Raw genomic sequence first — 57,671 nt, 5'->3', positions numbered from 1 at the left:
GCCGGATTTTTTGTGGACAGGTTTCAGGGTAACAGAGTCATGCAGGCTGTAGGAATGATCCTGGGAACTGTGGTGGCTTATATATTCGGAACCGCATGGCTTTGCGTACAGGCAAATCTGTCATTTGGCGCTGGCTTGGCTGCCGGAGTGATCCCATATGTGCCCGGAGATCTGATCAAGATTGCAGCAGCCCTGGCTGTAGGCCCGGTGCTTCGGAAAGCTGTGAGGAGAGCAGCATAGAATATCATATATAGCGTAATGAGACAGTGTGATACAGGCACTGTCTTTTTTTTGCAAAAATATTTCGTGTGCGGGTGATTCGTAAAGCGAGAGAAAACTTGTCTATATTATTCTTAAAGGCGGCTGTCAAGTATCTTTGGGGTTATCATCAACAAAAATGCATGAAGATTACTTAAATAACTGTAAAAAACACTTAAAAAATATAAGTGGAATTTTCTGAATATGAGTTATAATAGACAATAATATTATGGGCAGGGGGAGAAAAATGTATAAGGTACTGATAGTTGAAGACATGGACCTGACAAGAGAAGATTTGATCAGTCTGATCGATTGGGAACGATACGGTTTTGAACTGCTTCCCGACGCAAGGAATGGGAAAATAGGATTGGAATATGCAAAGCGGTATCGTCCGGATATTGTGATCACAGATATAAAAATGCCGGTCATGACAGGTCTTGACCTGGTGGAGCAGATGAAAAAGGAAAATATAGAGGCGGAGGTCATACTTCTGACTGCCTATGAGGAATTTGAACTTGCCAAAAGAGCACTTCAGATGGGAGTCAGAACCTTCATACTGAAATACGAGATAGATGAGGAAGTCCTTCTGCGTGAACTGAACGGCTGCATTGAAGCACTCAAAACAAAGGAAAATGTGCAAAAAGTCAGGATGAAACAGTATCTGGAGGCGATTCTTGCGGGTAAAAATGAGATAGGCAAAAGTGATGAAACTATACTGGAGTGGATAGGGAAAAGTGTCCTGATCCTGTTGGAGCAAATCGGAAAACCACTGATGCATCCGGATGAGGAGGGAATACGGGAGCTGATCGAGACGGAACTTCTGGGATCAAAGATCAGGGTGATGAAGAATGCGGGAGGAGGTATTCTGATATTTTACAGAGTACATTCCTGCATTTCCGAGATGCATCTGGACAGTGAGATCAGGGAGTTTATAACTAAGGTACAGAGCTTGTTTTCATCACAGATGGGGCTGCCTATGGCTGCATCCATAGGGGGCATGATAAGGAAAAATAAGGATATACTTCCCGCAAAAGAGACAGCGGAAGAAATCATGAAAGGCCGTGTCTTTCACAGGGGGATCTGCATTCTGGACAAGGTGCCAAGAGATGAAAAAGAGGAATTTCCGGCAGAAATAAAGGAGACTTTGAGTCTTATCGAAGAAAAGATTGAAAAGGATTCCTACGAAGAGATGTCAGGATTTTTGGAGAATGTTCTGTGCCGCAGTTTGATAAGGACAGAAAATGTATACATTTGGCGTAAAGTGTCTGAGAAACTGCTCTATTTTCTCATTCACCGCTGTGCGGCTCTGGAACAGCCGGAAATAGAAGAGCGTCTGGATAAATTTAAAAGAGAGTTTCAGAAGATGGATATCTACAGCTTTATGAAAGAGTATGAGGGTATCATCGCTATGCTGGAGAACAATACCGACAGTAAATATTCCGGAAAAATCCGCTATATCAAAGCTTTTATCGAGCAGAATTACAGCCGGGATATCAGCCTGAATGATGTGGCGGATGATTTGGGCATGAACGCTATATATCTGTCCCAGCTTTTTAAAAAAGAGACAGGTTCCACATTTTCGGCTTATCTTACCAGAGTAAGAATGAACCATGCCATACGGCTGCTGAGAACAGGGGAATACAAAATATATGAAGTCAGCGATATGGTGGGATACCAGACTGTACAGTATTTCAGCAAAGTATTTAAAAAAGAGACCGGGAAAAATCCAAAAGATTATTAGCAGGAATACATTCAGAGTAAAAGGGGCGAGGTTATGCTTTATCAAAAAAAATCCAAAATATATAAAAGACTGCTGCTTATGGTACTGAGCGCGATCATGATATGTGTAGTTCTCTGCAGCGGTGCTGTATATCTGTATCTGAAGCCGCTGATCGAAAGCTCGCTGGTTGAGAAGAACAGGACCATGATAATTAAAATGGCGGAGCAGGTGTCAAATTCACTGGAAGAAATCAGTATGTATGCGAGAAATATCACATTTGATGAGACGGTACAGGAATCTTTTTATGAAAAATCGCAGTGCAGGGAAGGCAGCTATGGGTATTATTCTGTGATACAGACACTGGAAAAGAAACTGAAGGAATACCAGCTTCTAAGGGATAATATTATTTTGGACATATTTGCAGTGGACAGTGACGGCGTTGTGATGGAGACTATTTACCAGTACGAACAGCTCATGTCCAAATCCCCTTATGAGCAGATGCAGTCAGATGATATAAGCGGGGAATTTCTGGTTCCTCATATGGTAAATTACTACAGGTCTTACGGTAAAAAGAATACCATCGCCTATGTGAATGATATTTTTGATAAGACAAAAATAGGGGTAAAAAGAGGAAAACTGTTTATTCTGGCTGATATGGAGAAAATCATTTCTCCCCTTGTGTTTGATGAAAATGAAATAGGCATGGAACTCCATGACCAGAGCGGCAGAGTGATCTACAGCAATGTGGATTTGGGTCTTGAGGAGACCCTTTTGGAAAAAGATTATTATAAAGACAGTATAGGAAGTCATGGGTGGTATATCTGTTATCAGGTGGCAAAAGGGGATATCTCAGGCACTATGCGGCAGATGAATAATATTGTGATCAGTATTATTGTCATCTGCCTTCTTGTGATGCTGAGCCTGGTGGCAGGTCTGGTACAGAGGATCATCACGCCCCTTGACACCCTTGTGCGGGGCATGCAGAGTGTCGCCGGCGGCAGCCGTGAGGAGAGGATTGAGATCCATACAGGGGATGAGTGCGAACAGGCTGCCAATGTTTTCAATTCTATGGTGAAAAGCATCAGTGAACATACAGAAAAACTCCTTCTCAGCGAAAAAAAGCAATATGACTCCCAGCTTAAAATGCTGTCCTATCAACTGAACCCTCATTTTATCTATAACACCTTAAATGCAGTAATCTGCCTTGCCAGAAAACAGGATTATCAGGAAATTATACGTCTGACCCGTTCCTTTATTCTTCTCCTCCGCTCTCTGCTTCGCACGGATCTGCAGGCAATGGCATCAGTGGGGGAAGAGAAGGAGTATATCTGCCGTTACGTTGAAGTTCTGCAGATCTGTTATAAAAATATTCCGGATATCCGGTGGGAGATTGATGAGAATCTGATGCAGGAGCAGATTCCCCGGATGATTCTCTATCCTCTGGTGGAAAACAGTGTATTTCACGGCATCATTCCCAGCAACACAGCGTCCCTGCTCAGGATCGTAATAGCCCGGGAACACAACTGGATAAAAATAACTGTGGAGGATGATGGGATAGGATGCACGGAAGAGGAGAGGGAAAGTATCAGGCAGCGTTTGGAGAGTGAACGTACCGGCGGACATATCGGTATGTTTAATGTAAACGGCAGACTGAAGCTGATCTATGAAGATGTGCAGCCTCTGAATATGGAGACACGGCCTGGCGGCGGTACCATAATATCTTTTGCATTTAAAAAGCCGGAAAATCAGCTCCATTGACAAACTTTAAGGATTAACCAAAACTTAAAATAGATTTTCCATTATCTTTTCATATCTTCTCAAATGTCCGCAAAGCCTTATTTTATCAGCTTTATGGGCATTTCTCTTTTCGGTCGATACTTCCAAACCGTCACGTTTCATCACGTTTTTTCATGGTCAATCGTGGTAAATATCGTGGTAAAACTTTAGGCTATCATGCTCCTTAATTCTGCCTTGACGTTCTCCATTGACGCATGGGCGTACAGGTTCAGCGTGATACTGATGTTCGAGTGTCCCATGATGTACTGTAAGCTCTTAGGGTTCATGTTCCTGTTCGCAAGACTTGTACAGAACGTATGACGCAGGATATGGGGCGTTATCTTTGGTAAGCTGTCCTCATGGCTCTTGTTATACTTTTTCCTTAGATTAGCGAAAGTAGAAGTATAATAGGCGTTTGTCATGGGAAATCCTTTCCCGTTCAGAAAGAGGAAATCCCTGTACCCGTCTATCTCTGTCGGTTCTGCCTTTGTCTTGCTTGTCATGACACGCTCAAACGCCTGTTTCACTTCCTCGCTCATGGGAACATCACGCACACCGCTTTTCGTCTTTGGCGTTTCAATATAGTAGCCTGTTTCCTTGCTGGATAATAGCTGGTGGTTCACATGGATAACCTCGTTCTCAAGGTCTATATCCTGCCTTGTCAGTCCGCACAGCTCCGAGATACGAAGTCCTGTCCTTAACAGTATCACGATTGCGTCATAATACTTTTTATATACCCTGTCCCTGCTGGCAAAGGACAGGAGCTTTTCTTCCTGTTCCTCGGTCAGTGCCTGTCGTGGCGTCCTGTCGTCCTCTATGACCTCATTCAGCTTGAAATCAAAGGGATTTTTCCTCACAAGGTCGTCCGCTATGGCGATACGGAACGAAGCGTTTAACGAGCGTTTATAGTTGCTTATGGTCTGATAGCCGTAGCCTTTCTCTTTCATGCGTAACGCCCATTCTTTAGCGTCTGAAAGACGTATGCTGTCAATGCTCCTAGCTCCTAGTATATCGCCCTCTAATGTCCGCATGAACTTCTTCCTGCCCTGCCTTGTGCTTTCCTTTACGTTGGCTCTCTGGGCGTTCTGTTTGGCGTATAGCTGGCACAGCGTCATTTTTCCGCCTGTCGTGTCGATACCGTCCTCTATATCCCGTCTAATCTGCTGTTCCAGCTCTCTCAGGGACGGTTTATCACGCTTGCCCTTTGGCGTTGTGTCCGTCGGTGTCAGTTTCCATGAATAGACCGACTGCGGTTTTCCAAATGCGTCTGTATATTTGTATAAGTATCTTCCGTCTGCTCTCTGGCTCTCTCCTGTATGCAGGACCCGTCCTTTGCTGTCCCGTCTTTGTTCTTTCATTCTGTTCTGCTCCTTTCGTAAGAAAGAGCCTTGATATGACTTACTGAAATAATATCACATACAAGGCTCTTTTGCATTAGATTGCGTCTGTTTTATCCATAAATTTTTCAAACTGCTTTTTCTTAATCAAGATACGGTTGCCGTTCATCACATACCAGTCCCCATGTCGATTTTCTTCTACCAGTCGGCGTAGCTTGTTCTGTCCGATTGTGAAATACCTTGACGCTTCCTCAATGGTAAGGGTGTATTTTTCCCATACGGGAATATCTGTCTTTTCGTTCATCCTGCCACCCCCTACCTGTTCTTTGTGTCGTACTGGACGTAGGGTATCAGCTCTGCCCTGTCTATCCGCTGTAAATGTGCGGTCAGCTTGCTGGAAAGGGACGTGCTGTATCTTGCCCTGTCTACCATATCCCCGACACGTTCCAGTTCTCCTAAAGCGTCATGTTCTTCAAGGAAATAAAATCCCTTGACCGCTGAAATCACACCGCCCTCTGTCAGCCAATGCTGTGTTTCTTCAAGGGTATTCTGCTGTTTTGGAGTATGGAGTTTCAGAAATTCCACAGCTCCTAAAAAGCGTTGCCAGAAACGGCACGTTTTCCAACGGCTCTTATTGCTTTCCTTTTTGTTTGAAACGACAAAACGCAGATTGTTTGCCAGCAGTCCGAAAGCCAGCACTCCAAGCTCCAGCGGTCTGTCCTTGAAGGTCATGGCAAAGGCATGAGCCTTTTCATCACGCAGTTGCATTTCCGTCCGTTTCCAGCTCCCCACTTCATCAAGCGTCTTGTTATACTTTGAACACACTTCCTTGTCCTTGTCATAAAAGCGGTAGGAAAGCCCCGATTTTCCAGCTCCGATATAGACGGTCTTTGCGGTGTCAAAATCATCAAACCTGCTTTCGTCAAAATGATAGTCCTCACTGTTGGAAACAAACTCCTCTTTTTCGCATTTCTTCTTTATCTGCTCTATGGTAAAGAACGGCGTTTCGTTCCTGTCGTCAATGGCAACGTCCAGCCTTGTGAAATGATAGTTGCCTGTCCCGTATCTGCTTTCACAGCGTTCAAACATATCCCCAAAGGTCAAGCCGTTTTCGTCAAGGATATAGAAAATATCATCACACCCTCTGCCTGTCATCACGAGATAACAGCCTAGCCCCTGTGGGTTGTCCTCTGTCTTTTTTGCGTTTCCCGATACATAAATGTCCCCGATTTCCCAACGTGTCTGATACGTCTTGAATTTGACCGTTGCGGGATATACATTAAAAATATCTGTCGGCAGATGTAAAACGTACTGGATAACCTCTTTTGCCGTTGCTGTATCAAATACGATACTGATGTAATCAATCTTTACGGATAAATTTTCATGTGTTGCGATAGTGCATTACTCCTTTCGTACTTCCCGTTTTTTTGCGGGGTAAAAATTGTGTTTTTCCCTTTATTTATCACAGTTTCTAGGTACTATGACATGTATGCGCAGGGCGGTGTTACCTATACGCCCTGTACGAACGCCTACGGCGTTCCCTTTCTGCCTGTGCCTGCTCCGTTTTTAACGCTCACGAGCCTTGTAAGGCTCGTGGCTAAACGGGAGAGCCCCAGTCAGAAACATAGTTTTCGGTCTGATAGTCCATGCCTATTCATGCTATCAAGGCAAAAACAACTCTTTTCAATGCTTACTCAAGCGTGTGATTGACCCTAGCGTGCTTAATCACTCTATCTGATATGATAATAACGTCATTAGAATTACTTGTCAAGATATTTTTCTTGACTTTTTCAACCAAAATAAGTATGATAGGCTTATAAAGGAACAAAAAAGACGGGAAAGGAGAAGTTATAATAAGTTATGGAGCATTATAGAAAGAAAATAAATTTTTTGGGAGAGAACATACAGACCATAAGAAAACACAGGAAAATGAAACAGCAGGAGCTTGCGGACGCTATCGGTATCAATATGCAGAGCCTTTCCAAGATTGAACGAGGGGTAAATTATCCGACCTTTGACACGCTGGAAAAGATAATGGACGTTCTGGGCGTAACGCCTAATGAATTGTTGTCGGGGGAATTTAAGAATACGTCCCATACGGAACAGTTCATCATGGAAGTGATAGGACGGGAAGAAGATTTCAACGTATCGCTGGAAAACCTGCCAAACAATGACTTCTTTTGCAGTAACGAGGAATGGCAGTATTACATGAAAGTCAAGCTGACAGAATACATCAGCAATTATCTGAACGACATCAAGCCCTCTCTTGATGAACTTTTCGAGATAAAGCAGTTGGTACAGCGTCAGAAGATAGAACGGCTGACGAAACAATACAAGCTGTTGCACAGCATTGACCGATATGGAGAAATGCCGACCAGTTATGCTTTCGTTGCCCCGTATGACGACATAAAACTTGCAGACTTAGCGGACGAGGATAACGGACAGAATATCCCCGATATGCTACCGCAGAATGATTTTGACGAGCTTGATTATAACGAGTACATGGAAGAAATGAGAAAGAAACGATAAGGTTCTTTTTCCTCTTGCAAAGAAGATACAGCAAACAAAAAGCCCAGATCAAGAGTGCAAAGCACCACTTCTTAGGAAGTGGCAGGCTCTTGACAGGGCTTTTTCTTTTCTGTTTATGGTGGACAAGAGGAAATAAGGTGTAGTGTCATGAGTTTTTGCTAAGCCTGTATCATAAATTGTGTTTGATAATCCATTGATACATTTCTTGCACGAGAGGTTCTAAGCCTTTCCCTATCTCTGTTAAAGAATATTCTACTTTAGGCGGTATTTGTTGATATTCTTTGCGATTAACCAACTTGTCTTTTTCCAGTTCTTTGAGTTGAGTTGTTAGCATTTTATGAGTGATTGGCGATAATAGTTTTTTAAGTTCTCCATATCGTAGAACCTCGTGTAAAGCAAGCATATAAATAATGCGTAATTTCCATTTTCCACCAATCATTTCCACCACTCGCTCAAAACGCTCATAACCAAATTCTTGAAGATAGCAATTATCCTTTTTCACAGTTACACTCTCCTTTTGGTGTGTATCACACAAAAAAGTGCGTACTTTTCAATATCACTATACAACATTATAATTGTGCTGTAAATATAAGTTTGGAAGTGATAGCATGATTATTTTATTAAACGGAAGCCCAAGAAAGCATGGTGCGACAGCAACCATTTTACAATATATTTCTGAACAGCTTAAAAGACAGGGCTTAGAAACAAGTATTGTCCATGTTTCAGATTTAAATTTGCAATATTGTATAGGGTGTTGTAAATGTTATGAAATTGGAAAATGTATTTATATAGATGACATAGAAAAATTATCAAGAAAAATAGAAAATGCTGACGGAATTATCATTGGTACACCAACTTATGCAAGTAACATTTCTGGACAGTTAAAAACTATTATTGATAGAGGACATTTTGTAATGGAGCAATTACTCTATCAGAAATATGCAATGAGTGTAGTGACATACGAAAATTACGGGGGTAAAGATACTTCTAAAATATTAAATAAACTACTTTCATACTCTGGAGCTATACTCTGCCGCTCATTGATTATCAAAAATACTTTTTCGGTTAATCCATTAAAAGATAAGAAAATCAAAGATTATGTAACTAGCAGAATGGATAATTTTTATAGAGATTTATCAAAGCATAGAAAGCCAAAGTATCAATCAATAAAGCATTTTATTATTTTTCGATTTGGGATTTTCCCTTTTGTTCTGGGAAAAGCAGAAAAATATCAAGGAGTGATTGATACATGGAAAAAGAATGGCGTTAGATATAAGGAATGGCAAATGCCTTCGGTGTGTTTTGGATGCGGCAGTTTATAGAGAGTTCGGTTCCGGATGAGATCATTGAGAGCGGAAGAGTGGACGGATGTAAAGAGTTTGGTATTTTCTTCCGCCTGATCATGCCTATCATAAAACCTGCCCTGATCACCATATTCCTTCTGTTCTTTTTATGGTCCTGGAATAATTATATGACACCTCTTGTTATGATAAGTGACCAGAAGTATTATACCATTCCTCTGTCCATTGCCCTGATCAGCAGTGAGTACAGGACAGATTATGCGGCTAGAATACTGGCATTATCCATGGGCACCATCCCCATTTTGATCCTGTTTTCCTTTGGATCAAAGCATTTGATCCGGGGACTGGTGGCTGGCAGTGTAAAGGGGTGAGCCGTGATATGAAAAAAGAAAGAATACTCACAGATAACTGGTTTCTCCGGGAATCGGAAAGTACAGAGGTTATGAAAATCCCCCAGATGCCCATGCAGGTTCACGATATTTTATATCATTATGGAAAAATAGGAGATTCCTATCAGTGGGGAAAAACGGAGGACTGCAGATGGGTCAATAATAAGACCTGGATATACGGAACAGATTTTGAAATAGAACCTCAGAGGCCGGATGCGAAAAGCTTAGACTGTGGGAAGTATGTTTTGCTGCTGGAAGGGTTGGATACGTTTGCTGAAATCAAGGTAAATCAGAAAACAGCAGGCAGACATCATGACTGCTATCTGCCCTGCAAAATGGATATTTCCCCACTGGTGAAACCGGGAAAAAATACACTTGAAATTATCTTTACCCCCGTAAAAGAAGAGCTGAAAAAGACAGAAGAAACCTATAGGGATATTGTGGCAGAGGGGCTTGTGGAACCCTGCCGTTTTCTCAGGAAGACGTTTCATGACTTTACTACATATTTGGGAAATGACCCGGATTTTTATAAGGCCGGCGTTTTCGGAAGAACTGTTTTATATGAGATACCGGACGGTCTTCAGATAGAAGAGATGCATCTGTGATTTCACCAGTATCCGGATCAATGATATGAGCCGGAGCTCCCGCCCAGTCAACTTCAATCTGTTGTCCTGGTTTTCTTGGGATATGCATGGTTGCTCTGCGTTTTTCTTCTTCCTTTTGGATGTAATAGCAGAATTGAGAATACATGAGTGGATCTTCGCCGTTTAGACGACATTCCTCGCAGTATTCCACCCAGAGAAGTTTTTTGTTGACTCCATTCCGTAAAAGTTCTTTACGGATGTAATCGAAATCAGGCATCCGCCGGTTGGTGGCAGATTTACTTTTAGGAAACAATAGTTCCGCAAGTGCACTGTCGGTCATGTCAAAATCCAATGGCCAGGAAAGATTCATTTCCATTGCTTTCTGGGTAACTTTTGCAACAGTGTTTCGGGACACGCCACAGCTGTGTGCAATGTTCCGTTCACTAAATCCTAAGCTTTTTAAGCGAAGGATTTCACGATATTTGGTCATAATGGTGACCCTCCTTTATCTGTATTCACACCAAAAGTGTGTATCTACAGTATAAAGGAAATATATGTAATAGAGCCTGGAATGGCTCTGAATTACCGGAATACATGGCTCCCATTCTGCGGAATAGTGGCTCTCAAAGTCCGGACAGATGGCTCAATGAGCCCCGGAATAATCATGCAAGCATCCTCCATTTGAAATCCATGATTGCCGGGGGAACACGCAGGATTCGGGCGGAGTCAAAAAAATTTCCGGTTTCAAAGAGTGTGGACATGGTATCTTCTGTGTCCATCAAGTATTCTGCGATGAACTCGTTTGCCTCGATTTCCTGCATCGATATTTTCCGGGTGGAAAACAGGCTTCTGCAGGTACAGGGTGCCAGTTTTGCGTGTCCTAACACAACATGGCCAATCTCATTGAAAATGGCGGAGTCCTGCTGGACACAGCTTAAGTCCGAGTTTACAACAATACTGTAACAGCGGCTGCTCCTGACAACCAGAGCCTTGATACTGTTCTCTTTAAGCTCTATGGGAAGTGCCTCGACAGAGATTTCCAGATATTCACAGAGGCGGTGAGGATTGCGTTCCCGGTAAGTTCCCCACAGGGAACGGGCGGCCTCTGTAATCAATTCTTTTCTCATATAATCATCATCTCACAATCGCAAATTCTGTATTCATTAATAACGACAGGTGTTGTGGCAGCGGTGGGACAGAATCCCTGTGTATAATGTGCATATGGCAGTCCCTTTCATACCACAGGCTGCATACGAAAATACAGAAAATGCTTATTTGACTGTGCCGATACTGCCGCCATCTTTTCCAACATCCCCTTTAATATAGGTGGCTGCAAAGCAGCCGCCTAAAAATGTCAAGGTACTCACTATTTGGCGTTTACTAACAAGCTGAATGACAGTTTACAGAATCTCAAGACAACACCTTTACGAACCCCCTTCTCACCTGTATAATAAAACTAACAAAACGCCCTGCATACCCAAAAAGCAGCAGGGACAGGAGGTTTCATGGAATACAAAATCGCGCTGCTGCTAAAGGAGCATTACCGAAAATATGTGAAACAATGGGAAAAATTCATGCCTGCAGACACCAGTCTGACTTTTTTACCGTATAAGACACTGGATGAAATGAAAGACATTTTTCTCACAGTAAAAGGAGATTACGACGGCTTTTATGTGAGTGGAATTATCCCGTATCATGCGATTCAGACCCTTGGTGAAAAGGGCAGAGATGCGGTGATCGGTTATTCACCAATAGACATAGAGAATACATACAGGATCCTTATCCAGAAAATGGTGTCAGTAAAAAACCAGCAGTTATCCAGAGTTGGGATGGATTTTTTGAAAAGTGAAGAGAATCTGGAAGAATTGATCATGACCGACCGGTTCGCTGACGCGGTTCATATCTACGAGGCCCGCTGGGAGAGCAGGGAGAGCATTTCTCAGATTAATAAAGAAGAGGCAGATATCAACAAATTCTATCTGGAACAGTGTAAGAAGAATAAGTTTGATATTATTATCACATATTTTTACAGCGTGGTAGAGTCTCTGAAAAATTTTGATGTGGAATGCTTTTATGTATATCCAAACGCCCAGGCTTTTTGTCAGATTATAGACGGAATCAAGAATAACATTTCACTGAACCATATGAAAAATAATCTGGCAGCAGTGATACATATCGATATGGAAGAGATGAGAAAACAAAAGGGTGAGGAATTTGGAGAGTTTCAGAAGAAAGTCATGGAGGCAGCACAGCAGTTCAACAGACAATACTACAACAAGATGATCCTGAAAGAAAATTATATGGATGTAGAGTTTTTTACAGACTATGAATTTTTAAAGACCTTGACAAAGGGTTTTACCTGCTGTCCGTTACAGAGCAGGCTTAAAAAAGAGATGGGTTTTTCCGGTTATATCGGATATGGTATTGGAAGCAGTATTTATCAGGCCAGATTAAATGCCATCGATGCCAGCCATTATGGGAGAAATGTAAAAGAGATGGGCGACGGTAGTTTTCTTGTGGATGAAAAGGATACACTGACTATTTTAAATACACAGGGAGCGGGAAAAGTGATCAGTGTTCAGGAGGGATATGTCAATCAAATTGCCAATCAGGTGAAACTGTCTTCAGAGACTATCTTAAAAATTATCGGTGTGATGCAGTCTTTAGGAACCAATGAGATTACTTCTCAGGATTTGATGGATTCCCTGCAGATTTCCCTCAGAACTGCCAACAAATTTCTTTCTAATCTGGAAAAATACGGATTTGCCGCTATCATTCAGCAGAAACGTAATGGGAATAAAGGAAGGCCGGTAAATGTTTATCATCTGAAGTTGGATTATTGAAATACATATAGTCCAGTAGTGATATGCGGAAATGCAAATACAGAAATGTAGCAATGCAAATACAGAAATGTAGCAATGCAAATACAGAAATGTAGCAATGCAAATACAGAAATGTAGCAATGCAAATACAGAAATGTAGCAATGCAAATACAGAAATGTAGCAATGCAAATACAGAAATGTAGCAATGCAAATACAGTAATGTAGCAATGCAAAATACGGAAATGTAGCAATGTAAAATACGGAAATGTAGCAATGCAAAATACGGAAATGTACCAATACAAAATATGGAAATGTAGTAATACAAAATACAGAAAGTCGGCGATACAAAATACAAAAATGCAGTAACCATAAAATATGGGTATGCAGCAATGTAATATATGGAAATACAGAATCACAGTAATGCATATATACATGCAGAAATCTTTCAGAATCATGAGCAGATCAATCAAACTTGCCTTATAAAAACATCTGGGTATTCTTTTTTATATAAAGATTACCCAGATATTTTATAAATAACTATGATGTGTTGTTATCCAAATGCAAGATAGAACCGCAGAACAGACAGCACCACACCTGCATTTCTTATGTATTTTTAAAACGAATGATTCACAAATAATCCATTATTCCCGCACACAAAAAGCCGATTGCCTTTTAAAATGTTTCTTTTTATCCTGCTACATGATAAAAGTAGCAGCGGCAATGAGAACTGCCTGTGTAAGAAGCAGAACCAAGAAGACTGGAACCAGGAACTTCCACCATTTTTCCATTTTGACTCCCGCAATCCCGCACATGATAGGGGCCATGGCAGTTGGCCACAGAATATTTGACAAGCCGTCGCCGAACTGGAAGGCAAGAACAGCCACCTGACGGGAGATGCCGCACAGATCTGCAAGGGGAGCCATGATGGGAATACTGGTCACTGCCTGCCCGGAACCTGATGGAATCAGGAAGTTCAGGAGACTTTGTACTAATAGCATAGCTTCACCTGACAGCCATCCCGGGAGCTTGGACAGAGGGATGGAGAGCCCGTAAACTACAGTATCTATGATATGACCGTCCTGCATTACCACCAGAATACCTCTTGCAATTCCGATCATCATACAGGCCACAGCAATATCAGAGAAGCTTTGGGCAATTTTCTTTGCAATGGTGTTAGGCCCCCAGCCCATGATGATGGAGCTAATAATACCCATGATCAGAAATACACCGCTTAAATCTTCAAAATACCAGCCTTTGTATTTTGTGCCCCACACAATAACAACAATTCCTACGCCAAGAACACCCAGGACCAGTTTTTCGCGGATACCAAAAGGATGTTTTTCAATGTCCTCCGGATTCATGGTCATATGGCTGAAGTCGTCGCCGCGGACAAGGCTTTTGGATGGGTCTGCCTGAATCTTCAAGGCATATCGAATGGTGAAAATAGAAGCTACGATTATCATGAGAACGTGACTGACAATACGGAATCCCGCACCGGACATCTGCGGAAGTCCAGCGATGCTCTGGGCTGTGCCGACCGTAAACGGATTCATAACAGCGCCGCTGTATCCAAGACCTGTCCCCAGAGCCACAATAGCCAGCCCCACAATGGCATCATATCCCATGGCAATGGAGATGCCTACAAAGATGGGAATAAAGGGGAAAGCTTCCTCGAATACTCCTATGGTAGATGAGGCGATACCCAGTACAGTGATGAAGATAGGGATGATAATGGCACGCGTTTTTCCTTTGAGAATCTTCAGAAGGCCGGCAACAAGACCGTTGAAAGCTCCTGTTGAGATCATAAGTCCGATGGAGGCATAAGCGATAAATACAAAGAAAATAACACCGCCGCCGTTGAGCATGCCAAAATAGATGGATTTAACCGTTTCAAAAGGACCTACAGGAGAGGCTTCTACGGTGTGGTAAGTGCCGGGCACAACCACTTCAGTTCCGGCTTCGTTTACTGTACGGTCAAATTCTCCGGCAGGGAGGATCCAAGTTGCGACAGCACAGACAACGATTATAAGACACAAAAGTACAAATATATGAGGCAGTTCAAATTTTTTCTTTTCTGTGGATGTTTTTTTATTCATAACAAATCCCCCCTGATTTACATATTTTCTTTCTTTTTCAAAGAAGTTTCCCAGGAATGATGAACATTACTGCGGTAATCGGCATCATTTAATATTTTAAGCGCAAGGGCAGTCATAGAGGCGGCTCCGCAGGCGATTGATTCATGTGCCTGCGGCTTTAAAGTAGCGTCTCGGAATGCAGTGGTATGCAGGGCAAGGTTGTCGTCCGTGATGGATAAAAGTGGCTGTATGGCAGGGCAGCGGTAGCTGACATTTCCCATGTCAGAAGAACCGGTTGCCGGGGAAACATCACCCACCTTATGACCGAAATCTGACAGATATTCTGAGATACTTTTTTCCAAAGGCTCCACACGGACCATATCCGCAAAATCTGACAGGCCAAACTCCAAAGAAACAGTACAATCTAATGCCATAGCTGCCGCGTTGGCACATTTTTTGATCATTTCATCTACCTGAAGCAGCTTTGCCATTGAGTCTGTACGGAATTCCATCCGAATCTTTGCATAGTCAGGGATGATATTAGGGGCTTTTCCGCCGTCCTGGATCACAGCATTTACGTGGATATCAGGGGTGAAACATTCTCGTCTGGCATCGATCAGATCCAGGAATTTTCTTGCTGCGGCAAGAGCACTTCTGCCCTGCCAGGGAGCAGCTACAGCATGTGCAGCCTGTCCGTGGAATTCTACAACATAGCAGCGCAGGCTCAGAACATCCATATCAGGCAGAGAATACCCGCCGGCCCAGCTATGCATCATGATTGCCAGGGACATATGGTCAAAAATTCCCTGATCGGCCATACCCACCTTGGCTCCGTTTTCTTCTTCTGCAGGTGTGCCGATCACATAAACTTTTCCCTGAAACAGATGTTTTAGGTCACGGAGCACAAGTCCGGTGAGTACAGAGAGAGCGCCGTGCAGATTATGTCCACAGCCATGTCCGATTTCCGGAAGTGCATCATATTCTGCCAAAATCGCAACAGATACCCCAGGCCCATTGTCAAAACAGGCACAGAATGCTGTGTCATATCCTGCATAGGGATAGGTAACCTCAAAGCCTTCCTCGGATAAAAGCTCGGCCATCTTTTGGCTGGATTCAAATTCTTCATAGGGAAGTTCCGGGTGCGCTGCCAGCTCCTCACTGAGCTTGACCGCTTGTTTTAAGTGTTTTTGGACAGATTCCGCAATCTGCGTCTTTACTTCTTTTTCCATAAGTCTCTACTCCTTTCTGGATCAAACACGGTTGGAGGTTATACCGTGATGAAGCAGGAAATATTTAAAGCATACTTAAAGCATACCTAAGTTGCAGTTATAGTAGCATAGTTATACAAAAAAATCAAGAAAAAAATAAAATAATTATACGAAATTTACTAAGTGGATAATAGACATATGTGATATTTGACGGAATATGATAAAAAAGCCAAGGGAAAATACTTGCATTAAACAAAGAAAGAACGCTATACTTCAAAGTCGAATTCGTATATAATGTTGAGTGTAGAGATAAAAGCGGTACGTCATAAGGAGTGGGGTGGGAGAAGATGAAAATATACGCAGCCAGACACGGACAGACAGAGTGGAACGCTCTGGACAAGGTATGCGGCAGAACGGATATAAATCTGACACAGGAAGGGTACAGACAGGCTGAGATGCTGGCAGACAGCATCTTAGAGTGCGGGATTCAGAGAATCTATTCATCGCCGCTTCGCCGGGCAATGGAAACCAGCAGAGTCATTTCTGAGCGGACAGGGGTTCCTTATTACGCAGAGGACCGGCTGATAGAACAGGACTATGGAATTTTTGAAGGGATTAACAGAAAGAATGAGGATTTTTTGAATGTCAAGAAGAATTTTGCATTCCGGTATCCAGGCGGGGAATCCATGATGCAGACCGCCTGTCGTGTATATAACCTGCTAGATGAGATAAGAAAAAGGGACAAAGATAAGACAGTTCTGCTTGCCAGCCACGGTGGAATTTGCCGGGTGATCCGGTCGTATTTTACAGATATGACAAATGATGAATATTATCATTATACGCAAAAAAATGGTACTTTAGAACTATATAGATGTGATTAAAAAGACTTGTTATATAGACCTGATTAAAGAGACTTGTTATATAGACATGACTAAAGAGACTTGCTATTATAGATGTGATTAAAGAGACTTGTTATTATAGATGTGATTAAAGAGACTTGTTATTATAGATGTGATTAAAGAGACCTGTTATATAGACGCGATCAAAGGGACTTATTATATAGACGTAATTAAAGAGATACATTACACAGATATTAATAAAGATATATAAAAGATATACTAAACAGATGCAATTAAAGAATTATATTCAGATGCAGTTAAAGAGATATTATTAGGATACAATTAAAGAGATATAAAAAACATGGACATAATAAAACATGAGAAAAGAGTATAATAATATCCCGGAACCATAAGAATATCATAGCGGTAAAGAGGTGGTATTTAAATATGGAAAATAATAAAAAAGATATTCTGCATAAGCCTGTCGAAGTGGTCATAGACAGACCGATGGGCAGTTTTCATCCCGAACATAAAGATTTATATTATCCGGTTAATTACGGCTATGTGGAAGGGATTCTAGGCGGTGATCAGGAGGAACAGGATGTGTATTTTCTGGGAATAGACAAGCCGGTTAAGCGCGCAGAAGGCATTATAATTGCTGTTATTCATCGGAAAAATGATGTGGAAGATAAATGGGTGGCAGCTCCCAAAGGCATGAAATTCAGCCGCCGGGAAATAGAAAAATCCGTGCATTTTCAGGAGAAATATTTTGAATATGAGATACTTATGTAGAGCAAAAATATTATTTTTTATCACTTAAATGTGAATGTAATATATTTTATATTTATGTATAAATGAAAAGAAAGAAGGAAGAGACATGGGGGAATTATCTAAGCTTCCAAACATAGGAGCAGTAGTGGAAGAGCAACTCAATCAAGTAGGTATCAATACCTATGACCAACTGAAAGAAATGGGAAGCAGGCAGGCGTGGCTGAAGATCAAGGCCATTGATGACTCGGCCTGCATAAACCGTTTATACGGATTGGAAGGTGCGGTACAGGGAATTAAAAAAAGCCAGCTTTCATCTGAAGTGAAGGCGGAGCTGAAGGAGTTTTATAATAACTGCAAATAAAGTTTATAGTAAACTAACATAGTAATTAAAAAATTCACAGGCCGGAACAACAGCAGAGATAACGACTGTAAATACGGTATGTAAATACAATAATAAAGATAACATATAAATATAAAATATAAATATAGCCCCACAGGTTAAAAACAGCCGCACGGTATACGGAAGAATCTACCGTGCGGCCTTTTCATGTCTTTATGCTTTAGAGGGTGCAAAGAGACATTACTTTTCTTTTTCCAGGATCCGGATTGCGTCTGACAGCGCCTGTTCGTCACAGGCAAAAGGAAGGGTGAGAGTATTTCCAGGTTCCTTATAGAGCGAAACCGTTTCCAGCGCGTGTGCATTGCCTGCCCAGGCGCGTCTTGCCACACCGCACATAACATCATAGTTTACGGCTCGGCAGATGATTTCATCCACCTCAGGGGAACCGTCCAGCAGCAGCCCGTAGCCGCAGCTCTGGGAGTTGCCGATGCCGGTTCCGCCGCCGTTGTGTATGGTCATCATGGTCATACCCATGGCAGCATCTCCGCCGTAGACCAGTGCAGACATATCTGCAGTAATGTTGCTGCCGTCATGGATATTGGAGGTTTCTCTTGAGGGGGCGTCTACGCCTCCTGTATCCATGTGATCCCGGCCCATCATAATAGGCCCGGTCTTGCCATCCCGCACCAGGCGGTTGAAGGCAAGGGCGATTTTTTTCCTGGTCTCTCCATCCTGATAAAGGATCCTGGCCTGTGTGCCCATAACAAGATGATTCTCTCCTGCATGCTTGATCCACAGATAATTATCATAGTCCTGGAATCTCCGGTCTTTTTCAATACAGTCCATTGCGGTTTGGTCTGTAAGTGCCAGATCTTCCGCTTTTCCACTTAGTACAACCCAGCGGAACGGTCCGTAACCATAGTCAAAAAGGGTAGGTCCCATGAATTCTTCTACAAAGGATCTATAAATAAATCCATCTAAATCATTTTCTCCATTTCTGCACACTTCCCTGATCCCAATGTCATACATGGTGGTTGTCAGACTGTTTCCGTAGTCAAAGAAATAGGTGCCTCTGGAGCGCAGGATCTCGATCAATTCATGATGTCTGAACAAGGTTTTCTTCACTTTTTCTTCAAATAAATCCTTATGCTCAGCAAGCATTTTGGTCCGTTCCTCAAAGGTCAGACCCTGAGGACAGTACCCGCCGTCAAATGCCACATGACAGGAGGTTTGGTCTGTGAGCAGGTCAATTTTCTGCTCAGTTTCTACGGCATATTCCAGCAGGTCCACTATATTTCCATGGAATCCAATGGAGATAGGTTCTCCTTTTTGCTGGTACTCTTTTGCAAGTACAAACGCTTCCTGAGGCGTATGCACCATGGCTTTTATCCAGCCGAGACGCATGCGCAGTTCTATTTTAGAAGCGTCCACCTCAGCGATAATACCCACACCCTGGCACAGTTCAATAGCCTTTCCCTGTGCCCCGCTCATTCCGCCGAGACCGGCGGATACCAGCAGATTTCCGCGGAGGACTTCTTCACTGCTTTTGTGGAGAATCTGTCTTGCCGCTGCCAGGAACGTGGAATATGTGCCGTGTACGATTCCCTGGGAGCCGATATAAAACCATCCTCCGGCAGTAAATTGTCCATAATTGGTGACCCCAAGGGCAGCACAGCGGTTCCACTGTTCCGGATTATTGTATTTTCCTACCATAAGACCATTGGCAAGAATGACTCTGGGACAGGAACGGGCTGAATTGAAAAGGCCTATGGGATGCCCGGAACTGACCACAAGCGTCTGTTTCTCTGTCATCTGCTCCAGATATTTTTTTATGAGCCTGTACTGCATCCAGTTCTGACAGACCTGTCCGGTTTCTCCGTAAGTGACCAGTTCATAGGGATAAAGCGCCACGTCGAAATCCAGGTTGTTGTCTATCATGACTTGAATGGCTTTTCCGGCCAGACATTTCCCCTTGTACTCATCTATCGCTTTCCCATAGATCGCTCCGTGAGGGCGGAAGCGATAGCCGTAGATGCGGCCATGTTCCATGAGTTCCTGATAAAATTCAGGAATGATTTCCCGGTGATATTTTGGAGGAATGTAGCGCAGGGCATTTTTGACGGCAAGTTTAATATCTGCTTCGCCCAGCGCGGCCTCCCGCTTCGGTGCCCGGCGTACTGCCGGGTCGAAGGAGTCGGGAGAGGGCAGCGGCCCCTCCCATGCATATAAAATAGTGTCCATATTTTATCCTTCCTTGCCTTTAAAGACTGCGGGCCAGCTCGTAAGCATCCCAGACCGCGTACATAATATTGCGCACTCTCCGGGCATCCCCCAACAGGTAAATGTCATTTTCCTCCAGACTCAGTTGTTCATAGAGCGTATTGTTGGAGGTGTATCCAATGGCACAGACAAAGGTGTCGGCTTCCAAATGGTGTTCTTCTTTGTCCTTTACATAAGTGACAGTCCTGTCTTCAATGCATTTGACCCCTGCGCCGGCTATCTGCTGTACATGATGGAAATTCAGCAGATCCTTCAGCATGATCTTGTTCATGTGAGGTACCGGTGCACCGGCAGACAGTATTTCCGGCAGGGCCTCCAGTATGGTGACCTGCCTGCCGTTTTCCGCCAGGTCAAGCGCCAGTTCACAGCCTACAAGTCCGCCTCCGATGATGACCGTATGGTTTCCGGGAGTGATCTCACCGGAAAAGATGCGCTCTGCAGGGTACATATCATGGTTTCCTGGCAGGCGGAGGATTCGCGGAGTGGAACCGGTGGCAACGATCACTGTGTCGTGGGGATAAGATTTTAAAGTGGTCGCTGTGGCAGTGGTATTGTAATGAATCTCCACGCCCAGATCTTCTAGTGTCCTTTGATACCAGTCAACCAGTTTTAGATCGTCGTGTTTGAAGGAGGGGGCCCCGGCCAGGTGAAGGGAACCGCCGGGACGGCTGCTCTTTTCCAGGATGATCGGAAGATGCCCTCTGAGTTTCAGGACTCTGGCCGCTTCCATTCCTGCCACGCCTGCCCCGATAATGAGAACTTTTTTCCGCACGCATGCAGGCTGCAGATAATAGGAGGTTTCCCTTCCGCAGGAGGGATTTACCGCACAGGAGACAGGCTTTGCAGTGATGAGCCGGTTCATACATCCCTCATGACATCCAAGGCAGGGACGTACGAATTCATATCTGCCGCTCCTTATTTTGTTTACCGTGTCCGGGTCCGCCAGAAGGCTTCTGCCCAGTGCGACTAGGTCGGTTTTTTTGTCCCGCACCGTATCGGAGGCCAGATCAGGATCCTCCATGCGTCCGGCAATGAGAACTGGGACATCCATTTCTTTTTTCAAGAGTTCGCCAAAGTGGATATTCAAGCCCTTTTCAAAATACATGGGCGGGTGGGACCAGTACCAGGAATCGTAGGTCCCTGCATCTACATCCAGTGCGTCATAACCTGCATTTACCAGTATCTTAGCAGATGCAATGCCTTCCGGGATATCACGGCCAAGTTCTTCAAAGTCTTCCCCGGGAAGGCCGCCCTGACGCATGCCTTTTATGTAGGATTTTAAACTGTAACGGAGGATGACCGGGAACTTTTCTCCGCATTTTTTCTTGATATTCTGCACGACTTCGCAGGCAAAACGCAGGCGGTTTTCCAGACAGCCGCCGTATTCATCCGTCCTCTGGTTAAAGAGGGGCAGGGCAAATTGGTCCAGAAGATATCCCTCATGGACGGCATGGATCTCGATCCCGTCAAAACCCGCCTGCTGGCAGATCTTTGCCGTGTCTCCGCAGCGCTCCACAATGGTGTGGATCTCATCCACAGTCAGTTCCCTGCACATGAGTGTTTCATCCCAGTAGCTGCTGATTGAGGAAGGGGCAACAGGGGGCTGCCCGCAGAGAAGATGAGGCTTCAGCACGCGTCCGAATCCTGCTGTGAGCTGGGTAAATATTTTGGAACCGTAAGCATGGACACGCTCACACATTTCCGCTGTGTTCATAATAAAGGCAGATGGATTGTCTGTTGGGCAGGGCATGGTTCCGTCCACAGCCTTTTCAATGTCATTTTCCGCATAGATGGTGCCTGTGATGATAAGGCCTACCCCGCCTTTGGCTCTTGCCACATAGTATTCAATCCCTCGTTCGTTGAAGGTATTTTCAGGGGTCACCATTCCGCCGGTACCCATAGCGGCCATCACATATCTGTTTTTCAGGGTACAGCCTGCAAGTTGATAAGGTTCAAATAAAATCTTATGGTTTTCTTTCATGGTTTTCACACTCCGAATCTATTTTTGCCGGTATATTGATTTTTTTGTTCGACCGGTGACGGTATATTACGGTCACACCAGTATTTTAGCCATCAGCGCCACCATTGGGATCAAGATAATGGTACGGATGAAGAAGATTTTTACCAGGTCTCCGAAGCCCACAGGAATATCGGATTCCAGCATGGCATTAGCGCTCTCCGTGAAGAATATGATCTGTGATGTGGACAGTACCACTACAAAAAATGCGCTGGCCGCAGCCACAGCTTTGCCTTTGATCAAGGTTGCCGGTATGGATAATGCAAAGATTCCCACAATAGAGGAGGCAGCGATCTGCTGTGCGTCCTGCAGGCCTAAAAGGCTTAAAATCGGAGCCATGGGAATGGCGATCCATTTGGCAATGGGTGTATAGTTAAAAATTAAAAGGCAGATAACGGAAAGAGATACAATAAAAGCATTTACTTTGATGCCGAACATAAAAGAGGATTTCAACTGCTCTAAAAACACAGTAAATTTGGTACCGGATGATTTTTCTAGGGCGTCTTGGTATGCGGCCGGAAATGTTTTGCTGTTGTAATGCTCCGGTTTTCTCTGCGCCTCTGTCTGCACAGATCCGTCAATATAAGTGTCAGGTTTTCTGGACAGGGGCGGGATACGGATCATGACTGCTGCCAGTACAAATACACAGATAAATGCAGCCAGAACCACCTCGCTGTAGAGATTTTCTATCCCGGCTATGGAAGACAGGAAGGCAAATCCACCCAGGCTGGCAATGCTGAAGTTGGTCGTGATGGAACTGGATTCCCTGGCTGTATAAACCTTCTTCTGATACAGATCATTGGTGATCATAACACCGGCTGCAGGTGCTGCCACAAAGGAAGAGATGGCATCAACCGCGGACTTGCCGGGTACTTTATAGACACGGCGCATGATAGGTTCAAGCAGCTTGCCCAAAAACTCCAAAAAGCCAAATTCCGTGATAAAGGCAACCAGGGTGCCGGCTACCATAATGGCAAAGAAGGAGTCAGCGGCAATGCTTAGAGAGGTCTCACCAATCTCCGGGTCGATGATAGCGGCAGGACCTATCTGAAAGATAGCCATAACGCTGAAAACAGCAGCTGTTATATAGGTGAAATAGGAAAAAAGGTTGTCCTTCTGATAGGTACTTTTCAGGATATTGGGAACATTTTTTCCGTATTTTACATAGATGCTGGCTGCCAGTACAGCCAGGCAGGATACCATGACAAAAATGTACTGGACTTTGGGACCTAGAGCGTTTTGGATGATGTCCATGATATGTACCATGGGTACTTTTTTGTTCCCATTATAAGGAATGGTAACAAAGAAAAGAAAAACGCCGATAATACTGCAGATGAAAAAACGTATTTTGACACTTGAATTGTATACTGTCTTATTTTCCATAATTAAACTCCTCTATTTTTTAAAAGATGATCGGGCCGCAGGCAGTCTCCACTGCTTTGATCAGGCTGTCATCAGCAAGCAATTCTTCACAGGTATTGATTTCAGGGTAAAGCTCCCGGTCTTTGTCATAGAAGGGGATTCTGCTCCGCACCATGTCATAGGCTGCTTTTGTTCCCTTTCCAAGCGCGCCTTTTTTGCCTGCCTGGGACTGGATTCTTAAATCAATAGCCTGGCAGGCGCAGAGGATCTCCATGGCCAGTACACGGCGGACATGATCCGCAATATCCCGGGCTGTTCTGGCAGAAATAGTACCCATGGATACATGGTCTTCCTGGTTGGCAGAAGAGGGGATGCTGTCCACACAGGCCGGATGAGCCAGTATTTTATTTTCAGATACCAGAGCAGCGGCGCAGTATTGCACGATCATATAGCCGGAATTCAGTCCTCCGCCCTCCACCAGAAATGCGGGGAGGCCATAGTTGAGAGCCGGATTCACAAGCCGCTCTATGCGGCGCTCTGCCACATCTGCCAGTTCAGCCACTGCGATCCCCAGGAAATCAAAGGTGAGAGCCATGGGTTGTCCGTGGAAGTTTCCGCCGGAGATAACTTCCTGGGTCTGAGGGAATATGATAGGGTTGTCGGTCACAGAATTCATCTCCACCTCAATCTGCTCAATAATATAATTTAAAGCATTTTTGGAGGCGCCATGGATCTGGGGCAGGCAGCGCAGGGTATACGGGTCCTGCACACGCAGTTCTCCCTGCTCGGTGGTCATTTCGCTTCCTTCCAGGAGCTCATTTAAAATGCGCGCGGTGTCGATCTGTCCTTTGTGGGGACGGGTGAGATGAACCTGGGGCTTCAGCGCTGTGGTGATACCATTCAGCGCTTCAAAGGTGAGGGCTGCCGCAATGTCTCCGTATTTTATCAGGCGGATGGAATCATAGACTGTGAGGGCTCCCACAGCGGTCATGACCTGTGTGCCGTTGATGAGTGCGATCCCCTCTTTTTCATGGAGATTGATGACAGGGATCCCCGCTTTTTCCATGGCTTTTCTACCGGGATAAATACGGCCTTCATACTCTGCAAGTCCCATGCCCATCATAGGAAGCACCATGTGGGAGAGGGGAGCCAGATCACCGCTGGCGCCCAGGGAACCTTTCTGGGGAATGACAGGATGCAGATGTTTATTCAGCATGGACACAAGGGTTTCCACTGTCTCCAGGCGAGCCCCGGAAAAACCTTTGGCCAGGTTGTTTAAACGAAGCAGGATAATGCCGCGGACCACTTCTGTGGGAAATGCTTCGCCGGCACCTACGGCATGGGTCATGATCACGTTTTTCTGGAGTTGTACACAGTCTTCTTTGGAAATGACTACATCACTGAATTTTCCAAATCCGGTGGTGACACCATATACCACTTCTTCCCGCTCTACGAAGTCATCAATGATTTTTCTGGAAGCACGGATGCGCTCCACTGCCTCAGTGTCCAATTCCACCAAAGCGTCAAAACGGCAGACTGCTGCCAATTCATCCAGGGTTAAGGTTTCTCCTGTGATTACTACTGTTTGCATAAAAAATCCTCCTCTTTTCTCTATGTTGTTTCTCCACAAGCTTTTCTTTCATTATAAACAATTGCTGTCAGTTTATCGTCACTTTCTGACTTGACAATGAGTATAAATTAAAGTTGTAACGAAGAAAAGTAAAAAAAGAGGAGATGTTCAGGATGACGATTTCTCATAAAAGTTCAGCCAGGGCGCAGCGAGTCTGAACTGTTGTCGAAATTTGCCGATGAATTCTTTACGGAATGAATAGTTTCAGATATAATGTAAGGCAGATGTTTTAATGTGCGAAAAAATTAACAAAGTTTAAGTGTCATGAGCTTTATCAGAGAGGGGGAAGGATGAAGATATGAAAATAACGGTTCGTTTTCTGGGAAAGCCGGAGATCATCAGGGATGGTGTCCGGGTAGTGATCCCGCAGAAAAAGATTCAGGCATTGCTTTTGTATCTGCTTTTCAATGAGAGCTGTTCCAGGGATGAACTGGTATCCCTGTTCTGGGAGGAGCAAAAGGAGGAGAGTGCCAGGCGGAATCTGAGAAACAGTCTGTATAAGCTTCGGACTTTGTTGGGAGACGGTGTCCTGGTGACCATGGGAAAGGAATATATTAAGCTGGATCCAAAAGTAGAACTGGTCAGGGATACAGATGTCTTTCTTACGGACAATGCAGAGAAATATCTGCTGCAGATGGAAAACTGCTGTTTTTTAGATAAGTTTCATCTGAAAAACTGTGCCGGATTTGAAAAGTGGGTCACCAGTATCCAGAATGTATATGAAAAACTGTTTGTGGACCGTTTTCTTCCGGCTATGAAAAAATGTATGGAGAGAGAGGATTACACAGCCGCAGAGGGCTATGCGAGAAAAATTCTTCTGTTGGACCCTTATCGGGAGACAGCCTGCTGTGCACTGATGCAGATTTACGCGGCCAGAAGGGATTACAACAGAGCAGTTCTGGTCTATACGGGATTTGCGGAGAGCCTGCTAAGTGATGTGGGTGTGGAACCGGAACAGCACACAAAAGACCAGTATGAGAAAATTCTGCTCATGCGGAAACGGCGTCAGGAAGAAGGGGACGGCAGTCTCTACGGAGGGCATCTGCAGGCAGTGGCAGAGCTTACCAAGGAGTATCTGAAATATAGCCGCAGGGAGGACGCAGATATCTGTATGCTCTGCGGAAGTATAGGAATGGGAAAGACCATGGTCCTCAAAACCTTTATTGAAAGCATGGAAAATGCAAAGGTTATCTCCGTGGAATTCCAGGTGTCCGATCAGCAGGTGGCATATCTGGCGGTGGAGAAGGTGATGGAACAGATATGTGACCGGTGCCGCATAGCACTCCCCCAGGAAATTCCTGAATCATTGGGAGGCCACAGCGATATCTGCTATAGGAACCGCATGGAGATGCTGATGAAATCTGTGAGAAGGAAGGAGGGCAAATATATTCTGCTGCTCAGAAATATGGAATCTGTGGATGAACACAGCCTCAATCTGCTCATCTCCTGTTTTTTTGAGCGGTACAGGAGAGACTTCTTCATTTTAATGGAATACTGCCCTAATTTTCAGGCACAGCCCCAGCTTTTGGCACGTCTGGAAGCTGTCTCCCGGGTCAGGGTGGTGAGACTCCCCCATCTGACAGAGGAGGAGGGCAGGGCCTATCTGGTGGATGCGCTGGGAGAAAAATTTCCGGAAAAACTATCCTCCCACAGTATCTATGAGTATACAGGGGGAAACCTGAGATTTCTGAAAGATGTGGTGGAAAATATACGCCAGGGGACAGAAGAATATTTTCAGTTTCTTCCAGATACGGAAAGGGCAATGGAACGGCTGTTTTCCGGATTCTGCCAGGAGGAGTATGAATATCTGGAGTATTTGTCCGTGATGGAGCATGGAACAGATGTGCAGCAGCTTGGCAGCATGCTGGAAGAATCCCCTGTGAAGGTGATGAAGATCCTTGATTTTCTCATGCGCAGAAGACTGCTTGCGGAGACCGATGCGGGGAAACACAGAATGCTGAAGATTCGGGAAAAAATGGTGCGTGATATGATCTATGGACGGATCTCCCGCTTTAAACGCCTGGAGCTTCATAAACTGGCGATCCGGTATTATACAGAAATATATCAGAGGAATAAAAGTGAATATTTTTATCTGTCTGAGCTGCGGTATCATTACAGTTTTACGGACTGTGAGTATGAAAAGCTCTATTATAATATTATGGATCTGCAGTATGTACTGGACTATTATGATGAATTTTTTCCTACTGTGGTCAATGATGAGGATACAAGGAAGAGTATGAGACTTGACAGGGAAAGGATTTATCAGGATATGGAGGAGTATACCCAGCACCTGGAAGCCATGGAGGACGATGTGGATTTCCGGGATTACGAGGAGCTGCATATGGTGCTGGATTTCCTTGCCGGGCGTTCTCTTACAAGGGACGGCAAGCGTGAGCAGGGAATCGTGTATATCCGGAAGATGATGAGCCGTGCCGGTGAGCTGGATCGGATAGATATGCTCCTCAAAGGTTATGTGGAATTGATCTGCTACGGCCTGAAGGAAGGCAGCGTAGAGTGGATGGAAAAGTATATAGAAGAAGCGAAATCCATCGAGGATCTGGAGGCCTATGCCAGGGAACGAGGCGTACTTCTGCGTCTGGAGGGTTACTGCAATATTCAAAAGGGAGAGTATGAAAGAGCGGAAAAGCTGCTTCGCTCATCCATCCAGCTCTTTGAAAGTCCTAAAATGAAGCGGGCCAATTACTTTAATGTGGCGGGTGCCTATGACTATCTGGCCCTTATTTACAGGCGGCGGGGAGAATATGAAAAGGCCGGAAAGATCATGGAGAAGGCCATCTGTCTCTGCCGGGAAAAGCGGGTGATCAAAAGCCTGGATCTGTTCTATGAAGATTACGGCTATATTTTATATCTGCAGGGAAACTATGAGGAGGCAGAGCGGTATTTTAAAAAGAGCGCCAGGATCTACGATGAATTCGGCACCTATTGGCTCCGCTCTGTGGGGGAGTGCTGTATGTCCATTATTGCCCTGTCCAGACATGAGGAGGACAAGGCTCTGGAACACTTCCGTATGGCGGAAATCTTTTCGCAGAAGGATATGACAGCGGAGGAGCTGAAGATGCTGGAGGAGACAAGGGCCAGTCTCAGGGCAGCAAAAGTGCTGCGGTAATATTGGGTGAATATGGAAGAATACGGGAAAACGGCAGTATCGGATAAGGCGGAACGACCCGGGTATTGAGGAGAGATAGAAAATGTTTTTGCGAATAAAAAAAAGAATGAAGGATATGCGGATTTTTAACAAAATGTTTCTTTCCTGTCTGCTGGTCACTCTGTTGATCTCTCTGATCTCAGGAGGAATAACATATTATATCGCGTCGGGAATCATCTTAAAAAAGACGGTGATGCAGACAGAGGAGACCATTAAGCAGATTTCGGAGAACTATGATTCCTTCATGAAATTGATTTATAATAAGCTGGATTACCTGTCCTTTAATCCCACGGTGCAGGAGGAATTGATCTATGGCAAACCGGGGGAGGATGAGGAGGGCTATTACAGCGGAACCAGAAAATTAAAACGGCTGATGGTACAGATGTTCAACAGCATCCATATGGAAGATATGGAGATATACGGAGAAAATGGAAAGGAATATTTCTGCTCTATTCTCTATCAGGCACCTGATCTGCCGAATACGGAGGAATTAAAGCAGACAGCCCGGGAACGTATGGGAGCTATTGTATGCGTCAACGATATCGGCACCAGCGGCAGCCTGCAGGTGGTGAAAGAAATCAAAGATATTCTCTCCATGCAGTCTTTGGGAATCCTGCGCACCTCCATCCGCCTGTCGGCACTGGAGCGCATTCAGCACAATGTGGATTTTGCGTCCTCAGGAAAGATCATCCTTCTGGATGACAATAATGAGATCATACTGGGGGAGCCGTCAGAGCTGACAGACCGGGCAGATGATCTGTTTGTAAAGTGGGATGATTCTTTCAGGTATGAGATCGACAATGCCCCTTACCAGGTGGTATATCAGGTCTCTGAGTATACAGGCTGGAAAACCATAGGGATCCTTCCGGACAAAGAGATCAGTAAATCCATCATGCCTCTGCAGACCGGAACGGCTGTGGCGGCTGTTCTGGGTATTTTACTGAGTCTCGCCCTGTCAGTCATCATGTCGTATCTTCTTGTCCGTCCTATTACAAGTACAGTGGGGGCTTTGAAAAAATTTTCAAAAGGTGATTTTAAGGTCCGCCTGGAGGAGGAGCGGAAGGACGAATTCGGAGAGATGAACCAGGTGTTCAACTCTACCATTCAAAAAGTGGAAAAGCTGCTGGAGGAGATCGCGCACAGCCGTGTTCTGAATAAAGAAATGGAATTTAAGGCATTGCAGGCACAGATCAATCCCCATTTTCTGTACAATGCCCTGGATACTATCAACTGGATGGCACATAAAGAAGGGAAGGATGACATATGCGATATGATCACTGCAGTCAGCAGCCTGCTCCGTATCAGCATCAGCAACAAGGAGGCTGTCTTTACTGTGGAAAAGGAACTGAGATATGTGAAGGATTACCTCTATATACAGAAGACACGGTACCGTGACCGTTTTGAAGTCATCTTTGACATAGAGCCGGAGATTTACGGGCAGCTTATTCCAAAGCTTACCATACAGCCGCTGGTGGAAAATGCCATTGTCCACAGTGTTGAGGTGAGCAGAGAGAAGGCGGAGCTTACAGTTGAGGGGCACAGGGAAGGGGAAACAGTGTTCATTCGTGTGTCAGATACAGGTGTGGGAATGACGGAGGAGACAAGAAAGGCACTGCTTGCGGAGCCGGGAGGCGCTGACAGGCAGGATATCAATACGGCTCACACGGGACTGGGCGTCTATGCTGTACATCAGAGACTGAAATATCTGTTTGGGGAAGGGTATGGGCTGACTATCCAGTCAAGCCCCGGCAAAGGGACTTGTATCACCATACGGATACCCTTCCAAATGAGTACAGATGAAGTATACGCCAGGGCGGAAAATTTAGTGGAGAGGGGACCTGAAGATGGATTTGAAAGTTCTGATTCTTGACGATGAATATATTATACTGGACGGATTGTGTTCCTTCCCTTGGGAGACCTACGGCTGCTGTGTGGTGGGAAGCGCTGAGGATGGGGCAGAAGGCTTGGAACTTGCGGCGAAACACCACCCGGATATTATCCTGAGCGATATTAAAATGCCGGGCATGAACGGTCTGGAATTCTCAGAGCAGGTGAAAAAGGACAACCCGGATACAGAGATCATCCTACTGACAGGGTATGACAATTTTTCTTTTGCCCAGCAGGCACTGCGCATCGGAGTCTGTGAGTATCTGCTCAAACCCGTGAACTTCAGGGAGATGCATGCAGTCGTTGAAAAGGTCTGCAGCCGTATCCGACTGCGCAATAAACAAAAAAAAGATTATTCCGAGATGCGCAGGAGATATCAACAGACGCTGCCCATGGTGAGGAGCAAGCTCATCTCGGATCTGATATATGGCAGACTCCGGGATCAGAGAGATATGGCTGTGCGTATGGAGCTTCTCGGCATCAGAATGGAACAGTATGTCTTTGTCTACGCCCGCATTCAGAATACCGGAAGCGGGCAGACAGCCGATTTGGAGCCGGGGCTGTATGATTTTGTAGTATGCAATATCTGTGAGGAATCTCTGAGGCAGACCAGCGTACAGGTATATTCTGAGACGGATACCCTGGGATACTGTTTTCTTGTGGTATATCCCAAATCTATGGACTCCAGGGACTGTGTCAGCCACTGCGTACAGGCCTGTGAAGAAATCCAGAAAAATATGAAGGACATCACAATGGGGGATATCTCCTTTGGCATCAGCCTTGCACAGACGGACCCCTATTCTGTGAACATGTCGTATAAGCAGGCGGTGGAGGCATGTGAGCAGTGTGTATATATGGGGGAGGATTCCAGTATTCTGGAGTATACGGATGTTGCCGATGTGAGGATGAATACATGGAATATCACCGAGGGGGAACGAAAACGGCTTTTTTCAGAGGTGGCAAGAGGAAACATTGAGACAGCTAAAAATTTTGCTGGACAGATATTTGAGGGCTGTGATGACTTGGATGTTATGAGGTATGCGGCTATGGAACTGCTGATAAGCTGTTTCCAATATCTCGGCCACGAATCACAGAGGTTCAGATCTGCTGTGGAGAAGACATCTGTGCTGACAGAGAGTATTGAAAAAATGTATTCCTGCCATTCACGCCGTGATCTGCTGGAATACCTGAAGAAATCCATAAGCTTCCTGGCTGACCAGAACAGAGGTGTGAAGCTGGACCGGAACCAGCAGACAGCACAGCGCATTTTAAAATATATCGAAGAGCACTACAGGGAAGATCTTTCCCTGGATTCCCTTGCCGAATATTTTAAGATCAGCAAGACTTACATCAACCGGCTGTTGAAAAATAATACAGGAAAGAGTTTTTTGGAGATCCTGCTGGACTGCAGACTTGTAAAAGCAGAGCAGCTCATTTCCGAGAACCGCTATAAAATATATGAGGTGGCGGAGATGGTAGGATATCATGATCTGAGTTACTTTATTCGTGTCTTTAAGAAAAAATATGGCGTGACGCCCAATGTGTACCGCAGGATTTAGCAGGGATAAATATCCGCCGGGGGCAGAAAATAGAAAAAATGTGCACACTTGAAATCAGGAGTGCGCATTTTTTTTATGGTTTTGTTTCCAAATGTCCGGTTTTTACCATTTTTTCGCATATAGATTTTTAGTTGAAAAATTTATAATATGAATATCAACAAGAGAGAAATACAAACTGGTATCTCAAAGGAGGAAAAGTATGAAAGCAAAAAAAATCGCGGCATTGGCACTGGCCGGAGTGATGGCATTTTCCACACTGCTTGCAGGATGCGGGGGAGAGAGTGCTTCACAGACAGGAGAAACAGGAAAAAAGACATCGGATTCCACAGAGAAATCTTCGGGGGAACGGAAAAAGATCACAGCGCTTCTCCGGTGCAGTGAGACGTCCACAAAGTATATTATCCTGAAAAAGCTGCTGACTGAATTCAGTGAGGAAAAGGGACTTGAGGCACCTGAATTTGAGCTTGTGAGCAGCGATGCGGACTATGTGACAAAGCTTCAGCTCTATATTAACAGCAATGCGCTGCCAGATATTTATGGATGCGCCAACGGCGCGCTCTCCAGTGCGGCAAAGGATATTGATGCGATCGTGAATATTGGAGATGAACTGGAACGTATCGGCATGAAAGGGGATATGAACGGAGCTGTGTACGACTTTTTTAAGGATGCGGAAGACGGCAATGTATATCTGTTTCCCGAGAGCTTGAACTGTGAGTTCTTCCTGTACAGAAAGGACATTTTTGAAAAATACAGTCTGGATGTTCCTAAGACGTGGGATGATTTCCTGGATGTCTGCAAGACTTTAAAGGAGAAGGAGGAGATTCCTCTCATTGTGGCAGGAAAAGAGAACTGGCAGCTTATGAGATACCTCTCTTTCGCGCCGTGGCGTATGACAAAAGACCAGTTTATTATGGATTACATTGGTCAGAAAGAGACATTTTCTGAAAATACATCGGCAAAAGAGGGTGTGGATCTGCTCTATACACTGGGTACGGAAGGGTATTTCCAGGGTGGATTTCTGAGTACAGATTACACTGCAGCCACTGACCTGTTCTTTGGCGGCACCGGCTGTATGTGGTACAGCGGCTCCGGACAGATTTCCCAGGCAAGTGAGATGTACAGCAAGGGTGAACTTGGATTCTTCCCGGTGCCGGATGTGCAGGGCCAGGAGAATATGGAAACAAATATTCCCATTCACGGCGGGTTCGGAACAGCCTTCAATGCCCAGACTTATGATGACACTATGAAGGAATTTTTCCAGTATATGTGTGAGAATTATTCGGACTCCTGTTATAACGATGCAAAGGTTTTCTCACCTTTCAATGACGAGATCCCGGAAGGATTAGACCAGATGTTCTATGACCTGCAGCCTCTGTTCGAGACAGCTACAGACGCTTGGGTATCCTGGGATGACAAACTGGATTCAGCTACCCTTACAAACCTGGTGGATGAGCAGCAGAAATTAGCGCAGGGAAAGGAAAAGCCTGAGGAATTTGAGGCAGCAGCAGACCAGTTTATCATCAATAACAGTAAATAAGAATTGCAGAAGACAGGTGCAGGATATTAGTCAGACATTCAAACAAAACGTTGGATATCAGGCGCCTGTCTCATTTTCTGCCTAAAAATGCCTAGATGAGTGAATTCTTTCAGAAGCGCTTCGGGGCATATGACAGAGAAAGGAAGATATTATGCAAAAATCGTTTGGACGTAAAAAAGTGATCATGATGTTCCTGCTGCCGGCATTTATGGTGTACACCTTGTTTGTGGTAGTCTCTGTTGTCTGGGCAGGATATTACAGCCTTTTTGACTGGAGCGGCGTAGGGGAAAAGACCTTCTTAGGACTGAAGAATTACCTGCAGCTTTTTACAAATGACCCCACGTTTTGGGCAACGGTTGCACACACATTGATCTATACAGTGATCTGTGTTCTGATACAGGTATTCGGCGGACTGCTGTTTGCCATCTTTTTGAGCAGAGTGACAAAATTCAGGGCAGGACTGCAGACGTTATATTATGTACCTGTGGTGATCTCTTCCGTGGCGATCTGCCAGATATTTACAAAGCTGCTGTCTGTCACACCGCCCGGAGTTATCAACTCGGTATTGGGATTTTTTAACCAGGATCTCCTCTATATGGAGTGGATCTCCAATGACTCCCTCTCCCTTCTGGTTGCGGCATTTGTGGAGGGATATAAGTACCTCGGGCTTTATATGGTTATTTTTTATGCGGCTCTTATTGGAGTTCCGAAGGAACTGGAGGAAGCAGCGATCATGGACGGCACCAATGTGATACAGCTTTACAGACATGTGAAGATTCCCTATATCAGACCTGTTATCATTGCCAACTGTGTGCTGGTGTTGAACGGCTCCCTGCGCTCTTTTGATATTTCGTTCCTTCTGACAAAGGGCGGTCCCGGAAATTCATCGGAGCTGATGTCTACCTATATGTATAAGCAGGCATTTTCCAGTATGAAATACGGTTACGGAAGCGCAGTGGCCATGGCAATCGTGGCGATCTGTCTGATGGTTGGGTTTGTGTTCAGAAGAGTTACGGAAAGAGGTGAGGAAGCATGAATATGAAGACAAAAAAGAATCTGTTTACCGGATGCAAAGTGGCTGCAGGGGCGTTGCTGCTGATCTTCCAGGTATATCCTATCTTCTATGTTATCATGTCCAGTATGAAGACAACAGATGACTTCCGGCACCTGGCTTCCTATGCGTTGCCAAGGGCGGTTGACTTTAGTAATTATATTAAGGTATTTACCACAAGCCCAATGTTGACCTATTTTAAAAACAGCATAATCATCACAGTGGGCGTGCTGATCCCTCTGCTGCTCATAAGCTTTATGGCGGGGTTTGCTCTGAGTAAGATACAGTTTAAAGGAAACAAGAAAATATTGTCTTATTTCCTTCTGGGACTCATGCTGCCGTTTCAGGTGGCTCTGATCCCCCTGTTTACCATTTTCAGCAAGATGAACATGCTGAATACATATCCGGCCATCATACTGCCCCAGATCGCGTTTTCCCTTTCTTATTCCATTCAGCTTTTTTACTCTTTCAGTAAATTCCTGCCGGATGAGATAGTGGAGGCAGCCATAATAGACGGCTGTACACCTATGAAGACATTTTTCAGGATTATTTTCCCTATGTCTACAAATTCCATCCTGACAGTGGCAACCATGCAGGGTGTCTTTACCTGGAATGACTTTATCAATGCCTACACATTTACGCGTTCTACAGATATGAAGACCGTGACACTGGGGCTGAACGACTTTGTGGGATTTATGGGAACTACGGATTGGGGCGCGACTTTTGCGGCCATCACGGTAACAGTGCTGCCCACATTCCTGTTTTACTTTTTCACTAATAAATATATGTTAAGCGGACTGACAGCCGGAGCTGTCAAAGGCTAGAAAGAGAGGATTTGATCATGAATAAACTTTATTACCAATTTCCGGATACCTGGTTTGGAGACTGTATGCCCTTTGGATATAAGGATAAATTCTATCTTTATCATCAGAGGGATACCAGAAAGCCGGGGCCGTTTGGAGAACCCTTTGGCTGGGATCTGGCAACTACTTCAGACTTTGTGGATTATGAGGACTGCGGCGTGGCTGTGCCCAGAGGGACAGATGAGGAACAGGATCAGTTCATTTTTGCGGGCAGTGTATTTGAGGCAGAAGGAAAGTTTCACATCTTCTACACAGGATATAACCGGGACTATCCCGCACAGGGAAAAGCATCCCAGGTACTGATGCATGCGGTCAGTGATGATCTTCGCCACTGGACGAAAACCCAGGAAGCCCTCACCTTCTGCCCTCAGGAGGGATATGACCCGGATGACTGGAGAGACCCCTTTGTCATCTGGAACGAGGAGGCGCAGGAATACCTGCTCATATTAGGCGCCAGAAAGATTGGACCCAAGACAGAGCAGACAGGCCGCACGGTGAAATTTACATCAAAGGATTTGAAAAACTGGGAATTCAAAGGGGATTTCTGGGCACCCGGTCTGTACACCATGCATGAAATGCCTGATTTATTCAAAATCGGTGACTGGTGGTATCATATCATCTCTGAATACAGCGATAAAAATAAGATCATCTACCGTATGAGCAGGAGTCTGGAGGGTCCGTGGATCGCTCCTGTGGACGACGCCTTTGACGGAAGGGCTTATTACGCGGGAAGAACGTTCTGTCTGAACGGACAGAGAATCCTCTTTGGCTGGGTTCCCACAAAAGAGGACTGTGATGACCGGAAAAACTTTGAGTGGGCAGGAACCTTTGTGGCACATGAGATATACCAGCGGCAGGATGGAACCCTGGGGGTAAAGATACCGGATACTGTTTGGGAGGCTTTCGGGGATCGGGAGAGTCTTTCCGATGTGAAACTGGAAAGCCCATATGCCAGAACAGAAAAGATACTGGCAGAGGCGTGTGGAGATTTATACTCGTTTGAAGCTGATATTACATTTTCGGAGGGTACCAGATCCTTTGGTATCCGTGTGTTGGAGAATGAAAAGACTGCGCAGTCTTACCAGTACATCTTCCCTGTAGGGGAAAATAAATATGTGTTTGAAAAGAATCCAAACTGGCCCTGGTTCGGATGCATGAACATAGGGTTGGAACGGCCGATCACTCTTAGAGCAGGTGAGACATACCATGTGCAGATGATACTGGATGATACTATCGTGACATTATATGTGAACGGAGTAGCTCTTAACAGCAGAATCTATGAGAAGCCGGGGGATGCACTCAGTGTATTTGTCACAGACGGCACGATGGAGATCAGAAATATTTCCATTGCCAGAGGACTGGATCAGGCGTAACAGTTCAGACGTTAGATTCACTTCGCGCAGCATCTTTTTGAGATAAATGCCTTTCGGGACAGTGGCTGTAAATGATAACAAATTGTTATATACAATTTGCAAATGCTGATTTTTATATGGAATAATTCAATAGAGTGTGCTATAATCAAAACAGAATTCCTCTGCCTGTGCGGAGGATGTATATGAAGTAAAACAGAAAACTGGCACAGCTTTTATTTAAGGATAATTTTATGTTTGGCGCAGTTATGGTGAACGAGGAAATCTGCCGTGATTTTCTGGAGATGGCAGTGGGATTTCCCATCGAGAAGGTGGAGATCAGCAAAGAAAAAAGTATGATCTACCATCCGGAATACCGGGGGATACGGCTTGATATTATCGCCCGGGATGAAAACAGGACTCACTATAATGTGGAAATGCAGGTGGCAAAAAAATCCCATATAGGCAAAAGGGCCAGATATTATCACAGCCAAATGGATATGGAACTTTTACTGACCGGTGAGGACTACAGGGAACTCCCTGCAGCCTATGTGATTTTTATCTGTGATTTTGACCCCTTTGGGCAGAAAAAATACCGCTATACTTTTGAGAATATCTGCGCTGAGACCGGATTATCCATTGCAGACGGAAGTACGACTATTTTTTTGTGTACATGCGGGGATAATGAGGCAGAGACGCCTGAAGAACTTGTTAAATTTCTTAAATTTGTCAGGGCTGACACATCAGACAGTAACAGGGATTATCAGGACAGTTTTATCAGGAAGATCCAGGAATCCATGGAAGAGGTCAGAAGCAGCCGTGAAATGGAGGAGAAGTTTATGTTGCTGGAAGAACTGTTGAAAGATGAACGTGCGGAAGGCAGAACGGAAGGCAGAGCAGAAGGTAAAGCGGAATCCATCTTGTTTCTTCTGCAGGAGTCAGGTTCTGTGCCTGAGGAACTCAGGAGTAAGATCATGAATGAGCAGAACACGGATACCCTTTCAAAATATCTGAAACTGGCAGCACGTGCGGAGTCTATTACTGATTTTATGAAAGAAATAGATAAGATCTGAATAGTCTTAAAAAATATCTAAAAGGGATGCTGCGGTCACTTGTCCGCGGCATCCCTATCTGACAATTCTATGCCGTATCAGGCATATAACAAACCCTATGATTAAAATTTCATATAATGGGCAGAGGAATTCTGATAGCCAGTTTCCCTGAATTATGATAGTATAAAAGTGATCGTTCAGCACCCGTACATCGTCTTTGGAGATAAAACAGCAAACAATATATAGTAAATGTGAACCATGAGACTATCACATAAGTAAAGGAGAACGCATATGATGAAAAATTATGTAACAGGACTGCAGCATATTGGAATCCCTACAAATGACTTGAAAAAAAGTCTGGAATTTTATGAAAAGCTGGGGTTTGAAAATATTTACCAGGTGAAAAACGGGGCAGAGACTGTGGCCTTCCTCAGATATGAAAATCTTACACTGGAGATATATGAAAACGGTGCCGCACTGGAGCGTGACGGCAGTGTAGATCATTTTGCCCTTGACACAAAACATGTGGAAGAGCTGTATGAGAAAATGAAACAGGAGGGATATACCATGCTGACTCCCGGGATCAACAGCCTTCCTTTCTGGGAGAAAGGAATTAAATTTTTTATCGTTGAGGGACCGAACCGGGAAAGGATCGAATTCTGTGAGATCCTGTAGGAGGAGAAAAGTATGAGAAGAGCGGTATTTGGGATTGTGGGCGCTGGATGGCGGGCTGAATTTTTTCTGAGAGCGGCAAAAGAGCTTCCGGAATTTTTCAAGGTGAGCATTGTGGTGGAGCGGAATCCGGAAAAGGCAAAACGGCTGGAGCAGCAGTGGGGCGTTAAGGTCCTTCCTGATTTGGACGCGCTTGCCAAGTGCAGGGAAGAGGTGGAATTTGTGGTCCTGTGCCTCTCACCGGATGTCATGCCAGTGATGCTGGAAAAGGCTTCCGGGCTGGGGTTCTATGTGCTCAGTGAGACCTTTGCGCTGGAGCATGTGGACGCCATTGAAGAATATTATCACAGGATCAAAGAACCGTCCAAGGTTCAGTTTGCAGAGCAGTATTGGCTGCGGCCGGCCCATATGGCAAGGCTGGCGGCCATTGGATCGGGGAGGATCGGCAGTGTGACACAGGCGCAGGTTTCCGTGGGCCATGGATATCACGGTGTCAGCCTTCTCAGAAAATATCTGGATGTGGGATTCGAGAACTGTGAGATCAGGGCGTGGGAATTTGTAAATCCCATTGTGGAAGGCCCGGGACGCGCCGGATATCCGGACAAAGAGCGGATCATCCGGGACAGACAGCAGTTTGCGGTGCTTGATTTTGGCGGCAAATGGGGTGTGTTTGATTTCACGGAGGAACAATACTTCTCGAAAATCCGGGGCAGCAGAGTGCTGATCCGCGGTGAGAGGGGAGAGATAGAAAACAATACCATCCGCTGTCTGAAGGATCACAAAACCCCGGTGGAATACCAAATGACAAGAAGCGGTTCCGGAATAGACGAGGGGCTGGGTGCCCCTGCTATAGATGGCATACAGGCAGCAGGAGAATGGCTGTATCACAATCCGTTCGGAAGGCCGAGACTCAGTGATGAGGAGACTGCCGTGGCAGATGCAGTATGGAAAATGCACCAGTATGTATGCGGCGGCGAGAGCTTTTATTCCCTGGAGGAGGGCTGCCAGGATCAGTATCTGGACTGCATGATAAGAAGCGCTGTCAGGTCAGGGGAAAGTATCAGGACTCAGAGCCACAGTTGGACAGAATAAAAGGAGCAGCAGCAATGGAAAAGAAAGAACAACAGCATAAGCGCCGTGTCCGCTACAAAGGCACGCATCCCAGAAATTATCAAGAAAAATATAAGGAACTGCAGCCTGAAAAATACGCAGATACCATCCGGAAGGTCATTGAAAAGGGCAGTACGCCTGCAGGAATGCATATCTCCATTATGGTAAAGGAAATCATGGATTTTCTGCAGATACAGCCGGGTCAGACAGGCCTGGACGCAACCCTTGGATACGGCGGGCATACATCGGAAATGCTGAAATGCCTGCAGGGGGAAGGCCATATTTATGCCCTGGATGTGGACCCCATTGAGATGGAAAAGACGAGAGAACGGCTGCAGAAAAAAGGGTACGGTCCTGAGATCCTCACCATCATACAGAAAAACTTTGCGGATATTGACCAGGTGGCAGAACAGAACGGAAGATTTGATTTTGTTTTGGCAGACCTGGGTGTTTCTTCTATGCAGATAGACAACCCGGACCGGGGATTTTCTTATAAAACGGACGGGCCTTTGGATTTAAGGCTGAATCCCCAAAAGGGTGTTTCCGCGGCACAGCGTTTGAAAGAGGTGTCTCAGGAGGAGTTGGAGGGAATGCTCGCAGAGAATTCCGATGAGCCTTTTGCAAAGGAGATCTCAAGAGCCGTTATGCAGGAATTAAAAAAAGGAAATGAGGTGTCCACCACCACACAGCTTCGCAGGGTCATTGAGAAAGCACTTATACGAGTACCGGAGAAGGAGCGGGAGGAGGTTGTGAAGAAATCCTGCCAGAGAACCTTTCAGGCTCTCAGAATAGATGTGAACAGTGAGTTTGAAGTGCTGGAAGCTTTTCTGGAAAAGCTCCCTGATGTTTTGAAAGAGGGCGGACGCGCAGCAATCTTGACTTTCCATTCAGGGGAAGACAGACTTGTGAAAAAATCCTTTAAGCAGCTTTGTAGAGCCGGAATATACAGGGAAGTATCCACAGAAGTCATACGGCCGTCCGCAGAAGAGTGCAGAAGAAATCCCCGGGCAAGGTCCACAAAAATGCGCTGGGCGGTCAAAGCATAACAGCTTTTTGCAGCATGGCTGCCACAACTCTTTTTATCCTTTAACAGGATAGTCTGAGAGAAAGGAATTACTAAGAATCATGAGAATATTGAAAAGGCTGTTGTTGGCCGTTTGTTTGTTATTTCTACTGACAGCAGGCTGTATTTTTTATGCGTTTAAGATAGAACCGTTTCGGATAACCACGAATACCTTTGCCATAAATGAAGGGGGAAGCGGTTCAGTATCTGTAAAGATCATTCAGATATCAGATATTCATATAAAGGAAGACTACACTTACAAAAATCTGGAAAAAGTAGTGGATAGGGTCAACCGGCAGTCACCGGATTTTGTTGTCTTTACAGGAGATTTATATGATAACTATGCCAAGTACAGCGATGACAGCCACGTTATTTCTGCATTAAAAAAACTGCATGGGGAATATGGAAAGATCGCCATATGGGGAAATCGGGACTATGGCGGCGGTGCGGTGAGGAAATATCAGGAGATCATGGAACTTTCAGGATTTACATTACTCAAAAATGAGAATATGTCCATTACCATGGAGAATGGGAAAAAAATACTGTTTACAGGCTTGGATGATTCCCTGCTGGGGCAGCCGCTGATGCCGGATATTGCCGAAGCAAAAGCCGTGGATTTTAAGATACTTCTGACGCATGAGCCGGACAGTGTCCAGGAGTTTTGGGACACCGGCCATCCGCTGATACTGAGCGGACACAGCCATGGGGGGCAGATAAGGATTCCGTTTCTGCCCTTTGTAAATGAGAGAGCAGTGGCGGCAACCTCCCTTTCCTCCCGATACAGCGGCGGAATGTATCAGGTAGGAGAGAAGGGAACGCAGAAGCTGTATGTGAATACCGGGCTTGGGACTACCCATATTTCCGCCCGTTTTGGTGTAGTCCCAGAGATCACGGTGTTTGAGATCCATCTGTGATCTCTCCGCCGGTCTCAAAGAGGCGGTCTTTAAAATAATATTTTTTATCCTCATCCGTGATCTCTTTGATGACTCTGGCCGGGTTTCCCACAGCGACGCAGTTGTCGGGGATATCCTTTGTGACAACACTTCCGGAGCCGATCACCACATTGTTTCCGATGTGTACGCCCGGGTTGATGACCACATTGCCCCCTACCCATACATTATCGCCGATGGATATCCCGATGCCGTATTCCCAGCCGGAATTTCTGGTTTCCGGGTGAAGGGGATGGCCGGCGGTGTAGAGGGAGACATTGGGAGCAAACATAACATTTTTTCCAATGGTTACTTTTGCAACATCTAAAATAACGCAGTTGGCATTTGCGAAGAAGTTTTCTCCCACTTCTGTGTTGCAGCCGTAATCAAAGTAGATGGGCTGTTCCATCCATACATTTTGGCCGGTCTTTCCCAGCAGTTCCTTTAAAATGGCAACTCTCTTTTCTCCGTGGGAAGGGCGGCACTGGTTAAAATCAAAGCAAAGCTCTTTCGCCTTTGCACGTTCCCCGGCAAGCACAGTATCTGCCGGGTAATAGAGCATTTCTTTCAGCATACGTTCTTTTTGTGTCATGATCTGTTACCTCTCATAAATTCTTGTTATTTTCTGTATCTTGTTCTGTAAATCTTGTGAAAATTCACCAGGCAGAAGCCGCCACTTCCAGTTTTCACCCAAAGTAGACGGGGTGTTCATGCGGCAGTCATTGCCGAGACCCAGATAATCCTGCATAGGAATGATGCACAGGCGTGCGCAGCTTCCCATTACACGGCAGATGACCTCCCAGTAAAGACTTCGGTCCGCAGTGGTGTAGTCGTGGAGGTAATCCCGCAGCATCTCCTTTTCCTTCTCTGAAATATCCTGGTACCATCCGTTTAATGTGGCATTGTCATGGGTTCCTGTGTAGACCACAGAATTGACAGGATAATTGTGGGGCAGGTAGTCGCTGGCACAGCCGGTGTCCCTTGTGTCAAAGGCAAACTCAAAGACCTTCATGCCGGGGAACCCGCTTTCCCATACCATATGGCGCACAGAGTCCGTCACATAACCAAGATCCTCCGCGATCACATCTCTCCAGCCCAGGACTTCCTTCATCCTGTTAAAAATCTCAATTCCGGGGCCTTTTTCCCAGTGTCCGTTCCAGGCTGTGGTATCCCCGTAAGGAATGGAGAAATACTCATCAAATCCCCGGAAGTGGTCGATCCGGACCACATCATAGAGACGGAAGGTGTAGGAAAGTCGCTCCATCCACCAGGCAAAACCTGTGTTCCGGTGATGATCCCAGCGGTAAAGAGGATTGCCCCAGAGCTGTCCGTCCGCGGCAAAACCATCCGGCGGGCAGCCCGCTACCGCTGTGGGCACGTTGTCGTTGTCCAGTTGGAAGAGTTCGGGATGGGCCCAGGTATCTGCGCTGTCATAGGCAACATAGATGGGAATATCTCCGATGACCCGGATTCCCTTCCGGTTTGCGTAGGACTTCAGCTTCTGCCACTGGCATGTGAACTGGAACTGCATATATTTATAGAATTCAATATCAAAATACAATTTTTCCCTGTAATAGTCCAGAGCAAATCCATATCGCTTTCTGATATCCTCCGGCCATTTGTCCCAGCACTGGTCTTCAAAGAAATTCTTCACTGCCATGAAGAGGGCATAATCCTCCAACCACCAGGAATTTTCGGAGCAAAAAGCTAGGAAATCCTGATTCTGTGTGATATCGCTTCGCTCATATGCCATGCGGAGAAGCTTGAAACGGGCTTTGTATATCCTGCCGTAGTCCACGGCCCGCGGATTCGTTCCGAAGTCGGCAGTATCACACTCTTCCTGTGACAGTACACCCTGGCGGATCAAGACCTCCAAGTCAATGAAATACGGATTGCCCGCATAGGTGGAAAAGGACTGATAAGGAGAATCGCCGTAGCTTGTGGGGCCAAGGGGCAGGATCTGCCAGTATTTTTGTCCGGCAGCTGCCAGCTGGTCCACAAATGTATAGGCTTCTTTTGAAAAACAGCCGATTCCGAAGTCTGACGGAAGGCTGGATATGGGAAGTAAGATTCCGCTTTCTCTCATAGGTAAAACCCCCTGATTCTATTCAATACCGGCGGCTGTTTCTGACATAGGCATCCCGCCCGTATCTGATACGTGAAGCATCAGGCGGGCGGGATGGCTTTACCGCTCAGGCTTATGGGGTTATTTTATCATAGATGGAGCGGAAATGGAAACCTATTTCTCCAATTCCAGTACGATTGCCTGATAGCCGTGCAGGGTGATTACATTGTCTGCAAGGTTTAAGTCAGGATAGTTGTTGATCAGGACCTTTTTGCAGGCAGCAGGCAATTCTATGGTCTGCTCCTCGTTCTGATAATTGCCGATCACAAGCAGGTTCTTATGGCCTTTACGGAAATAAGACATAAGATTGTGGCGCTCTTCAAGATAAGGAACCAGTTCGCCATATACCACAGTCTCCTGATATTCAGGATTTTTTCTAAGAGCGATCAGCGCTTTATAGAAAGAATATACGGAGTTTTCATCATGTATCTGGGACTCAACATTGATCCTGGTGTAATTGGAGTTGAGTATGAGCCATGGTTTTCCGGTAGAGAAGCCTGCGTTTTTTGAGCTGTTCCACTGCATGGGGGATCTGGCGTTGTCGCGGTTGTAGGTTGCCATGATCTTCAGAGCCTCCTCCTCAGAAAATCCGGCTTCTAATGCTACATGGTACTGGTCAAGGGCGCTGATGTCATCCACTTCCTCTAGCGGGATCACACCCAGGTTTTCCATACCGATTTCCTGTCCCTGATAGATGAATGGAAGCCCCTTCAGCATGAAATACAGGGCAGCCAGCATTTTTTTACTGGTATCACAGCAGTCGCCCTCCGGGATGTAGTAGCTGACGCCGCGGGGTTCGTCATGATTTTCAATGATGTTTGATAAAAATCCTATATCCCCTACGCGTTTCTGGGAATGGAAGCAGCATCTCTTATAGTCGTCTGGCGTGATTTGTTTACAGTCGTACCATCCTTTTTCACTTTTTCCGAAAGAAGTCTGGGCAAAGTCAAACATGGAGGAAAAGTAGCCATTGTCACCGATAAAATCAGGGATTTCCTCTTCTTTTTCATTGAACACTTCACCGACCGTAAACGCATCGTGAGGTTTGAAGGTGCGGTCACGCATTTCACCCAGGAATTCACCTACGCCTGTGGCATCTTCCAGCATGTGGTCAATGAGACTCAGGCCGTCTGCACGGTCAACCGGGTAATCTTTATATGGAAGCTTTTTCTTGATGTTGATGATGGCATCGATCCGGAAACCTCCAAGTCCCTTGTCCAGCCACCAGTTGATGTTCTTGTAAACTTCCTCCCTGACAGCTTTGTTTTCCCAGTTCAGGTCAGGTTGTTTTTTGTGGAACAGGTGCATGTACTGCTTGTCAGGATGTCCGGGAAGGGGTTCCCATACGGAGCCGCCGAAGTAGCTTCTCCAGTTGCAGGGAAGTTCTCCTTCCTTTCTGTCCTCTATGTAAAAGAAATTGCCGTATTCCCCATCAGGGTCCGCGCAGGCTTTTTCAAACCATTGGTGTTCGTCGGAACAGTGGTTTACCACCAGATCCATGAGGATATACATACCGCGGTCTTCTGCCTCTTTCAGCAGGCGGTCCATATCTTCCATGGTGCCGAAGGACGGATCGATCTTATAGTAATCCGAGATATCGTAACCCTGGTCTGCAAAAGGAGATGCATAAATGGGAGAGATCCATATAATGTCCACACCCAAATCTTTTAAATAGTCCAGTTTGCTGATGATACCCGGCAAATCACCGATGCCGTCTCCGTTGGAATCATAAAAACTTTTTGGATAAATCTGATATGCTACTTTACCATGCCACCATTTTCTTTGCATGTTATATATACCTCCGTCTGATCGTTTGATTAATATGCGGCAGTCTATTGCCGGCTGACGAGGATAATTATACTGACTTTTGACACGGTTTGTCTTACGAATATCTGATTAAAAACTACGATATTATGACTTTTTGCTGCGGAAAGATTTTCTGTACTGTAAAGGGGTGGCACCTGTCTTCTTGCGGAACTCCCGCAGAAAGTTCCCCAGGTTGTTGAAGCCGCAGTCCAGACAGATATCCATAACGGGAAGCTCCGTATCCTGAAGCAGGGTGATGGCATGGCCGATGCGGTATTCATTGATGTATGTGATGGGGGTCCTCCCAATGGCTTTTTTGAAAAAACGGCAGAAATACTGTTCGTTCATGCCTGCCTGTTGTGCCAGGTCCCGGATATAGAATTTTTCCTGGTAATGTTCATGGATGTAGGCAAGAGAATTTTTTATGATCTCCACGCGGTAGTCATCCGTCTTTTCCTGGGTGGTCAGAAGCCCCTCACCTGACAGGATGCCCAGGATCTTTAAAAGGCCGGCCCGGATAAAGAGCTGGGAGGGCAGGTCTTCCGTCACGGTCTGTCCTTCTTTGGAAAGGTAGGAACCGTTTTGATAAAATACGTTTACAATATCCAGGTATTCTTTTTTGACAGCAGAAAAAGCCGCGTCTTTTGCAGTGAGGCGCAGGGGGAAAAACAGTTTTTTCTTTAAAAGGGGCTGGAGGATGCGGCTTTGGGCAATATCGTAGTTGTCAAAGCTTAAAATGCGGGGATGGAAGAGCACAGCAGATTCCAGACAGACCGATTGGGGATGGATGGAGTGCAGCTCTCCTGCGTTGATAAAATAGAAACATTCCTCCTGTATTTTGTAAGTCTCCATATTGACGTCCAGTTGGAATTCTCCCTTCATAAAATACAGGATTTCCACCTCGTCATGCCAGTGGTGTTTTACCCCTTCCCAGTCCGTGACCTCAAAAATCTCGTAAAGGCCGCAGGGAAAAGAGGCTGTGCCGTGGTCTTTTTGTTCCTTCAGATCCAGGTCTGAATTGTCTGGAAGCTTCATATGTTTTCCGCCTTTCCTGTTCATTCATTCTGGTAAAAGCATAGCACAGAATATTTGCCGCAACAAGAAAAAAAACAGGCAGTCTGCTTGGGCAGGATATTCTGCTTTTCAGAGGTCAAAATCAGCCTAATATGTGTCAAAAACGTCATATTGTCTTTTGGCTCATTGGCAGGTAAAATGAATGAAAGATATAACCATAATGTTATAAATAAATCATGTAGACAGGAGAAGTAAAGTGGAGAATAAATATGTGATCGACTGGGATAAATACGCAGCCCTTGCCCGCCGGGCAGCAGCAGAGGGAGCTGTACTGCTTAAAAATGATAATCAGGCACTGCCATTAAAAAAGGAGGCCATTTCCGTATTTGGAAGGATCCAGTATCATTATTATAAGAGCGGTACCGGCTCAGGAGGCCTGGTAAACGCAAAATACGTGATCGGCATAATGGATGCCCTGCAGGAGGAAAAGGATCTGACTCTGGATGAAGAGCTGGTGGCAGTTTACCGCTCCTGGATCATGGAACATCCATTTGACCAGGGAAGCGGATGGGCACAGGAGCCTTGGAGCCAGGATGAGATGCCTCTGGATGAAAAGATGGTGGAGGAGGCGGCAGCCAGGTCTGACGCGGCAGTCATTGTGATCGGCCGTACAGCCGGGGAGGACCGGGATGCATCGGCAGAGAAAGGCAGTTATCTTCTGACAGATCTGGAGGAGGATATGCTGGAAAAAGTGTGCCGTTTGTTTAAAAAATCAATTGTAGTCCTGAATGTGGGAAATATCATTGATATGAAGTGGGTGGAGAAATACAATCCCTCTGCCGTTCTGTACACCTGGCAGGGAGGCCAGGAGGGCGGACACAGTGCAGCAGATGTACTGACAGGCAGAGTGAATCCCTGCGGAAAGCTGGCGGATACCATCGCCCGTGATATCTCTGACTACCCGTCCACAGAAAATTTTGGAGGCGGGGACTTTGATATCTATGCGGAAGATATATACGTGGGATACCGCTATTTTGAAACCTTTGCCAGAGATAAAGTCCTGTATCCTTTTGGATTTGGTTTGTCTTATACATCCTTCCGGATAGAGTGCGGTCCCATAAAACGCCTGGATGGGGAGACCTCTGTCTGTGTAAAGGTTACCAATGCCGGTTCCTGTACGGGTAAAGAAGTGGTACAGATGTATGTGGAGCCTCCACAGGGAAAACTGGGCAAGCCATCCAGGAATCTTGCCGCATTTGCCAAGACAAAATGTCTGCAGCCCGGGGAATCCCAGGAGCTTGTGTTGAAAGTTACAGACTATTATATATCCTCTTATGACGACAGCGGAGCAGCAGGCTTTAAATCCTGTTATGTGCTGGAGAACGGCAGCTATGGAATCTATGTGGGCACTGATGTGAGAGGGGCAGAGGCAGCAGGGAGCTTTTATATCCCGGAGACCATCGCCACATCTGTCTGTACAGAAGCGGCAGGACCGGTGCGGCAATTCAAGAGAATACGGGCCAAAGAAGGCGGTGCATTGGCATGGGAGGAGGCTCCTCTTCGCACACATAAAATGCAGGAGCGCATACATAAGGAGATCCTTCCGGATATTACATATACGGGGAATAAAGGATTTACGCTGGGAGAGGTTTTTGACAGAGACATATCTCTGAATGAATTTCTGGCACAGCTCTCAGAGGAGGACCTCTGCTGTATCGTCAGAGGTGAGGGCATGTGTTCTCCCAAGGTGACGCCTGGTACAGCGGCAGCTTTCGGCGGTGTCACAGAATCCCTGCAGAAGCTGGGCATTCCCTGTGGCTGCTGCGCGGATGGACCTTCCGGCATCCGTATGGACTGCGGAACCCCTGCCTTTTCCATGCCTAACGGCACTTGTCTGGCCTGTACCTTTGACACGGAGCTGTCAGAAGAGCTGTACGAGATGGAGGGAGCCGAGCTTAGGAAAAACCGCATAGACACACTTTTGGGTCCTGGGATCAATATACACAGGAATCCCTTAAACGGCCGTAACTTTGAATACTTCTCAGAGGATCCATATCTCACGGGTATTATGGCATCTGCCCAGTTAAAGGGCATGGCACGTTTTGGAGTGACCGGAACCATAAAACATTTTGCGGCGAATAATCAGGAATATCACAGAAGACTTTTGGACTCTGTGATGTCAGAGCGGGCGCTGAGGGAAATCTACCTCCGGGGATTTGAGATAGCGGTAAAAGAGGGGAAGGCTTATTCCATCATGACTACCTATGGTGCCATTAACGGCCTGTGGACAGCCAGCAATTATGACCTTCTGACCACAATACTCAGGAAAGAGTGGGGATTTGAAGGCATGGTCATGACAGACTGGTGGGCAGATTTAAACGATGAGGGAGGCCGGCCTTCCACAGACAATCTGGCAGCCATGGTGCGAAGCCAGAACGATGTCTACATGGTGACACAGGATTCCCTGAATAACAAGGATAACCTTATGGAAAGCCTTAAAAACGGAACGCTTAAGCGCGGTGCTCTCTTAAGATGCGCCGGGAATATCTGCCGTATGCTCATGAGATCTCCGGTTATGGAAAGAACTCTGGGCAGGATGTCTGAGGAGGAGAAAAAAGCTGGTGAGGTTATGGCAGGGGAGGATAAGGTGGATTTTGATATCACCTATCACAAAGTGCAGGGCAGCTTGGTGCTGGACGGTACAAAAATCGACACCTCCAAGGGCAATAGTGTAGTATACGGAATACTTCTGGATACTTTCGGTTCTTACAAAGTACGGCTGAAAGTAAAGGCGGACAGCGGAGAACTGGCGCAGATTCCCGTATCTGTTTTTGCGAACGGCCATCTGGAGGGGACTGTGACCATCAACGGAACCAAGGGAGAGTGGATAGAGATAGAAAAGACTATAGGGCCGCTGTTTGGTCCCCACAACTATGTCAGAATGTATTTTGCCCAGAGCGGAATGCAGATCCAGACCGTTACCATTGAATTGCAGGAAAAGATGGACAGAGGATTTTAGACAGAGGCAAAGTGCAGAACCTTTTGAATAACAGAGGTTCTGCACTTTTTTGTGGCTGAGGAAGGTCCAGGCCGGGACTTTTTAGACGGATGAATAAAAATAAAGCCGGGAAATCTTCTCTCCAGGCTTTGATCAGAGTAGCGGGAGTAGGATTTGAACCTACGACCTTCGGGTTATGAGCCCGACGAGCTTCCAGACTGCTCCATCCCGCGTTACATATTTAAGTATACTCAGTATAGTCCCTTTTTATACCAATGTCAAGAAAATAAAAAAGAGCAGCGCCCATTTGCCTGTTTTCAAAAAAAACATTCAGTTTCCTTCATATCTATGATACAATAAAACAAAAAACGTAACTGTTCAGTATCCACACATCTGCGGGCAAGATCTATCGGAAAATGCGCAGAACTGCTGAATAGTTACCGAGAACCAACCAACACACCAACAGCAGAAAGGCAGGAGAACAGATGGCGGGAAAATGTATCCTATGCGGCGGGAAATTAAGAAATGGCATCTGCACAGAATGCGGTATGGATAATAATAAAACAGATGCTGCATATCGTGCCCAACTGAACAGCAGCCAGTGTGAGGGTGCCCCTCTCACCCATGTGCACGGGGAAAACAACACGGAGCCTTACAACAGGCCGGTTTTGAACCGTTCCCGGCAGCAGGGGAGCAGCTCTTCAGCCCAGAGTGGGAACACAGCAAAGAAAGAACAGGGAGCCAATACATCTCCCAGAAAATATACTCCTGATAATAAAAATACCAGGAATGCAGGGAATTTTAATAGTTATCGGGAAATGTCCAAAGGGCCGGGAAGCCTGGGAGGGTCTTCTTTTACAAGAAAGCAGGGGGGAAATAAAGCAGGGCTTACTGTAGTGGCGGTTGCGGTTATAGCAGGTATTATCCTGGTGTCCATCGGCTATGCCAACAAGACAGAGGTAAGCAGCATAACAGCAGAAAAAATCTTTAACGATCCGGATTACCAGGAACCTTTTGACTATCAGCAGCCCTATGATTATCAGCAGCCTTATGAGTATCCGGAATACACCTTTGACCCATACCAGTACACCACAAAAGAGCTGGCTCCTGAGGGCGAGAGCTGGGAGATGGATCTGACTGCGGGTGCCTATGTGGTGGGATATGACATTCCGGAGGGGCAGTATATTGCAGGCGCCGGTGACGGCATGCGCCTGGAAGTGGCTGACATGGACAGCAATGTATGGTTCAGCGAGTATTTCGGGGAGGATGAGAACGAGGTGCAGCAGCTAGATGACGTGAGGCTGTTTACAGGTGCCATTGTACTGGTAAACGGTGGCGGAAATTTACATATAGCATCAGAGAACGCCCAGACAGGAGCAGTTGAGACACCTCCGGAGAACCCGCTGACAGAGGTGATCACCCTGACAGATACCATGGAAGCCGGGAAGGATTTTCCGGAAGGCACATATGATATTGTCATGGCGGCAGATGATTTTGGCATCGTGACTTATGAACTTCCAAAGGAGCAGGGGCAGGAGTATGGACTGAGCTTCAGCTTTTTGATGGATGCCAATCCGGGAGACGACTATCCGGACTATACCAAAGAATATAAAAACGCGGTGCTGCCCAAGGGTACTAAAGTGACAACAGACGGGCTGGCTATACAATTGGTTCCCAGTTCCAGGATCATTTCTGAGGACTACCATGCGTTTTACGATAATTACAGTTGATAGGAGACATCCATGAGTAAGAATAACAAAAAGAAAGCTTCTTTGGGAGGCGTACTGCGGAACATAATTCTCATTGCGGCGGTATGTGTATTTCTTTTTTCCGCATACCAGCTTGTGAATATTTACTTGGAATACAAAAAAGGAACAGACGAATATGACAAGATCAGGGAATATGTAAAAGAACCTGAGGGAAAAAAGGAAGAACCAAAGGACGAAACAGAGGATCAGGGAGAGAAAAAAGAGGAACTGATAGGTCCTCAGATTGACTTTGCGGGTCTCAAAGAGATCAACCCGGACGTTGTGGGATGGATCCAGATGGAAGCCCTTGACGTGAGCTATCCCATAGTAAAAGGAACGGACAATGACCATTACCTGCATTATACTTTTGAGGGACAGAAGAATGCTGCAGGCGCCATTTTTATGGAATATACCAACAACAGTAATTTTGAAGACTGCAATACCATCATTTATGGGCACAATATGAAAAACGGTTCTATGTTCGGAACGTTCAGGACACTCCACGAGCCGGAAAATCTGACCAGCCCTTATCTGTGGATCTGTCTGCCGGATAAGAGCTACCGCTACGAAATATTTACGGTGCACACAACATCTGCAACAGGTGACACATACACACTTTTCAGTGCCCCGGATGACCAGTTTACACAATATCTGAATAAAATGCGGGATGCCTCAGAGTTCCCGGTAGGCACAGCGCCCACCAAGGATGACAAGATCATAACACTTTCAACCTGTACAGGAAATGATGCAACCAGATTTGTGATACAGGCCAGGCGCCTGCCGGAGGTATATAAATAATGGAAGAAACGAAGCGGCTTCAGCAGATCATTTCAGAGAGCAGCAGCATAGTGTTTTTCGGAGGTGCAGGGGTTTCCACAGGGAGCGGGATTCCTGACTTCAGAAGTGTGGACGGTCTTTACCACCAGCAATGGGACTATCCGCCGGAGACTATTTTAAGCCATACCTTTTTTATGAGAAAACCGGAAGAGTTTTATCGCTTTTATAAAGCCAAGATGCTCTGTGATACCGCAAAACCTAACGCGGCGCATTTGAAACTTGCAGAGCTTGAAAAAGCGGGAAAGCTGAAGGCTGTCATCACCCAGAACATCGACAACCTTCATCAGATGGCAGGCAGCAAAAATGTGCTGGAGCTGCACGGAAGTGTGTACCGCAACTCCTGTATGAAATGCTGCACATCTTATGATTTTGCCTATATGAAGGCCGCAGAGGGTGTGCCAAAATGTGAAAAATGCGGCGGCATCATCAAACCGGATGTAGTCCTCTATGAGGAGAGTCTTGACAACGGGACAATTACCAGGGCTGTGCAGGCAATTGCCGAGGCTGAGGTATTGATCATCGGAGGGACTTCCCTGGCGGTCTATCCGGCAGCGTCCCTGATCGATTATTTCAGCGGTAAGCATCTGGTGGTCATCAACCGGGATGCCACACCCAGGGACCGTATGGCGGACCTTGTGATCAATGAGCCGATCGGGCAGGTATTCTCACAGATCCGCGTGGAATAAAACAGTAAGACAGACAGAAAGGAAACCGGAGATGGGATACAATTATGAAGTTGGAGACATTGTAAAATTAAAGAAGCAGCACCCCTGCGGCAGTCAGGAATGGGAAATCCTCCGGGTGGGCGCTGATTTTCGATTAAAATGCACAGGATGCGGACATCAGATCATGCTGGCGAGGAGAATCGTGGAGAAAAATACCAAAGATTTGAAAAAAAAGGCTTGAATATCCAGGAACGATATGTTAGAATTAATCCTCGTGATATATTATTTATCCTTGCTCTCTGCATATCAGAGGGCCAGAAGACCATAAGGAGGTAGAACAGCATGAACAAATATGAATTGGCATTAGTCGTTAATGCGAAGATTGAAGATGAAGCTCGTGCAGCAGTTGTGGAAAAAGCGAAAGGCTACATCACCCGTTACAACGGAGTAATTTCCGAAGTAGAAGAGTGGGGCAAAAAAAGATTAGCTTACGAAATCCAGAAAATGCGCGAAGGATACTACTACTTCATCCAGTTTGAATCTGATGCAGCTTGCCCTGCAGAAGTAGAACGCCACGTTCGCATCATGGACAATGTATTAAGATATTTAGTTGTTAGGAAAGACGCTTAATTCTTTCTGAAGGCACAAAACGCGGATCCATTGGAATTATGAAATTTTCTTACGGTCGGCGCAGAAAATGCGCAGACCTGTTGAATAGTTATAAGTGAGTTTCTAATTCCCGATACTATGTGCAAGGTAAGAAATGATGAGGTAGAGATATGAACAAAGTAATTTTAATGGGTCGTTTAACCAGAGATCCTGAGGTGAGATATTCCGCAGGAGAAAACTCTATGGCAATTGCCAGATATACAATAGCCGTTGACCGCCGTTTCAAGAGAGACGGGGAAGCTACAGCAGACTTTATCGGATGCGTTGCTTTTGGAAGACAGGCTGAATTTGCAGAAAAATATTTTCGTCAGGGTATCAAGATCGCTGTCAGCGGCAGGATCCAGACAGGCAGCTATGTGAACAAAGACGGCGTAAAAGTCTATACCACAGATGTTGTGGTTGAGGATCAGGAATTCGCCGAGAGCAAAGCAGTCAGCGACAGCCATGTGGGACAGGCTGGCGGACAGGGAATGCATGGCATGGGAATGCCTTCACCGACACCTGGTGCAGCATCCTCTGCAGATGGATTTATGAATATTCCGGACGGAATTGACGAAGAATTACCGTTCAACTGATAAGGAGCGGAATTTTATTAGGAGGTAAAAGATCATGGCTTACGAAAAAGGTAACAGACCGGATTCTCCGATGAAGAGAAGAGGCGGACGCAGAAGAAAAAAAGTTTGCGTATTCTGTGGAAAAGAAAATAACGAAATCAGCTACAAAGATGCAAATAAATTAAAAAGATATGTCTCTGAGAGAGGAAAAATCCTTCCGAGAAGAATCACAGGAAACTGTGCGAAACATCAGAGAGCTTTGACTGTAGAGATCAAAAGAGCAAGACATCTGGCAATCATGCCTTATGTTCAGGACTAATCTGCAGGCAGAACTATCGTATACCAAGCGCCGCTGCGTTATGCAGCGGCGTTATTTTGTTATCCGGGAAGCAGACTCTTTTGGGTTTCATCACTACCCAAAACGTGTTATAATGGGCACATCGGATGAGTTCGGTTATACCAAGGAAAGTGAGGCAGGTACATGAATTACAAAATTTTGATCGCCGAGGATGAACAGGACATTGCGGAGCTTTTAAGACTCTATCTTGAAAATGAGGGCTACCGTGTCTTTTGGGCGGGCAATGGAGTGGAGGCGCTGAAGATAATAGAGCGGGAAGATATCAGTCTGGCGGTTCTTGACATTATGATGCCCAGAATGGACGGATATGAACTTACCCGGCGCATTCGGGAGATCAGCAATATACCGATCCTGATCCTCTCCGCAAGGGATAAGAGCAATGATAAGATCCTGGGACTGAATCTGGGGGCAGACGATTACATGGCAAAGCCTTTTGACCCTCTGGAGATCGTGGCGAGAGTGAATTCCAATCTCAGGCGCTTTTATCAGCTAAATGCTGAGAAGCCGAAACAGGGGGAATCCTATATCCTGAAAGTGGGAGATCTGAGTCTGGATACCCAGACGCTTGTGCTGAAGAAAAAGGGCGAGGAGGTTCTTCTGACGCCTATGGAGTACAAAATTCTGGCACTTCTCATGAAAAAGCCGGGTATGATCTATACCAAGGTACAGATTTATGAGAGTACCAGCGGAGAATATTTTGAGAGCGATGACAACACGATCATGGTTCATATTTCTAATCTCAGGGATAAAATAGAAGACAACCCCAAAAATCCACGCTACATAAAAACCATAAGGGGAGTGGGCTATAAGATTGAAGACAGATAAAAGAAAAACAGGCAGCTTTCTGGCTCTCCTCATACAAAATTATGTGGGTTTTACACTGACCATACTCTGTATACTGGCATTGATATCTGCTGTTATCAACAAAGGATTTGAGAGACGGCTGGATGTGCCAAGCGTCAGCGCTCTGGAAGCGAATGAGGGTTTTTTGGAGGAGGGAAGCTATGACGAGTTTCCCTGCAAGAAAGTTCTGGGTCCGAAAGGAAAGTTTGTAATACTGGATGAAAATCAAAAGGCGGTATATAAAAGCAGTGACGAAATGGAGGACTCCTTTACCGACACAGAGCTGCACTGTATTCCGGAAATGACACTCTGGGAATACACAGAGACCACTACTTTTACCAACCAGGAGGGGAAGATGCAGATCCTGGTGAAACGCTACGGGCAGGCGCCGTCCCTGGGGAGTGAAACCTATGATGAGACGGAGAGTTTCATGATTTTAGATGAGGATTACAGAGTGCTCACAAATACCATGGATTTTCCCGCCGAGCGTCTTGGAGAGAAGGAGCTGAAGTATATGACAGATTCCGTCTCGAAGGAATACGGATACCAGAAACATGTATTTAAAGGGGAGGACGGCAGAAAATACACAGCAGTCTTCAAATATAAAAAGCTGGATGATCCCAGTTACCGTCACATAGTCTCTGCTCTGGAACGGCTCTGGCTGCTGACGATCCCGCTGTATGTCATTGTTGTGGCTCTCTTTGTGCTTAAGCTGAACCGAAAAGTAAAAGTTCCCCTGACCTCTTTAAGCCGTACTATCACCCAGTACCAGCAGGGAGAGAAGCCCAGCAATGAGTACAGAGGACCAAATGAGTTTGTGGAGATCGGTGACGATTTTGTCAGGCTTGCCGGCCGGCTCAACGAGAGCGAAGCGAGGCGCCTCAAGGCAGACAGGGACAAGCAGAAGATGCTGGCTGATATATCCCATGACTTAAAGACACCCATCACTGTGATCCAGGGATATGCAAAGGCAGTCTGTGACGGGGTGATACCTGAGGAGCGGCGGGAACAGTATCTCAAAACTATCTATCTGAAATCCTCTGCCCTCAATGAACTGATCAATACCTTTTATGAATACAGCAAGCTGGAGCATCCTGACTTTAGTCCCACGCTTAAAAGAGTGAATATCTGTGAATTTGCCAGGGAATATCTGGCATCTAAGTACAATGAGATCGCCCTGGCGGGGTTTGAGCTGGAAGTGGATATCCCCGAAAAACCTTTATACTGCAATATTGATGAACAGCAGTTTAGACGTGTTTTTGAAAATATAATTGCCAATGCCCTGAGACATAATCAGGAGGGAACCATGCTGTGCTTTTCTATAGTTGCCGAGGGGAACAGCGTTAAAATCACCATTGCAGACAACGGGAAAGGAATTCCGCCGGAGATCGCAGATGTCATCTTTGAGCCTTTCACTGTGGGAGATGAATCCCGCAACAGCAGGCAGGGAACCGGTCTGGGCCTTGCCATTGCCAAAAAGATCGTGGAATCCCACAAAGGGTACATCAGTCTTTCCAAACATCCGGAAAACGGGATGTCAACAGAATTTATTATATGGATGAAAATAGAGGAAACGCTGTCCGGATCGTGACAGCGTTTCCTCTATTGCAGAGATCAGCAGGCTTTTTTGATCCTGCATACAGGTCCGTCATTTTGCACGAAAATGCTAACTGCAATTTAAAGTTGTGCATCACCGCATTTGATGGTATAATATTAAAGTACATTTTCATCCGGCAAGGCATAATAGGAGACCGGACAAAGTAGAGAAATTGGCAGGTAAGAGGATATGAATGGGAAAATTAAGATTAAAGGTCAGTTGAAGCTGTACATGCAGTGGCCGGTGATTCTGGCAGTCCTTCTGATTCTCATGGATATTTGTGTGTTCCGTATCAACAGGCGTGCTGGTGCTGCTGCCAGCGGATTTTTGGCTGTTTATTTGCTGATAGTTATTTTCTTATACCATCACAGCCGTGCCATCATCATGAATGAGCTGATTTCTTTTGCTACCCAGTACGGGCAGGTGCAGAGAAGCCTGCTGAAGGAATTTATCGTTCCTTATGCACTGCTGGACAGCAAAGGAAAGCTGATGTGGATGAATGATGCATTTTCCGCCTTGTGTGAAAAGCCGCGGAAATATAGAAAATCAATAACCACCCTGTTTCCTGAGATCACAGTGGATACACTGCCTAAGGAGGACGCGTCTGAGGTGGTATTCCAGTTTGGCGAGAAGGATTATCGTGCATCTATGCGCAGGATTTCCATCCAGAAATTACTGGAGGATTCAGGTCTGGTGGAGGCGGAGGACGAGAATTTCCTCACAGCACTGTATCTCTTTGATGAGACAGAGATCAACCGTTACATTCGCAGGACAGAGGACGAGAAGCTGGTTACCGGACTTTTGTATCTGGACAATTATGACGAGGCACTCAACAGTGTGGAAGAAGTGCGCCGTTCCCTTTTGGTTGCTCTCATAGAGAGAAAGCTGAACAAGTATTTCAGTGAAGTAGACTGTCTTGTAAAGAAGCTGGAAAAGGATAAGTTTATCCTTGTTATGCGCCAACGCTCTCTGGAGGAGCT

At 45.6% G+C, this 57,671-nt stretch carries 49 protein-coding genes, 1 tRNA gene and 1 pseudogene (2 of these 51 running past the window's edge); 34 read left to right on the top strand and 17 right to left on the bottom strand.

What is annotated here, in order from left to right; translation table 11 throughout:
• From BLCOC_RS20855 to BLCOC_RS20845, 3 genes are all read left to right on the top strand, one after another.
• Positions 1 to 240 carry the final stretch of a biotin transporter BioY gene (locus BLCOC_RS20855; RefSeq protein ID WP_115623251.1) on the top strand. 324 nt of this gene lie to the left of the window's left edge, so only the last 240 of its 564 coding nucleotides appear in the window; its start codon lies beyond the left edge, outside the window; it ends in the stop codon at positions 238 to 240.
• 265 nt (positions 241 to 505) lie between these two features.
• On the top strand, positions 506 to 1,999 hold the full coding sequence (locus BLCOC_RS20850) for a response regulator transcription factor (protein WP_165907180.1): 1,494 nt from the start codon (positions 506 to 508) through the stop codon (positions 1,997 to 1,999).
• Positions 2,000 to 2,032: 33 nt separating this feature from the next.
• Positions 2,033 to 3,736, top strand: coding sequence for a sensor histidine kinase (locus BLCOC_RS20845; protein ID WP_115623249.1), 1,704 nt, complete (start codon positions 2,033 to 2,035; stop codon positions 3,734 to 3,736).
• 185 nt (positions 3,737 to 3,921) lie between these two features.
• On the opposite strand, the gene BLCOC_RS20840 is transcribed toward BLCOC_RS20845, so the two are convergent.
• The 3 genes from BLCOC_RS20840 to BLCOC_RS20830 all read right to left on the bottom strand — a co-directional run bounded on the left by BLCOC_RS20840 (position 3,922) and on the right by BLCOC_RS20830 (position 6,456).
• A complete protein-coding gene (locus BLCOC_RS20840; RefSeq protein ID WP_115623248.1) occupies positions 3,922 to 5,112 on the bottom strand; it encodes a site-specific integrase in 1,191 nt (396 codons plus the stop codon).
• A gap of 76 nt (positions 5,113 to 5,188) precedes the next feature.
• Complete coding sequence (locus BLCOC_RS20835) at positions 5,189 to 5,395, bottom strand: excisionase (protein ID WP_115623247.1); 207 nt, start codon at positions 5,393 to 5,395, stop codon at positions 5,189 to 5,191.
• A gap of 11 nt (positions 5,396 to 5,406) precedes the next feature.
• Positions 5,407 to 6,456 carry a replication initiation factor domain-containing protein gene (locus BLCOC_RS20830; RefSeq protein WP_279230722.1) on the bottom strand — a complete coding sequence of 350 codons (1,050 nt, stop codon included), beginning with the start codon at positions 6,454 to 6,456 and terminating at the stop codon, positions 5,407 to 5,409.
• 495 nt (positions 6,457 to 6,951) lie between these two features.
• Here BLCOC_RS20830 and BLCOC_RS20825 point away from each other — a divergent pair, with 495 nt between their 5' ends.
• Positions 6,952 to 7,620, top strand: coding sequence for a helix-turn-helix domain-containing protein (locus tag BLCOC_RS20825; protein WP_115623245.1), 669 nt, complete (start codon positions 6,952 to 6,954; stop codon positions 7,618 to 7,620).
• A gap of 169 nt (positions 7,621 to 7,789) precedes the next feature.
• Here BLCOC_RS20825 and BLCOC_RS20820 read toward each other — a convergent pair whose 3' ends face one another.
• Positions 7,790 to 8,122: a winged helix-turn-helix transcriptional regulator gene (locus tag BLCOC_RS20820; protein ID WP_330412090.1), complete on the bottom strand. Its 333-nt coding sequence runs from the start codon at positions 8,120 to 8,122 to the stop codon at positions 7,790 to 7,792.
• A gap of 106 nt (positions 8,123 to 8,228) precedes the next feature.
• Between BLCOC_RS20820 and BLCOC_RS20815 the strand changes: the two genes are divergently transcribed.
• The 3 genes from BLCOC_RS20815 to BLCOC_RS20805 are packed head-to-tail and all read left to right on the top strand — an operon-like array spanning position 8,229 to position 9,915.
• Positions 8,229 to 8,942 carry a flavodoxin family protein gene (locus BLCOC_RS20815; RefSeq protein ID WP_115623244.1) on the top strand — a complete coding sequence of 238 codons (714 nt, stop codon included), beginning with the start codon at positions 8,229 to 8,231 and terminating at the stop codon, positions 8,940 to 8,942.
• Positions 8,927 to 9,292: a carbohydrate ABC transporter permease gene (locus BLCOC_RS20810; protein ID WP_242998982.1), complete on the top strand. Its 366-nt coding sequence runs from the start codon at positions 8,927 to 8,929 to the stop codon at positions 9,290 to 9,292. The genes BLCOC_RS20815 and BLCOC_RS20810 overlap by 16 nt, the downstream gene beginning before the upstream one ends.
• Positions 9,293 to 9,300: 8 nt before the next feature.
• Positions 9,301 to 9,915 carry a glycosyl hydrolase 2 galactose-binding domain-containing protein gene (locus tag BLCOC_RS20805; RefSeq protein ID WP_256162907.1) on the top strand — a complete coding sequence of 205 codons (615 nt, stop codon included), beginning with the start codon at positions 9,301 to 9,303 and terminating at the stop codon, positions 9,913 to 9,915.
• On the opposite strand, the pseudogene BLCOC_RS20800 reads toward BLCOC_RS20805, so the two are convergent.
• Positions 9,905 to 10,384: pseudogene (locus tag BLCOC_RS20800) on the bottom strand (IS21 family transposase); the annotation flags it as partial. The gene BLCOC_RS20805 and the pseudogene BLCOC_RS20800 sit on opposite strands and share 11 nt — an antisense overlap.
• 172 nt (positions 10,385 to 10,556) lie before the next feature.
• Positions 10,557 to 11,021, bottom strand: coding sequence for an ImmA/IrrE family metallo-endopeptidase (locus BLCOC_RS20795; RefSeq protein WP_115623242.1), 465 nt, complete (start codon positions 11,019 to 11,021; stop codon positions 10,557 to 10,559).
• A gap of 378 nt (positions 11,022 to 11,399) precedes the next feature.
• On the opposite strand from BLCOC_RS20795, the gene BLCOC_RS20790 reads away from it, so the two are divergent.
• Positions 11,400 to 12,737 (top strand): hypothetical protein, encoded by a 1,338-nt coding sequence (locus BLCOC_RS20790; RefSeq protein ID WP_115623241.1) that lies wholly within the window; start codon positions 11,400 to 11,402, stop codon positions 12,735 to 12,737.
• Positions 12,738 to 13,412: 675 nt separating this feature from the next.
• Here the strand turns inward: BLCOC_RS20790 and BLCOC_RS20785 are convergent.
• Positions 13,413 to 14,813: a YfcC family protein gene (locus tag BLCOC_RS20785; protein WP_029468173.1), complete on the bottom strand. Its 1,401-nt coding sequence runs from the start codon at positions 14,811 to 14,813 to the stop codon at positions 13,413 to 13,415.
• A 17-nt stretch (positions 14,814 to 14,830) separates the two neighbouring features.
• Positions 14,831 to 16,021 (bottom strand): M20 family metallopeptidase, encoded by a 1,191-nt coding sequence (locus BLCOC_RS20780; RefSeq protein ID WP_115623240.1) that lies wholly within the window; start codon positions 16,019 to 16,021, stop codon positions 14,831 to 14,833.
• Between the two features lie 326 nt (positions 16,022 to 16,347).
• On the opposite strand from BLCOC_RS20780, the gene BLCOC_RS20775 reads away from it, so the two are divergent.
• The 3 genes from BLCOC_RS20775 to BLCOC_RS20765 all read left to right on the top strand — a co-directional run bounded on the left by BLCOC_RS20775 (position 16,348) and on the right by BLCOC_RS20765 (position 17,971).
• Positions 16,348 to 16,881, top strand: a complete 534-nt coding sequence (locus BLCOC_RS20775) for a histidine phosphatase family protein (RefSeq protein ID WP_115623239.1) — start codon at positions 16,348 to 16,350, stop codon at positions 16,879 to 16,881.
• A gap of 405 nt (positions 16,882 to 17,286) precedes the next feature.
• A complete protein-coding gene (locus tag BLCOC_RS20770) occupies positions 17,287 to 17,631 on the top strand; it encodes an inorganic pyrophosphatase (protein ID WP_115623238.1) in 345 nt (114 codons plus the stop codon).
• Between the two features lie 85 nt (positions 17,632 to 17,716).
• Positions 17,717 to 17,971 carry a TfoX/Sxy family protein gene (locus BLCOC_RS20765; protein ID WP_018598560.1) on the top strand — a complete coding sequence of 85 codons (255 nt, stop codon included), beginning with the start codon at positions 17,717 to 17,719 and terminating at the stop codon, positions 17,969 to 17,971.
• 219 nt (positions 17,972 to 18,190) lie between these two features.
• Here the strand turns inward: BLCOC_RS20765 and BLCOC_RS20760 are convergent, their stop codons facing one another.
• The 4 genes from BLCOC_RS20760 to hutH all read right to left on the bottom strand — a co-directional run bounded on the left by BLCOC_RS20760 (position 18,191) and on the right by hutH (position 25,200).
• Positions 18,191 to 20,191: a urocanate hydratase gene (locus tag BLCOC_RS20760; RefSeq protein ID WP_115623237.1), complete on the bottom strand. Its 2,001-nt coding sequence runs from the start codon at positions 20,189 to 20,191 to the stop codon at positions 18,191 to 18,193.
• Between the two features lie 19 nt (positions 20,192 to 20,210).
• The gene (locus BLCOC_RS20755; RefSeq protein WP_115623236.1) at positions 20,211 to 22,211 is read right to left on the bottom strand and encodes an oxidoreductase; all 2,001 of its coding nucleotides are present in this window, start codon (positions 22,209 to 22,211) and stop codon (positions 20,211 to 20,213) included.
• A 72-nt stretch (positions 22,212 to 22,283) separates the two neighbouring features.
• Positions 22,284 to 23,630, bottom strand: coding sequence for a YjiH family protein (locus BLCOC_RS20750; RefSeq protein WP_115623235.1), 1,347 nt, complete (start codon positions 23,628 to 23,630; stop codon positions 22,284 to 22,286).
• Positions 23,631 to 23,649: 19 nt separating this feature from the next.
• Positions 23,650 to 25,200 carry a histidine ammonia-lyase gene (gene hutH, locus BLCOC_RS20745; RefSeq protein ID WP_029468179.1) on the bottom strand — a complete coding sequence of 517 codons (1,551 nt, stop codon included), beginning with the start codon at positions 25,198 to 25,200 and terminating at the stop codon, positions 23,650 to 23,652.
• A gap of 337 nt (positions 25,201 to 25,537) precedes the next feature.
• On the opposite strand from hutH, the gene BLCOC_RS20740 reads away from it, so the two are divergent.
• The 12 genes from BLCOC_RS20740 (at position 25,538) to BLCOC_RS20685 (ending at position 41,462) form a co-directional block, all read left to right on the top strand.
• A complete protein-coding gene (locus BLCOC_RS20740; protein ID WP_115623234.1) occupies positions 25,538 to 28,366 on the top strand; it encodes a tetratricopeptide repeat protein in 2,829 nt (942 codons plus the stop codon).
• 82 nt (positions 28,367 to 28,448) lie between these two features.
• Positions 28,449 to 30,275: a cache domain-containing sensor histidine kinase gene (locus BLCOC_RS20735; RefSeq protein WP_018598554.1), complete on the top strand. Its 1,827-nt coding sequence runs from the start codon at positions 28,449 to 28,451 to the stop codon at positions 30,273 to 30,275.
• Entirely contained in the window at positions 30,250 to 31,851 is a 1,602-nt protein-coding gene (locus tag BLCOC_RS20730; protein ID WP_115623233.1) for a response regulator, read from the top strand. The genes BLCOC_RS20735 and BLCOC_RS20730 overlap by 26 nt, the downstream gene beginning before the upstream one ends.
• Before the next feature lie 199 nt (positions 31,852 to 32,050).
• The gene (locus tag BLCOC_RS20725; RefSeq protein WP_029468183.1) at positions 32,051 to 33,388 is read left to right on the top strand and encodes an ABC transporter substrate-binding protein; all 1,338 of its coding nucleotides are present in this window, start codon (positions 32,051 to 32,053) and stop codon (positions 33,386 to 33,388) included.
• 151 nt (positions 33,389 to 33,539) lie between these two features.
• Positions 33,540 to 34,424 (top strand): carbohydrate ABC transporter permease, encoded by an 885-nt coding sequence (locus tag BLCOC_RS20720; RefSeq protein WP_115623232.1) that lies wholly within the window; start codon positions 33,540 to 33,542, stop codon positions 34,422 to 34,424.
• Positions 34,425 to 34,426: 2 nt separating this feature from the next.
• A complete protein-coding gene (locus BLCOC_RS20715) occupies positions 34,427 to 35,263 on the top strand; it encodes a carbohydrate ABC transporter permease (RefSeq protein WP_115625454.1) in 837 nt (278 codons plus the stop codon).
• A 17-nt stretch (positions 35,264 to 35,280) separates the two neighbouring features.
• Entirely contained in the window at positions 35,281 to 36,675 is a 1,395-nt protein-coding gene (locus BLCOC_RS20710; protein WP_115623231.1) for a family 43 glycosylhydrolase, read from the top strand.
• Positions 36,676 to 36,905: 230 nt separating this feature from the next.
• Positions 36,906 to 37,724: an Rpn family recombination-promoting nuclease/putative transposase gene (locus BLCOC_RS20705; RefSeq protein WP_165907179.1), complete on the top strand. Its 819-nt coding sequence runs from the start codon at positions 36,906 to 36,908 to the stop codon at positions 37,722 to 37,724.
• 270 nt (positions 37,725 to 37,994) lie between these two features.
• Positions 37,995 to 38,378: a VOC family protein gene (locus tag BLCOC_RS20700; RefSeq protein WP_029468186.1), complete on the top strand. Its 384-nt coding sequence runs from the start codon at positions 37,995 to 37,997 to the stop codon at positions 38,376 to 38,378.
• A gap of 12 nt (positions 38,379 to 38,390) precedes the next feature.
• The gene (locus tag BLCOC_RS20695) at positions 38,391 to 39,467 is read left to right on the top strand and encodes a Gfo/Idh/MocA family protein (RefSeq protein ID WP_115623230.1); all 1,077 of its coding nucleotides are present in this window, start codon (positions 38,391 to 38,393) and stop codon (positions 39,465 to 39,467) included.
• A gap of 14 nt (positions 39,468 to 39,481) precedes the next feature.
• On the top strand, positions 39,482 to 40,531 hold the full coding sequence (gene rsmH, locus BLCOC_RS20690; protein ID WP_115623229.1) for a 16S rRNA (cytosine(1402)-N(4))-methyltransferase RsmH: 1,050 nt from the start codon (positions 39,482 to 39,484) through the stop codon (positions 40,529 to 40,531).
• 79 nt (positions 40,532 to 40,610) lie between these two features.
• Positions 40,611 to 41,462 carry a metallophosphoesterase gene (locus tag BLCOC_RS20685; protein ID WP_115623228.1) on the top strand — a complete coding sequence of 284 codons (852 nt, stop codon included), beginning with the start codon at positions 40,611 to 40,613 and terminating at the stop codon, positions 41,460 to 41,462.
• Here BLCOC_RS20685 and BLCOC_RS20680 read toward each other — a convergent pair.
• The 4 genes from BLCOC_RS20680 to BLCOC_RS20665 all read right to left on the bottom strand — a co-directional run bounded on the left by BLCOC_RS20680 (position 41,437) and on the right by BLCOC_RS20665 (position 46,443).
• Positions 41,437 to 42,069 (bottom strand): sugar O-acetyltransferase, encoded by a 633-nt coding sequence (locus tag BLCOC_RS20680; protein ID WP_115623227.1) that lies wholly within the window; start codon positions 42,067 to 42,069, stop codon positions 41,437 to 41,439. The two genes, BLCOC_RS20685 and BLCOC_RS20680, sit on opposite strands and share 26 nt — an antisense overlap.
• A 6-nt stretch (positions 42,070 to 42,075) precedes the next feature.
• Positions 42,076 to 43,563 carry a 4-alpha-glucanotransferase gene (gene malQ, locus BLCOC_RS20675; RefSeq protein WP_115623226.1) on the bottom strand — a complete coding sequence of 496 codons (1,488 nt, stop codon included), beginning with the start codon at positions 43,561 to 43,563 and terminating at the stop codon, positions 42,076 to 42,078.
• Positions 43,564 to 43,716: 153 nt separating this feature from the next.
• Complete coding sequence (locus BLCOC_RS20670; protein ID WP_115623225.1) at positions 43,717 to 45,390, bottom strand: alpha-glucosidase; 1,674 nt, start codon at positions 45,388 to 45,390, stop codon at positions 43,717 to 43,719.
• A 123-nt stretch (positions 45,391 to 45,513) separates the two neighbouring features.
• The gene (locus BLCOC_RS20665; RefSeq protein ID WP_115623224.1) at positions 45,514 to 46,443 is read right to left on the bottom strand and encodes a helix-turn-helix domain-containing protein; all 930 of its coding nucleotides are present in this window, start codon (positions 46,441 to 46,443) and stop codon (positions 45,514 to 45,516) included.
• A gap of 235 nt (positions 46,444 to 46,678) precedes the next feature.
• On the opposite strand from BLCOC_RS20665, the gene BLCOC_RS20660 reads away from it, so the two are divergent.
• Complete coding sequence (locus tag BLCOC_RS20660; protein ID WP_115623223.1) at positions 46,679 to 49,441, top strand: glycoside hydrolase family 3 protein; 2,763 nt, start codon at positions 46,679 to 46,681, stop codon at positions 49,439 to 49,441.
• A 138-nt stretch (positions 49,442 to 49,579) separates the two neighbouring features.
• On the opposite strand, the gene BLCOC_RS20655 is transcribed toward BLCOC_RS20660, so the two are convergent.
• Positions 49,580 to 49,653 (bottom strand) — tRNA-Met (locus BLCOC_RS20655).
• A 252-nt stretch (positions 49,654 to 49,905) separates the two neighbouring features.
• On the opposite strand from BLCOC_RS20655, the gene BLCOC_RS20650 reads away from it, so the two are divergent.
• The 10 genes from BLCOC_RS20650 to BLCOC_RS20605 form a co-directional block, all read left to right on the top strand.
• Positions 49,906 to 51,150, top strand: a complete 1,245-nt coding sequence (locus BLCOC_RS20650) for a hypothetical protein (protein WP_115623222.1) — start codon at positions 49,906 to 49,908, stop codon at positions 51,148 to 51,150.
• A gap of 12 nt (positions 51,151 to 51,162) precedes the next feature.
• Positions 51,163 to 51,966: a class B sortase gene (srtB, locus tag BLCOC_RS20645; RefSeq protein WP_018598537.1), complete on the top strand. Its 804-nt coding sequence runs from the start codon at positions 51,163 to 51,165 to the stop codon at positions 51,964 to 51,966.
• Positions 51,966 to 52,691: an NAD-dependent protein deacylase gene (locus BLCOC_RS20640; RefSeq protein ID WP_115623221.1), complete on the top strand. Its 726-nt coding sequence runs from the start codon at positions 51,966 to 51,968 to the stop codon at positions 52,689 to 52,691. The genes srtB and BLCOC_RS20640 overlap by 1 nt, the downstream gene beginning before the upstream one ends.
• Positions 52,692 to 52,722: 31 nt before the next feature.
• Positions 52,723 to 52,911, top strand: coding sequence for a DUF951 domain-containing protein (locus BLCOC_RS20635; RefSeq protein ID WP_018598535.1), 189 nt, complete (start codon positions 52,723 to 52,725; stop codon positions 52,909 to 52,911).
• Between the two features lie 101 nt (positions 52,912 to 53,012).
• Positions 53,013 to 53,300, top strand: coding sequence for a 30S ribosomal protein S6 (gene rpsF, locus BLCOC_RS20630; protein ID WP_018598534.1), 288 nt, complete (start codon positions 53,013 to 53,015; stop codon positions 53,298 to 53,300).
• 149 nt (positions 53,301 to 53,449) lie between these two features.
• Positions 53,450 to 53,914, top strand: a complete 465-nt coding sequence (locus BLCOC_RS20625) for a single-stranded DNA-binding protein (RefSeq protein WP_018598533.1) — start codon at positions 53,450 to 53,452, stop codon at positions 53,912 to 53,914.
• A 34-nt stretch (positions 53,915 to 53,948) separates the two neighbouring features.
• Positions 53,949 to 54,212 (top strand): 30S ribosomal protein S18, encoded by a 264-nt coding sequence (gene rpsR, locus BLCOC_RS20620; protein ID WP_018598532.1) that lies wholly within the window; start codon positions 53,949 to 53,951, stop codon positions 54,210 to 54,212.
• Positions 54,213 to 54,374: 162 nt separating this feature from the next.
• Positions 54,375 to 55,076 (top strand): response regulator transcription factor, encoded by a 702-nt coding sequence (locus BLCOC_RS20615; RefSeq protein WP_018598530.1) that lies wholly within the window; start codon positions 54,375 to 54,377, stop codon positions 55,074 to 55,076.
• Complete coding sequence (locus tag BLCOC_RS20610) at positions 55,063 to 56,685, top strand: sensor histidine kinase (RefSeq protein WP_029468197.1); 1,623 nt, start codon at positions 55,063 to 55,065, stop codon at positions 56,683 to 56,685. The genes BLCOC_RS20615 and BLCOC_RS20610 overlap by 14 nt, the downstream gene beginning before the upstream one ends.
• Positions 56,686 to 56,880: 195 nt before the next feature.
• A protein-coding gene (locus tag BLCOC_RS20605; RefSeq protein WP_029468198.1) for a DHH family phosphoesterase crosses the window boundary here: on the top strand, positions 56,881 to 57,671 show its 5' end (the start). The gene runs 1,255 nt beyond the window's last position; only the first 791 of its 2,046 coding nucleotides appear in the window; its start codon is at positions 56,881 to 56,883; its stop codon lies beyond the right edge, outside the window.

The sequence above is a fragment of the Blautia coccoides genome, from assembly GCF_034355335.1.
In the GTDB taxonomy this organism is placed as follows: Bacteria; Bacillota; Clostridia; order Lachnospirales; family Lachnospiraceae; genus Blautia; species Blautia producta.
Note: the sequence above shows the minus strand (reverse complement) of the source record. Positions and strands in the feature narration are given on the sequence as shown.

Coding starts and splice junctions, on each gene's coding strand:
- BLCOC_RS20850 (WP_165907180.1), top strand. CDS start 506: ATGTATAAGGTACTGATAGTTGAAGACATGGACCTGACAAGAGAAGAT.
- BLCOC_RS20845 (WP_115623249.1), top strand. CDS start 2,033: ATGCTTTATCAAAAAAAATCCAAAATATATAAAAGACTGCTGCTTATG.
- BLCOC_RS20840 (WP_115623248.1), bottom strand. CDS start 5,112: ATGAAAGAACAAAGACGGGACAGCAAAGGACGGGTCCTGCATACAGGA.
- BLCOC_RS20835 (WP_115623247.1), bottom strand. CDS start 5,395: ATGAACGAAAAGACAGATATTCCCGTATGGGAAAAATACACCCTTACC.
- BLCOC_RS20825 (WP_115623245.1), top strand. CDS start 6,952: ATGGAGCATTATAGAAAGAAAATAAATTTTTTGGGAGAGAACATACAG.
- BLCOC_RS20815 (WP_115623244.1), top strand. CDS start 8,229: ATGATTATTTTATTAAACGGAAGCCCAAGAAAGCATGGTGCGACAGCA.
- BLCOC_RS20810 (WP_242998982.1), top strand. CDS start 8,927: ATGCGGCAGTTTATAGAGAGTTCGGTTCCGGATGAGATCATTGAGAGC.
- BLCOC_RS20805 (WP_256162907.1), top strand. CDS start 9,301: ATGAAAAAAGAAAGAATACTCACAGATAACTGGTTTCTCCGGGAATCG.
- BLCOC_RS20795 (WP_115623242.1), bottom strand. CDS start 11,021: ATGAGAAAAGAATTGATTACAGAGGCCGCCCGTTCCCTGTGGGGAACT.
- BLCOC_RS20790 (WP_115623241.1), top strand. CDS start 11,400: ATGGAATACAAAATCGCGCTGCTGCTAAAGGAGCATTACCGAAAATAT.
- BLCOC_RS20785 (WP_029468173.1), bottom strand. CDS start 14,813: ATGAATAAAAAAACATCCACAGAAAAGAAAAAATTTGAACTGCCTCAT.
- BLCOC_RS20780 (WP_115623240.1), bottom strand. CDS start 16,021: ATGGAAAAAGAAGTAAAGACGCAGATTGCGGAATCTGTCCAAAAACAC.
- BLCOC_RS20775 (WP_115623239.1), top strand. CDS start 16,348: ATGAAAATATACGCAGCCAGACACGGACAGACAGAGTGGAACGCTCTG.
- BLCOC_RS20770 (WP_115623238.1), top strand. CDS start 17,287: ATGGAAAATAATAAAAAAGATATTCTGCATAAGCCTGTCGAAGTGGTC.
- BLCOC_RS20765 (WP_018598560.1), top strand. CDS start 17,717: ATGGGGGAATTATCTAAGCTTCCAAACATAGGAGCAGTAGTGGAAGAG.
- BLCOC_RS20760 (WP_115623237.1), bottom strand. CDS start 20,191: ATGGACACTATTTTATATGCATGGGAGGGGCCGCTGCCCTCTCCCGAC.
- BLCOC_RS20755 (WP_115623236.1), bottom strand. CDS start 22,211: ATGAAAGAAAACCATAAGATTTTATTTGAACCTTATCAACTTGCAGGC.
- BLCOC_RS20750 (WP_115623235.1), bottom strand. CDS start 23,630: ATGGAAAATAAGACAGTATACAATTCAAGTGTCAAAATACGTTTTTTC.
- hutH (WP_029468179.1), bottom strand. CDS start 25,200: ATGCAAACAGTAGTAATCACAGGAGAAACCTTAACCCTGGATGAATTG.
- BLCOC_RS20740 (WP_115623234.1), top strand. CDS start 25,538: ATGAAAATAACGGTTCGTTTTCTGGGAAAGCCGGAGATCATCAGGGAT.
- BLCOC_RS20735 (WP_018598554.1), top strand. CDS start 28,449: ATGTTTTTGCGAATAAAAAAAAGAATGAAGGATATGCGGATTTTTAAC.
- BLCOC_RS20730 (WP_115623233.1), top strand. CDS start 30,250: ATGGATTTGAAAGTTCTGATTCTTGACGATGAATATATTATACTGGAC.
- BLCOC_RS20725 (WP_029468183.1), top strand. CDS start 32,051: ATGAAAGCAAAAAAAATCGCGGCATTGGCACTGGCCGGAGTGATGGCA.
- BLCOC_RS20720 (WP_115623232.1), top strand. CDS start 33,540: ATGCAAAAATCGTTTGGACGTAAAAAAGTGATCATGATGTTCCTGCTG.
- BLCOC_RS20715 (WP_115625454.1), top strand. CDS start 34,427: ATGAAGACAAAAAAGAATCTGTTTACCGGATGCAAAGTGGCTGCAGGG.
- BLCOC_RS20710 (WP_115623231.1), top strand. CDS start 35,281: ATGAATAAACTTTATTACCAATTTCCGGATACCTGGTTTGGAGACTGT.
- BLCOC_RS20705 (WP_165907179.1), top strand. CDS start 36,906: ATGTTTGGCGCAGTTATGGTGAACGAGGAAATCTGCCGTGATTTTCTG.
- BLCOC_RS20700 (WP_029468186.1), top strand. CDS start 37,995: ATGATGAAAAATTATGTAACAGGACTGCAGCATATTGGAATCCCTACA.
- BLCOC_RS20695 (WP_115623230.1), top strand. CDS start 38,391: ATGAGAAGAGCGGTATTTGGGATTGTGGGCGCTGGATGGCGGGCTGAA.
- rsmH (WP_115623229.1), top strand. CDS start 39,482: ATGGAAAAGAAAGAACAACAGCATAAGCGCCGTGTCCGCTACAAAGGC.
- BLCOC_RS20685 (WP_115623228.1), top strand. CDS start 40,611: ATGAGAATATTGAAAAGGCTGTTGTTGGCCGTTTGTTTGTTATTTCTA.
- BLCOC_RS20680 (WP_115623227.1), bottom strand. CDS start 42,069: ATGACACAAAAAGAACGTATGCTGAAAGAAATGCTCTATTACCCGGCA.
- malQ (WP_115623226.1), bottom strand. CDS start 43,563: ATGAGAGAAAGCGGAATCTTACTTCCCATATCCAGCCTTCCGTCAGAC.
- BLCOC_RS20670 (WP_115623225.1), bottom strand. CDS start 45,390: ATGCAAAGAAAATGGTGGCATGGTAAAGTAGCATATCAGATTTATCCA.
- BLCOC_RS20665 (WP_115623224.1), bottom strand. CDS start 46,443: ATGAAGCTTCCAGACAATTCAGACCTGGATCTGAAGGAACAAAAAGAC.
- BLCOC_RS20650 (WP_115623222.1), top strand. CDS start 49,906: ATGGCGGGAAAATGTATCCTATGCGGCGGGAAATTAAGAAATGGCATC.
- srtB (WP_018598537.1), top strand. CDS start 51,163: ATGAGTAAGAATAACAAAAAGAAAGCTTCTTTGGGAGGCGTACTGCGG.
- BLCOC_RS20640 (WP_115623221.1), top strand. CDS start 51,966: ATGGAAGAAACGAAGCGGCTTCAGCAGATCATTTCAGAGAGCAGCAGC.
- BLCOC_RS20635 (WP_018598535.1), top strand. CDS start 52,723: ATGGGATACAATTATGAAGTTGGAGACATTGTAAAATTAAAGAAGCAG.
- rpsF (WP_018598534.1), top strand. CDS start 53,013: ATGAACAAATATGAATTGGCATTAGTCGTTAATGCGAAGATTGAAGAT.
- BLCOC_RS20625 (WP_018598533.1), top strand. CDS start 53,450: ATGAACAAAGTAATTTTAATGGGTCGTTTAACCAGAGATCCTGAGGTG.
- rpsR (WP_018598532.1), top strand. CDS start 53,949: ATGGCTTACGAAAAAGGTAACAGACCGGATTCTCCGATGAAGAGAAGA.
- BLCOC_RS20615 (WP_018598530.1), top strand. CDS start 54,375: ATGAATTACAAAATTTTGATCGCCGAGGATGAACAGGACATTGCGGAG.